General features: G+C 44.5%; 62 protein-coding genes (2 of these 62 cut by a window edge). 41 read left to right on the top strand and 21 right to left on the bottom strand.

The annotated features are described in order from the left end of the window. The 4 genes from R7P72_RS17620 to R7P72_RS17605 all read right to left on the bottom strand — a co-directional run. Positions 1-553, bottom strand: partial view of an ABC transporter permease gene (locus R7P72_RS17620; protein ID WP_031778953.1) — the 5' end (the start) only. 614 nt of this gene lie to the left of the window's left edge; the window shows 553 of its 1,167 coding nt (coding positions 1-553); it begins with the start codon at positions 551-553; the stop codon falls past the left edge of the window. Positions 554-575: 22 nt separating this feature from the next. Continuing rightward, entirely contained in the window at positions 576-1,556 is a 981-nt protein-coding gene (locus R7P72_RS17615) for an HlyD family secretion protein (RefSeq protein WP_005377122.1), read from the bottom strand. A 3-nt stretch (positions 1,557-1,559) separates the two neighbouring features. Continuing rightward, positions 1,560-2,975 (bottom strand): TolC family protein, encoded by a 1,416-nt coding sequence (locus R7P72_RS17610; protein ID WP_005377123.1) that lies wholly within the window; start codon positions 2,973-2,975, stop codon positions 1,560-1,562. 130 nt (positions 2,976-3,105) lie between these two features. Continuing rightward, positions 3,106-3,333 (bottom strand): hypothetical protein, encoded by a 228-nt coding sequence (locus tag R7P72_RS17605; RefSeq protein ID WP_005377125.1) that lies wholly within the window; start codon positions 3,331-3,333, stop codon positions 3,106-3,108. 476 nt (positions 3,334-3,809) lie between these two features. Here R7P72_RS17605 and R7P72_RS17600 point away from each other — a divergent pair, with 476 nt between their 5' ends. Together R7P72_RS17600 and R7P72_RS17595 are read left to right on the top strand one after the other, a co-directional pair. After that, positions 3,810-5,429: a sensor histidine kinase gene (locus R7P72_RS17600; RefSeq protein ID WP_005377131.1), complete on the top strand. Its 1,620-nt coding sequence runs from the start codon at positions 3,810-3,812 to the stop codon at positions 5,427-5,429. Then, positions 5,426-6,112, top strand: a complete 687-nt coding sequence (locus tag R7P72_RS17595) for a response regulator (protein ID WP_005377133.1) — start codon at positions 5,426-5,428, stop codon at positions 6,110-6,112. Before R7P72_RS17600 ends, R7P72_RS17595 begins: the two co-directional genes overlap by 4 nt. 91 nt (positions 6,113-6,203) lie before the next feature. On the opposite strand, the gene R7P72_RS17590 is transcribed toward R7P72_RS17595, so the two are convergent. Further along, entirely contained in the window at positions 6,204-8,339 is a 2,136-nt protein-coding gene (locus R7P72_RS17590) for a TonB-dependent siderophore receptor (protein WP_005377151.1), read from the bottom strand. 99 nt (positions 8,340-8,438) lie between these two features. Beyond that, complete coding sequence (locus tag R7P72_RS17585; RefSeq protein ID WP_005377157.1) at positions 8,439-9,404, bottom strand: helix-turn-helix domain-containing protein; 966 nt, start codon at positions 9,402-9,404, stop codon at positions 8,439-8,441. Between the two features lie 537 nt (positions 9,405-9,941). Between R7P72_RS17585 and zwf the strand changes: the two genes are divergently transcribed. The 4 genes from zwf (at position 9,942) to R7P72_RS17565 (ending at position 14,390) form a co-directional block, all read left to right on the top strand. After that, complete coding sequence (gene zwf, locus R7P72_RS17580; RefSeq protein ID WP_213907339.1) at positions 9,942-11,444, top strand: glucose-6-phosphate dehydrogenase; 1,503 nt, start codon at positions 9,942-9,944, stop codon at positions 11,442-11,444. Then, a complete protein-coding gene (pgl, locus tag R7P72_RS17575; protein WP_005387158.1) occupies positions 11,441-12,157 on the top strand; it encodes a 6-phosphogluconolactonase in 717 nt (238 codons plus the stop codon). Before zwf ends, pgl begins: the two co-directional genes overlap by 4 nt. Positions 12,158-12,195: 38 nt before the next feature. Further along, positions 12,196-13,644: a decarboxylating NADP(+)-dependent phosphogluconate dehydrogenase gene (gene gnd / locus R7P72_RS17570; RefSeq protein ID WP_005377160.1), complete on the top strand. Its 1,449-nt coding sequence runs from the start codon at positions 12,196-12,198 to the stop codon at positions 13,642-13,644. Between the two features lie 218 nt (positions 13,645-13,862). Then, the gene (locus R7P72_RS17565; protein WP_054575047.1) at positions 13,863-14,390 is read left to right on the top strand and encodes a hypothetical protein; all 528 of its coding nucleotides are present in this window, start codon (positions 13,863-13,865) and stop codon (positions 14,388-14,390) included. A 10-nt stretch (positions 14,391-14,400) separates the two neighbouring features. Here R7P72_RS17565 and R7P72_RS17560 read toward each other — a convergent pair whose 3' ends face one another. Further along, the gene (locus R7P72_RS17560) at positions 14,401-14,604 is read right to left on the bottom strand and encodes a hypothetical protein (RefSeq protein ID WP_005377162.1); all 204 of its coding nucleotides are present in this window, start codon (positions 14,602-14,604) and stop codon (positions 14,401-14,403) included. Between the two features lie 578 nt (positions 14,605-15,182). Between R7P72_RS17560 and R7P72_RS17555 the strand changes: the two genes are divergently transcribed. Further along, the gene (locus R7P72_RS17555) at positions 15,183-15,320 is read left to right on the top strand and encodes a hypothetical protein (protein WP_005377165.1); all 138 of its coding nucleotides are present in this window, start codon (positions 15,183-15,185) and stop codon (positions 15,318-15,320) included. A 61-nt stretch (positions 15,321-15,381) separates the two neighbouring features. Here R7P72_RS17555 and R7P72_RS17550 read toward each other — a convergent pair whose 3' ends face one another. Beyond that, the gene (locus R7P72_RS17550; RefSeq protein ID WP_054575046.1) at positions 15,382-17,148 is read right to left on the bottom strand and encodes a sigma-54-dependent Fis family transcriptional regulator; all 1,767 of its coding nucleotides are present in this window, start codon (positions 17,146-17,148) and stop codon (positions 15,382-15,384) included. 239 nt (positions 17,149-17,387) lie between these two features. On the opposite strand from R7P72_RS17550, the gene R7P72_RS17545 reads away from it, so the two are divergent. Continuing rightward, positions 17,388-18,908, top strand: a complete 1,521-nt coding sequence (locus R7P72_RS17545; RefSeq protein ID WP_005377169.1) for an aldehyde dehydrogenase family protein — start codon at positions 17,388-17,390, stop codon at positions 18,906-18,908. A 126-nt stretch (positions 18,909-19,034) separates the two neighbouring features. Here R7P72_RS17545 and exsE2 read toward each other — a convergent pair whose 3' ends face one another. Then, positions 19,035-19,340 (bottom strand): T3SS regulon translocated regulator ExsE2, encoded by a 306-nt coding sequence (exsE2, locus tag R7P72_RS17540; RefSeq protein WP_054575045.1) that lies wholly within the window; start codon positions 19,338-19,340, stop codon positions 19,035-19,037. A gap of 8 nt (positions 19,341-19,348) precedes the next feature. Beyond that, the gene (exsC, locus tag R7P72_RS17535; RefSeq protein ID WP_005377174.1) at positions 19,349-19,795 is read right to left on the bottom strand and encodes a type III secretion system regulatory chaperone ExsC; all 447 of its coding nucleotides are present in this window, start codon (positions 19,793-19,795) and stop codon (positions 19,349-19,351) included. A 388-nt stretch (positions 19,796-20,183) separates the two neighbouring features. Here exsC and R7P72_RS17530 point away from each other — a divergent pair, with 388 nt between their 5' ends. The 20 genes from R7P72_RS17530 (at position 20,184) to R7P72_RS17435 (ending at position 36,292) form a co-directional block, all read left to right on the top strand. Further along, positions 20,184-20,597 carry a YscW family type III secretion system pilotin gene (locus tag R7P72_RS17530; protein WP_054575044.1) on the top strand — a complete coding sequence of 138 codons (414 nt, stop codon included), beginning with the start codon at positions 20,184-20,186 and terminating at the stop codon, positions 20,595-20,597. Positions 20,598-21,206: 609 nt separating this feature from the next. Then, on the top strand, positions 21,207-22,067 hold the full coding sequence (locus R7P72_RS17525; RefSeq protein WP_005377191.1) for an AraC family transcriptional regulator: 861 nt from the start codon (positions 21,207-21,209) through the stop codon (positions 22,065-22,067). Between the two features lie 148 nt (positions 22,068-22,215). Further along, positions 22,216-23,196, top strand: coding sequence for a T3SS regulon anti-activator ExsD domain-containing protein (locus R7P72_RS17520; RefSeq protein ID WP_005377193.1), 981 nt, complete (start codon positions 22,216-22,218; stop codon positions 23,194-23,196). 12 nt (positions 23,197-23,208) lie between these two features. Continuing rightward, complete coding sequence (locus R7P72_RS17515) at positions 23,209-23,637, top strand: YscB family type III secretion system chaperone (protein WP_054575043.1); 429 nt, start codon at positions 23,209-23,211, stop codon at positions 23,635-23,637. Continuing rightward, complete coding sequence (sctC, locus tag R7P72_RS17510; protein ID WP_054575042.1) at positions 23,634-25,508, top strand: type III secretion system outer membrane ring subunit SctC; 1,875 nt, start codon at positions 23,634-23,636, stop codon at positions 25,506-25,508. Before R7P72_RS17515 ends, sctC begins: the two co-directional genes overlap by 4 nt. A gap of 5 nt (positions 25,509-25,513) precedes the next feature. Then, the gene (gene sctD, locus R7P72_RS17505) at positions 25,514-26,815 is read left to right on the top strand and encodes a type III secretion system inner membrane ring subunit SctD (protein ID WP_054575041.1); all 1,302 of its coding nucleotides are present in this window, start codon (positions 25,514-25,516) and stop codon (positions 26,813-26,815) included. Then, positions 26,802-27,005: an EscE/YscE/SsaE family type III secretion system needle protein co-chaperone gene (locus R7P72_RS17500; RefSeq protein WP_017821343.1), complete on the top strand. Its 204-nt coding sequence runs from the start codon at positions 26,802-26,804 to the stop codon at positions 27,003-27,005. Before sctD ends, R7P72_RS17500 begins: the two co-directional genes overlap by 14 nt. Positions 27,006-27,023: 18 nt before the next feature. After that, positions 27,024-27,272, top strand: a complete 249-nt coding sequence (gene sctF, locus R7P72_RS17495; RefSeq protein WP_005377199.1) for a type III secretion system needle filament subunit SctF — start codon at positions 27,024-27,026, stop codon at positions 27,270-27,272. 3 nt (positions 27,273-27,275) lie between these two features. After that, positions 27,276-27,635: a YscG family type III secretion system chaperone gene (locus R7P72_RS17490; protein ID WP_054575040.1), complete on the top strand. Its 360-nt coding sequence runs from the start codon at positions 27,276-27,278 to the stop codon at positions 27,633-27,635. Then, positions 27,632-28,267, top strand: a complete 636-nt coding sequence (locus tag R7P72_RS17485) for a YopR family T3SS polymerization control protein (protein WP_054575039.1) — start codon at positions 27,632-27,634, stop codon at positions 28,265-28,267. The genes R7P72_RS17490 and R7P72_RS17485 overlap by 4 nt, the downstream gene beginning before the upstream one ends. An 8-nt stretch (positions 28,268-28,275) precedes the next feature. Next, on the top strand, positions 28,276-28,620 hold the full coding sequence (gene sctI / locus R7P72_RS17480) for a type III secretion system inner rod subunit SctI (protein WP_005387149.1): 345 nt from the start codon (positions 28,276-28,278) through the stop codon (positions 28,618-28,620). Further along, positions 28,620-29,366, top strand: coding sequence for a type III secretion system inner membrane ring lipoprotein SctJ (gene sctJ / locus R7P72_RS17475; protein WP_086012989.1), 747 nt, complete (start codon positions 28,620-28,622; stop codon positions 29,364-29,366). The genes sctI and sctJ overlap by 1 nt, the downstream gene beginning before the upstream one ends. Beyond that, entirely contained in the window at positions 29,359-30,024 is a 666-nt protein-coding gene (gene vscK / locus R7P72_RS17470; protein ID WP_005387147.1) for a SctK family type III secretion system sorting platform protein VscK, read from the top strand. The genes sctJ and vscK overlap by 8 nt, the downstream gene beginning before the upstream one ends. Continuing rightward, positions 30,003-30,641 (top strand): HrpE/YscL family type III secretion apparatus protein, encoded by a 639-nt coding sequence (locus R7P72_RS17465; RefSeq protein ID WP_005387146.1) that lies wholly within the window; start codon positions 30,003-30,005, stop codon positions 30,639-30,641. Before vscK ends, R7P72_RS17465 begins: the two co-directional genes overlap by 22 nt. A 185-nt stretch (positions 30,642-30,826) precedes the next feature. Further along, on the top strand, positions 30,827-31,258 hold the full coding sequence (locus tag R7P72_RS17460) for a type III secretion system chaperone (RefSeq protein WP_054575038.1): 432 nt from the start codon (positions 30,827-30,829) through the stop codon (positions 31,256-31,258). Between the two features lie 3 nt (positions 31,259-31,261). Further along, complete coding sequence (locus tag R7P72_RS17455) at positions 31,262-32,425, top strand: VopS family T3SS effector adenosine monophosphate-protein transferase (protein WP_017821339.1); 1,164 nt, start codon at positions 31,262-31,264, stop codon at positions 32,423-32,425. Positions 32,426-32,680: 255 nt separating this feature from the next. Beyond that, positions 32,681-33,127, top strand: a complete 447-nt coding sequence (locus R7P72_RS17450) for a type III secretion system chaperone (protein WP_054575037.1) — start codon at positions 32,681-32,683, stop codon at positions 33,125-33,127. A gap of 10 nt (positions 33,128-33,137) precedes the next feature. Continuing rightward, complete coding sequence (gene vopR / locus R7P72_RS17445) at positions 33,138-34,115, top strand: type III secretion system effector VopR (RefSeq protein WP_054575036.1); 978 nt, start codon at positions 33,138-33,140, stop codon at positions 34,113-34,115. A 230-nt stretch (positions 34,116-34,345) separates the two neighbouring features. Continuing rightward, a complete protein-coding gene (locus tag R7P72_RS17440; RefSeq protein WP_005377211.1) occupies positions 34,346-34,804 on the top strand; it encodes a CesT family type III secretion system chaperone in 459 nt (152 codons plus the stop codon). Positions 34,805-34,813: 9 nt separating this feature from the next. Continuing rightward, positions 34,814-36,292, top strand: a complete 1,479-nt coding sequence (locus R7P72_RS17435; RefSeq protein WP_005387135.1) for a hypothetical protein — start codon at positions 34,814-34,816, stop codon at positions 36,290-36,292. 89 nt (positions 36,293-36,381) lie between these two features. Here R7P72_RS17435 and R7P72_RS17430 read toward each other — a convergent pair whose 3' ends face one another. The 10 genes from R7P72_RS17430 to vscN form a co-directional block, all read right to left on the bottom strand. Then, positions 36,382-37,284 carry a DMT family transporter gene (locus R7P72_RS17430; protein WP_394626712.1) on the bottom strand — a complete coding sequence of 301 codons (903 nt, stop codon included), beginning with the start codon at positions 37,282-37,284 and terminating at the stop codon, positions 36,382-36,384. Positions 37,285-37,390: 106 nt separating this feature from the next. Further along, positions 37,391-38,101, bottom strand: coding sequence for a helix-turn-helix domain-containing protein (locus tag R7P72_RS17425; protein ID WP_031781101.1), 711 nt, complete (start codon positions 38,099-38,101; stop codon positions 37,391-37,393). A 101-nt stretch (positions 38,102-38,202) separates the two neighbouring features. Continuing rightward, entirely contained in the window at positions 38,203-39,252 is a 1,050-nt protein-coding gene (gene vscU / locus R7P72_RS17420) for a SctU family type III secretion system export apparatus subunit VscU (RefSeq protein ID WP_005387129.1), read from the bottom strand. 15 nt (positions 39,253-39,267) lie between these two features. Next, positions 39,268-40,053 carry a type III secretion system export apparatus subunit SctT gene (gene sctT, locus R7P72_RS17415; RefSeq protein ID WP_137282056.1) on the bottom strand — a complete coding sequence of 262 codons (786 nt, stop codon included), beginning with the start codon at positions 40,051-40,053 and terminating at the stop codon, positions 39,268-39,270. Beyond that, on the bottom strand, positions 40,050-40,316 hold the full coding sequence (gene vscS, locus R7P72_RS17410) for a SctS family type III secretion system export apparatus subunit VscS (RefSeq protein WP_005377227.1): 267 nt from the start codon (positions 40,314-40,316) through the stop codon (positions 40,050-40,052). Before vscS ends, sctT begins: the two co-directional genes overlap by 4 nt. 13 nt (positions 40,317-40,329) lie before the next feature. Further along, positions 40,330-40,980 carry a SctR family type III secretion system export apparatus subunit VscR gene (gene vscR / locus R7P72_RS17405; RefSeq protein WP_005377232.1) on the bottom strand — a complete coding sequence of 217 codons (651 nt, stop codon included), beginning with the start codon at positions 40,978-40,980 and terminating at the stop codon, positions 40,330-40,332. Further along, entirely contained in the window at positions 40,977-41,945 is a 969-nt protein-coding gene (gene vscQ, locus R7P72_RS17400; protein WP_017634547.1) for a SctQ family type III secretion system cytoplasmic ring protein VscQ, read from the bottom strand. The genes vscR and vscQ overlap by 4 nt, the downstream gene beginning before the upstream one ends. Next, complete coding sequence (locus tag R7P72_RS17395) at positions 41,942-43,147, bottom strand: type III secretion system needle length determinant (protein WP_213907333.1); 1,206 nt, start codon at positions 43,145-43,147, stop codon at positions 41,942-41,944. Before R7P72_RS17395 ends, vscQ begins: the two co-directional genes overlap by 4 nt. A 9-nt stretch (positions 43,148-43,156) precedes the next feature. Continuing rightward, the gene (locus R7P72_RS17390) at positions 43,157-43,618 is read right to left on the bottom strand and encodes a type III secretion protein (RefSeq protein ID WP_042523778.1); all 462 of its coding nucleotides are present in this window, start codon (positions 43,616-43,618) and stop codon (positions 43,157-43,159) included. Further along, the gene (vscN, locus tag R7P72_RS17385) at positions 43,615-44,937 is read right to left on the bottom strand and encodes a SctN family type III secretion system ATPase VscN (protein ID WP_054575030.1); all 1,323 of its coding nucleotides are present in this window, start codon (positions 44,935-44,937) and stop codon (positions 43,615-43,617) included. The genes R7P72_RS17390 and vscN overlap by 4 nt, the downstream gene beginning before the upstream one ends. 185 nt (positions 44,938-45,122) lie before the next feature. Between vscN and sctW the strand changes: the two genes are divergently transcribed. The 13 genes from sctW to R7P72_RS17320 all read left to right on the top strand — a co-directional run bounded on the left by sctW (position 45,123) and on the right by R7P72_RS17320 (position 55,960). Further along, positions 45,123-46,016, top strand: coding sequence for a type III secretion system gatekeeper subunit SctW (gene sctW / locus R7P72_RS17380; protein ID WP_017821331.1), 894 nt, complete (start codon positions 45,123-45,125; stop codon positions 46,014-46,016). Next, a complete protein-coding gene (locus R7P72_RS17375; RefSeq protein WP_005377239.1) occupies positions 45,997-46,281 on the top strand; it encodes a TyeA family type III secretion system gatekeeper subunit in 285 nt (94 codons plus the stop codon). Before sctW ends, R7P72_RS17375 begins: the two co-directional genes overlap by 20 nt. Beyond that, positions 46,268-46,642, top strand: coding sequence for a type III secretion chaperone SycN (gene sycN / locus R7P72_RS17370; protein ID WP_213880594.1), 375 nt, complete (start codon positions 46,268-46,270; stop codon positions 46,640-46,642). The genes R7P72_RS17375 and sycN overlap by 14 nt, the downstream gene beginning before the upstream one ends. Beyond that, positions 46,639-47,016: a type III secretion system protein VscX gene (gene vscX, locus R7P72_RS17365; RefSeq protein WP_005377246.1), complete on the top strand. Its 378-nt coding sequence runs from the start codon at positions 46,639-46,641 to the stop codon at positions 47,014-47,016. Before sycN ends, vscX begins: the two co-directional genes overlap by 4 nt. A gap of 5 nt (positions 47,017-47,021) precedes the next feature. Beyond that, on the top strand, positions 47,022-47,363 hold the full coding sequence (gene vscY, locus R7P72_RS17360) for a type III secretion system chaperone VscY (RefSeq protein WP_171343278.1): 342 nt from the start codon (positions 47,022-47,024) through the stop codon (positions 47,361-47,363). Continuing rightward, the gene (gene vcrD, locus R7P72_RS17355) at positions 47,347-49,473 is read left to right on the top strand and encodes a SctV family type III secretion system export apparatus subunit VcrD (protein ID WP_285437661.1); all 2,127 of its coding nucleotides are present in this window, start codon (positions 47,347-47,349) and stop codon (positions 49,471-49,473) included. The genes vscY and vcrD overlap by 17 nt, the downstream gene beginning before the upstream one ends. Then, the gene (locus R7P72_RS17350) at positions 49,473-49,886 is read left to right on the top strand and encodes an LcrR family type III secretion system chaperone (RefSeq protein WP_053304394.1); all 414 of its coding nucleotides are present in this window, start codon (positions 49,473-49,475) and stop codon (positions 49,884-49,886) included. The genes vcrD and R7P72_RS17350 overlap by 1 nt, the downstream gene beginning before the upstream one ends. 60 nt (positions 49,887-49,946) lie before the next feature. Next, positions 49,947-50,231 carry an LcrG family type III secretion system chaperone gene (locus R7P72_RS17345; protein WP_054867031.1) on the top strand — a complete coding sequence of 95 codons (285 nt, stop codon included), beginning with the start codon at positions 49,947-49,949 and terminating at the stop codon, positions 50,229-50,231. 10 nt (positions 50,232-50,241) lie between these two features. Then, entirely contained in the window at positions 50,242-52,065 is a 1,824-nt protein-coding gene (locus tag R7P72_RS17340; RefSeq protein ID WP_281418509.1) for a virulence-associated V antigen, read from the top strand. A gap of 12 nt (positions 52,066-52,077) precedes the next feature. Next, positions 52,078-52,563, top strand: coding sequence for a SycD/LcrH family type III secretion system chaperone VcrH (vcrH, locus tag R7P72_RS17335; RefSeq protein WP_005377258.1), 486 nt, complete (start codon positions 52,078-52,080; stop codon positions 52,561-52,563). Between the two features lie 7 nt (positions 52,564-52,570). Then, on the top strand, positions 52,571-53,770 hold the full coding sequence (vopB, locus tag R7P72_RS17330) for a type III secretion system translocon subunit VopB (protein ID WP_005377260.1): 1,200 nt from the start codon (positions 52,571-52,573) through the stop codon (positions 53,768-53,770). A 10-nt stretch (positions 53,771-53,780) separates the two neighbouring features. Then, complete coding sequence (vopD, locus tag R7P72_RS17325) at positions 53,781-54,785, top strand: type III secretion system translocon subunit VopD (protein ID WP_047102689.1); 1,005 nt, start codon at positions 53,781-53,783, stop codon at positions 54,783-54,785. A 203-nt stretch (positions 54,786-54,988) separates the two neighbouring features. After that, positions 54,989-55,960 carry a TAXI family TRAP transporter solute-binding subunit gene (locus R7P72_RS17320; RefSeq protein ID WP_005377264.1) on the top strand — a complete coding sequence of 324 codons (972 nt, stop codon included), beginning with the start codon at positions 54,989-54,991 and terminating at the stop codon, positions 55,958-55,960. 293 nt (positions 55,961-56,253) lie between these two features. On the opposite strand, the gene R7P72_RS17315 is transcribed toward R7P72_RS17320, so the two are convergent. Then, positions 56,254-56,849 carry the 3' portion of a sulfite exporter TauE/SafE family protein gene (locus tag R7P72_RS17315; RefSeq protein ID WP_047102688.1) on the bottom strand. The gene runs 175 nt beyond the window's last position, so only the last 596 of its 771 coding nucleotides appear in the window; its start codon lies off the right edge, out of view; it ends in the stop codon at positions 56,254-56,256.

The raw sequence follows: 56,849 nt of genomic DNA, 5'->3' as shown, positions 1-56,849 counted from the left end.
CCAAAAATTGTGCGTAGTTATTGTTACGGTTAAATAATGCGGTTATTTGTGTCGACACGGGTACAGCCTGTCCAGCCGCTGCTAACGTTGTGGTGTTACCCTTAGCCAAGTTGCCCATTACTTCAACCTGAGCGTCGAAATAGCCTTGTGCTTGCGCAACGGCAGAGTTGATCAGTTTCGCTACCAAAATGTACTGACTGTTGTAAAAGACAGAAAGTTGAGGTTGGCGGTGCTGGAGAATATCTTGGTCGAACTTAGATGGGATGACCGCGTAAGCGTAGATATCGCCTTCAATCATCGCATTTTTTGCTTCGCTTGCACTGGCGTAATGATAGTTAACAGCCAGACTCGACGACGCATCCAAAGATTGAATGAGCTTTCGAGAAAGTTGGGAATGTTGTAGATCAACCACACCGATTGGCAGATCCCGGGCAATGCCCGCAGAGAACACTCCCCAAATCATCAGCGCGAGCAAAATCGGTATCCAAGTAAGGCACGAAAGCAACCACTTGTCTCGTCGTAAGATATGCCGCTGTGAAATCTTAATCGTCATAGCATTAACCTAGTGGTTGTGATTAAAGTTCAACGACAACACTCATTCCCATACGCAGTTCAGGTTCGGGTTGAGCTGGACGAGCTTCTACTTCAAAGGTACGAAGATCAAAACCTTGAGAAGCATCGGTTGCTCTCCACGTTGCAAAGTCACCCATAACGGCAACATGCGTTACTTTGAACTCAACATTTTTGTTTAAGGCAGGCAAATAGGCATCAAAGGTTGCTCCTTTTTTAAAGTGTTGAAGGTAATCTTCACGCACATTAAGTGTCGCCCAGGCATCTTCTGTATCTATCACAGTAACAACCGGGAAGCCCTGAGGTGCTAATTCACCACTTTGAAGTAGAACTTGAGAGACTTCGCCGTCAAACCAGCTGTAGATCTGAGTATCTTTCGCGTACGCTTCTACTTCGGCTACGGCACCTGATGCCATGCGCGCTTTTTCCGCCGCAGCCACTTTGGTTTCACTTCTAGCGCCTTCTTTTGCCATTTCGTACATTTGAAACGCGGCACTTTCTGTGTATTTCGCTGCTTGCCACTGAGTTAAAGCTTCATCGCGTTTTTGTTCTGCAACCACGCCATCGTTATAAAGGTTATTCACACGATTGTAGGTTTTTTCCATTAAATTCGCAGCGGCTTTGGCTTTCATCCATTGATCTTTTGCTGCTTGGATTTGTTGCTCACGTGCGCCTTTCTCAGCTTCTTGAGCTAAGGCGTCCGCCGCTTTTTCACCTGCTTTTGCTTGTTCTAACTTCGCTTCAATTTCAGGACTATGAAGGGTAAAAATAAGCTGACCTTTCTCTACATCGTCGCCTTTACGTACCATGACCTCATCAATACGCCCTGGGACTTTTGAGGAAATGCTGTATTGCTGGGCTTCAATTAATCCCTGTAAGCGGATCGGTTCCGGTTGATAGGCTTGGTAAAATTGATACCCAACCCAAGAGGCAACACCCAAAGCACAAAGTGAGAGTAAAACGGGTTTTAGTGATTTAGCTGCCATGATTTATTTCACCTCTTTGGATGTTGAAGCAGGGATATAAGCGGTATTTTGATATTGTTCGAAGCTGTTCATTTCACTGCTCAATGCGAGTAGCTTGGTTAAAGATATTAAATAGCGGAAACGCGCCGCTGAACGTTGTGTTTCTATACTCGCGACATAAAGTTGTGCATCCACAACATCCAGAGAAGACGACAGACCCTGAGTAAATGCTTTTTCACGCAAGCGCAGGTTTTCGTTAGCGAGTTCAATGCTAGATGCGAGCCCTTGTACTTCATCAATGGCTTGCTGAGCCTCCAAGTATGTCTTTTGGACTAACAGCGATAAGTCTTGTTTGGCTTGGGACTTTAATGAGTCGACCTGCGAGACGACGCTTTGAGCGGCTTTGACTTTTTCGCTTCGCCCTGATGATTCAATCAGTGGAATGCTGACACCAACACCAACTAACCAGTCTGGCTTCATTTGGCTTGCGAGAGAATCGTCTTCATACAAGCTGTAGTCGCCGTAAAGATAAACTTCAGGGTAGTATTTCCCTTTTTCTGCTTTGATTAAGCTAGAGGCTTGTTTGTGTTTAGCGCTCAGAAGTTCTAACCCCGGATAGGTAAGCAACGTTTGATCGACAAAAGCGCTAAGAGGGGGAAGACTGTCGTTGATAAACAAAGATTCAGCGGGCTCTACGGCATCATCTTGCGCGAGTAATTTACCTAATGCAGCCTGAGCGATACTCAAATCGCTGGCTGCTTTACGTGTTTCTACAGATGCTTTATCTAAAGAAGCCTCGGCTTGCAGGCGCTCAACGTGCGCGATTTGTCCTTGCTCTTCAAGTTTAATGGCAAAATCTCGATGCTTTTTTAGCCCTGCTTCAACCGCTTGCCGCGTTGCGAGTACTTCCTTTGCCAGTACGACAGAAAAGTAGTACTTCGATAAATCTTCAAAACGCGCTTGTTGTTCCATTAGAAGCTGACTTTTCGCCTCATCCGTTTTGCCTTCTGCTGCTGATTGAGCCGCAGAAATTCGACCACCAGTAAAAATTGGCCAAATGGCACGAATAGACGAAGAGAAAATATCGCGCTCGGTTATGGTCGAAGTGGTATTAGCTAAGGCACCAAAAATAGGCTGAAAAGCAGGAGGTACGTTAATGTGTGCTCCTGTGCTGTCTAGGATCTGTTTTCCCGACAGCGTGATATCGGTATCTAAACGCGTGTAATTCGCGCCAATAGTAACCTGAGGTAAGTTGAGATTGCTGGTGGCACTCTCTTGGTATTGGTAGTTCTCGACGTTTGAGCGTTGAGCTTTGAGAGAATAGTTGTTTTCTAGCAATAGCTGCCATGCGGTACCAAAAGTGATCGGTGCCGCATGACAGGCTAGGGAAATCGAGCTGCTAAGTAAGCCCAGTATCCAAAACTTTCCTGTTTTTTTCATAATGGCTGCTTTGTCGTAGAGTATTAGCTCTAATATAAAGGATTCGTAACTGAGTGTTAAGTAGGAGGGAAAATTGGGCAGTAGTATGCGCCCAGTTATATTTGTGCTGGGCGCAGGAGATGTTACAAATTTATTTCGTATATGGACAGTGAAACTCCGCTCTCCACTCGAGCTGACGAGAACCTCGCATCGTATTCAATAGATCTTTTCCACTCATTTGAGGGAACGATAACAGGACTTTGAGATCAGAAGTACCGCCTCCGTTTTTTTCATAAGCCCTGACGTGTGTAAATGTTGAATACATATTCTCTGACAGCATCGCCTTATTCAGGCATATTCCAAAGGTATCGCGTTCCATGTTTGGTGTTCCTTCTAACTATAAATGCACCTCTGTTTATAGTTTTCCAGTTTTCAGATGGTGTCTAAGTGTTTGTCATGTAGTCAGTATTTGTGTTTTGTTTTATTTTTGTCCAAACCACTGACATCAATGTTGAGCTTTTAATAGACTTCCAGCTTCACTGCTTTCAAACCGAAACTCTCATTGGTTTCGTTGATTAAAAATTATACGTTGTAAAGTCTAAAAACGCCTCAAAAACCGCTAAAATCGATGTGATCGCGATCATGATTTTAAGGGCAATTTATGTATGGAATTGAGTATCAGAGAGGAATGCTAAATTTGGTGAATGGTTGTAATTTTATGTTTCAGCTCGTCGATTAATTAACCGTAAACTCTGCGGTTTGTTTGCCTTCCTCACAGATTTATCACCGCGACAACGTCATGCTGTTAACTGAGTGTTAACGTTACGCTCAAGAGTGAATCACAAGGATGTATCAATGAGTTGGAAAACCATCAGCTTTCGTAAGCGGATGCTCATTATCATGACGCTATCGGGGTTGATAGAGCTGTTATTGCTTGTCGCCGCGGGGTTCACTTATCTCAAAATCAATCAAGAGCAAGAAATGGGAGAAAAAGCACTGGGTGTTGCCCGTTTTTTAGCGGACTCAGCGGTTGTTCGTGAAATGATCGAAACCCAAAACCCCCAGCCATACCAACTTCGCTTTAGAGAATTAACCGAAGCCATAGGTGCTGCATTCATCGTTATTGGCGACCATAAGGGAGTACGCTTAATCCACCCTGTTGATGAGCGGTTGGGCAAGCCAATGAGAGGTGGCGACAATCGTCGAGCGCTAGAACAGGGGTTGTCTTATGTTTCGACGGCACAGGGCTCGTTAGGTTATTCAGTTCGTGGTAAAGCTGCGATTTTTGACGAGGAAGGGAACATCATTGGTGTGGTTTCGGTTGGCTATTTGCTCGACCGACTGCAAGACCGCATCGAACCATTTTTGGCCTTTTTGATTTTAATGGTCATCGTAGTTGTCGTCGCTAATGCCATTGTATCCAATTATGCGTCGAGAAAGTTTCAGCGCGCCATTTTAGGCTTTGAGCCTGAAGAGATAGGGCGGTTGTACGGCGAATTAGAAGTGACGATGAGCACTATCAAAGAGGGCGTGTTAAGCATTGATGCCCAAGGGATACTTCGCTCGATAAATCGTAGTGCCTGCCAGATTCTCGGTATTGATAGAGAATCAGCGCTCAATAAACCTTTGACTGATACGCTGCGTGATAGCGATCTATATACAGTGTTAGAAAGTGGGCAGGAAGATCATGATATTGAAATATTCCTTAATCATAAGCGCCTGATTGCAAATCGCTCTCCAATTTATGTTGATGGAAAAATCGTGGGGGCGGTATCGAGTTTCCGTTTAAGGGATGAAATTAATGATCTAACCGAGCAGCTATCACAAACCAAGGAATATGCAGATTTGTTACGTTCGCAAACCCATGAGCATCGCAATAAGCTAAACACTATCAGCGGGCTAGTACAAATGGGTGAGCTTGATGCGGTGCAAAAGTTAATTGGACAAGAAACCGCTCACTATCAAGCAATGATTGAGTTTTTAAGAGATACCGTTAAGGACCCGCTAATTGCAGGTATGCTGCTTGGAAAAACTGAACGTGCTCGCGAGTTAGGCTTACAACTGGTGGTTGAGGAAGGCAGTCGTCTGGAGCCCCTGCCTGAGTGGCTAAATTCGGAAGACCTAGTCACAATTTTGGGTAATTTGATTGATAACGCTTTCGATGCCACGTTAACTTCAATTCGCGATGAATCAAATGTTGCGTCAGAACGCAGAAACATTGATGTGTCCGTTAGCGATTACGGAAATGAAGTGATACTTGAGGTGATAGATCATGGCTGTGGCCTCCCAAAAACAATGGATCCACAAACATTATTTACAAAAGGCGTTTCGACGAAATCTCGCCAAAATCGAGGTGTTGGGTTACACCTTGTCAATCAGCTTGCTACTCGATATCACGGCCATGTTGAGATGATACCCAATACAAATTATGGGACAAGAATAACGGTGTACTTACCCAAGGAAGAACAATTATGAGTATGGCGACTCGCGTAATGATCATTGAAGATGATCTGGCTATTGCTGAGCTGCACCACAAATACTTAAGCCAACTGACAGGTTTGGAAGTGGTTGGAATTGCGACCACGAGAATGGAAGCAGAAATGCAACTCGACATTCTTAAGCCAGATTTACTATTGATGGATGTCTATCTTCCCGATGGCACAGGGCTTGAGATACTAAATACACTGCGTGCAAGTAACCAAACGTGTGATGTCATTTTGATTACAGCCGCAAGGGATGTCGATACATTACAACAGGCGATGAGGGGTGGCGTTGTCGATTACCTGTTAAAACCCGTGATGTTTCCACGCTTAGATGCCGCACTGAAAAAGTATGTGTCCCAACGCCAACAACTAGACATCGTGGAGAGTTTGGATCAGAACCTCGTTGATAAAATGCTGCAGTCTCATGCCAATCAAGACAACTTGCCGAACCGATTACCAAAAGGGATTGATGGTGTAACCCTAGACAAGATCAGAGAGTTGTTCCCAAATGGCAGTGCGCTGACCGCTGATGAGGCAGGCGAAAAGATCGGCGCGAGCCGAACAACGGCGAGGCGCTATTTGGAGTATCTGATCAGCACAGGTGAACTAGAGGCTGATTTAAACTATGGGTCGGTAGGTAGGCCGGAAAGGTGCTATAAAAAAGTGACACGGTAGCGTTTATATTGATGCTCTATGCAAAATAAAAAGCGATGGCTTATTGTAGAAACCATCGCTTTACAAATTACGGCTGTTCCGCTCTAAGAGGTTAGAAGTTGTATTCTAACTTCGCTTCGATAGAGCGCTCAGCGCCAAACCAACAGTTATTTTTGTCGTAACAAGAATAGTATTCTTTATCGAATAGATTGCTTGCAGAAAGCGTGACGCTAGCCCCTTTCATTGATTCAGATACCGTTGAGAAATCGTAACTTGCTGCCAAATCAAACAAGGTGTAGTCCGGTACTTTTTGACTATTCTGCGCATCAATTTGTGCTTCTCCGACATAGCGAACGCCAGCACTGGTACGAAGGCCTGAAAGATTTCCTTCAAAGAAGTAATTTGCCCATAGAGAGGCCGTTTGCTCAGGTACCCAAACCGGCGTTTTACCTTCTTGGTTGTAATAACTGTCCTCGGTAATCTCCATATCGGTATATGTATAGCCTAGAGTGAAATCAGCTTGTGCTGTGGCTTGCCATTTTGCCTCAAGTTCAATACCTTGTGATACCACTTCGCCCGCTTGATAGTTCGGTGCATATGGGTTATTCGGATCGGTCAAGATCGCGTTTTTCTTCGTAATATGGAAGAGTGCTAAGTTACCTGAGATATCACCAGATAATGGGGCGTATTTAAAGCCTAACTCCCATTGATGACCGGTTGATGGCTCAAATGCTTTACCAGAAGAGTCGGCACCCGCAATTGGCTCAAAACTTTCCGAGTAAGTAAGATATGGCGAGAGACCAAAGTCTAGCTCATACAAACCACCGACTCGGAAAGATACGTTGGTATCGTCTAACTCTTCCTTGCTGTTGGATACTGCTCCTAGATAATCGCTAACGGCGTCTGTATTTGAATCGTATTTATCCCAACGAAGACCTGCAATCATTACAAGTTGGTCGTAACGAACTTGATCTTGGAAATAAACGCCAATCTGCTTCGTTTTGATATCTAAGTTTTGTTTGTATTGGAAATTCAGTGCATTACGATCAATGCTGTTGTGGTCAGGATTAAAAATGTCCTGAGTTAGCGAATACCCAAGCGTGTCTTTGTATTTTACATCTGAATCTAGATACTGATAATCAAGCCCGAACAATAAGTTATGTTCAAAATTTCCTGTTTTAACGTAGCCAGATAGTTGGTTGTCAATCACAAAGGATTTGGACTTTTCATCGGTTAAATAGGCATTTCGACCAACGGTACGGTTATCCGCTTCAAGTGCACCGTTATATGTGTTTTCCTGATAGGCATCGGCGGTCATGTAGCGGGCATTCTGTAGAAATTGCCAATTGTTGTTAAAGTCGTGTTGGACTTTGTAACCCATCATCAGAACTTCGCGTTCGTAAGTGTTCCAGTCCTCATCCCCCAAATAAGTGCTTGGTGACATCGAGCCAAGTGGGTTTTTAATCACTGAGCCAGACGCAGGCACAGTCGTGTAGATACCTGCTGATGGATCATTTTGATAGTAAACATTCACGTTCACTAATGTGCTTTCTGTCGCTTGCCAATTGAAAGATGGGGCGAGTACATAACGTTCATCTTCAGACGTATCGGCTTGACCATCTCGCTGTTTTGCCAGGCCGACGATACGGTAATCCACATTAGAATCACCAATTTGTCCTGTGGTGTCGAACGTCAGTTCTTTTAGGCTGTTAGTCCCTGTACTAATCGAGACAGAGTGCGAGGGTGTTGACTGAGGCGCCTTGGCGATAATGTTGACCATACCTCCTGGTGGAATATTGCCGTAAAGAACAGACGTTGGCCCTTTAAAAACCTCGATTTGCTCAAGAGCAACGGAATCGACCTGCGGTTGAAGGTTCCAACCGTTGTACAGCAAAGGAAGACCATCATAAAAGTTGGTGTAGTTAATAAAACCACGAATATTGAATAGGTCAAGTCGGGAAACGGCACCGCCACGCAATTCTGTATTTACGCCAGGCGCGTAACGCAATGCTTCGCTCACCGAGTTTACGCCGCGCAGGTCCATGTCATCTTTAGTGATTACCGTGATTGCTTGCGGTGTTTCCTCCGGTTCTAAAACGGTTTTAGTTGCGGTGTTTCGGTATGTTTCTCCTAGCACCGTAATCGTTTCGTGTTGGGATACGCTCTCAGTCGCATTGGCGTGGCCAGCGAGCAATGCGGATACGACGATAGCAACCGCTGAACGATGAAATCGAATCGGACTTTCCATATTTATAAATTCCACTACTTTTTCTATTTATTGATAATGATTGTTATTTGTATTCTATATTCAAAGAAATAGGAAAAGTTAACAATTTGGTGCAAAACACTAATCTTTGGAACTTATTCTTCTGTTCTTAGGTTTTAAAGATAGCGAGTCGTTTGGCTCGACAGGAATCCAATACTGCATTTGTGCTTGTTCGCTATCAACATCATAACCTTCTGGATAAAGCTCTAACTCATAACCATCGATAGCATGATAATTAGAGTAGGGTAGCCAATGTAAAATAAACCATTCCAGCGTTGAGGCGAGCTCTGATGCTTTGCCTATGTGTGTAATGACGGCGTAGGTTTGCTCAGGAACAGCCAAGAGGTCTAGCCCCGAGTTGGAAGAGTTCGTTGATCTTGGTGCGTTTGCTGTTGGACTGCACTCATAACCTGCCCAATACTCAAGTTGTTGGTTGTTTGAATACGCTTGAGTCACATCAATCACGCCAAAGTAAGTACTTTCCGAATTGTTAAGGTTTTCAGATGAATAAAGACGTGACCAAAGTGACGGTACTTTGGATTGGAAATCGGGCGCAGCGGAAAACAATCCGTGAATAGGTTCATGATAACCAGCAAGTTCAAAAGCCGGTTTTGTTTCTATTCGAACTTCAATAAAGCGCTGATGTTTTTTCTCTTCTTTTGGTGTCTTACGCAGCGTCAAAGGTTGTCTCAACCCGGAGAGCTGTTGCGTTTTTCGATATTCACGGGGGCTTTTTGAAAACATATTCCTGAACGCTCGGCTAAATGCGTGTTCAGATGTAAATCCCATTTCTATCGCTATATCTAACGAGCGGTCAGAAGTATGGATTAAGCGCTCAGCCGCAAGGCTAAGTTTAAGCTCCCTGATGTAGTGAGCGACGGATACGCCAGTGTGTTGTTGAAATACGCGTTGCAGTTGCCAGCGCGACCAACAACTTGCTTTCGATATTTCATCTACGCTCAGAGTGCTGTCTAAGTTGGTGTGAATGTAGTCAAGCACCGATTGTATTCGGTTTATGGGGTGTGGGTTAATGGCGCTTGATTTCATGGCGTTCTACTTTCACATTAATAGTGATTTCATTATCTTTAATTGAGTATCATTATCAATAGGATGATGAAATAAAAAGTAAGTAACACAGATCACGATAAAACTGTAATGGATTGCAAGTATGAGTAATTATTGCCCATATTAGAGTTTTTGCTTAAATTCTGGAGCGTTCAGATGAAACTTTTTTTATCAATAAAATACAATCGCTTATGACGTTTTGTGCAACTTATTTAAACGTTTGCACTGGCAAGTGTTGATGTAAATCAAATAGTCGTAGACAATATTGCCCCGTGTCGGACTCTCCTCCAGCGAGTACAGTGTGTACTTTTGAGACATAAGTGACTTAAATGACCTCAATACGTCGTGTTTCCAAGAATCGGAAATGCAACTTCTTGAGGTTCTTTGGGCCCATAGACTTTACCTATCAACGTAATAGGTAAGACCAATTTTCTATTTTGAGGTGCCATTGATAGGGTTGGCTCATTCTCTAGCCGTATCCGGGCACACAATAAGTACCTCGTTTTTAAGGGAAAGATGATGGTAATACCAGAAAACAGCAGCATCGTTATTTTTGGTGCTTCAGGTGACCTTACGTACCGTAAGCTCATTCCTGCTTTATACCACCTCTACGCGAACAAGCAGCTTCCAGAGAATTTTGCCATTCTGGGTGTAAGTCGCACTGAATACAGTGATGAGTCTTACCGCGCGAAGCTGAAAAAATCGCTTCAGGAAATGGAAAAGACTGAGCCAGAAACGCTTGATGCATTTATTAACCATCTGCACTACCAAGCAATTAATACTTCTGACACACAAGATTACGGTAAGCTATCTTCTCGCTTAGACCAACTTGCGGACGAATATCAATTCGAGCAACGCAATACGCTTTTTTACTTAGCAACCCCACCAAGTTTATACAGTGTGATCCCTGCAAGTCTTGCAGCACATGGTCTTAACAGTGAAGATGATGGCTGGAAACGCCTGATCATTGAGAAACCATTCGGCTATGATCTTGAATCGGCGCGTATTCTGGACAAAGAAATTCACGAGCACTTCCAAGAGCATCAAATCTACCGAATTGACCATTACTTAGGTAAAGAAACGGTACAAAACCTACTTGTGCTTCGTTTCTCTAATGCGATGTTTGAGCCGCTTTGGAACCGTAACTTCATTGATTACGTTGAAATCACAGGCGCAGAATTCCTTGGCGTAGAGGAGCGTGGTGGTTACTACGACAACTCTGGCGCTGTGCGCGACATGTTCCAAAACCACTTGCTACAAGTATTAGCAATGGTAGGTATGGAACCACCAGCGCAAATCAATGCAGACTCGATGCGTGATGAAGTGGTAAAAGTGCTTCAATGCCTAAAGCCATTAGACGAAAACGCTCTGCGCAATGACCTAGTATTAGGCCAATACACGGCGTCTGAAGTCCGTGGGCAAAGCCTACGCGGCTACCGTGAAGAGCCGGGAGTTGCAGACGATTCTCGTACAGAGACTTACATCGGTTTGAAAGCGTACATCAACAACTGGCGTTGGAATGGCGTGCCATTTTACGTGCGTACTGGTAAGCGTCTTCCAACACGCGTTACTGAGGTGGTTATCCACTTTAAACAAACACCGCATCCTGTGTTTGGTCAAAACGCACCAGAAAACAAGCTGATCATTCGTATTCAACCAGACGAAGGCATTCAAATGAGCTTTGGCTTGAAAGAGCCAGGCGCAGGCTTTGAAGCGAAGGAAGTGAAAATGAACTTCCATTACGCTGACCTGCAAGAAACGCAAATGCTAACGGCATACGAGCGTCTTCTACTTGATGCTTTGAATGGTGATGCTACGCTATTTGCACGTAGTGATGCGGTGGAAGCGTGCTGGCAATACGTACAGCCAATCTTAGATTTTAAGCAAGATCCACAATCCCTCTTCGGGTACGCATGCGGCACTTGGGGACCTAAAGAGTCAGATGACTTGTTACAGCGTGATGGCCGCGCTTGGCGTTTCCCATGTAAAAACTTAACAGATACGGATTACTGTGAACTATGATCAACCATAAGATCTACCAAACAGCAGAACAGGTAGTTGAAAGCCTAGCTAACGATATGAAAGCGTTTAGCGAAATGGGCAGACCTGTTCACATCTCTCTTTCTGGCGGCAGCACTCCTAAAATGCTGTTTAAACTACTGGCTTCAGAGGCTTACGCAACCTCCATTCAATGGGAAAACCTCCACTTTTGGTGGGGTGACGAACGTTGTGTTGCCCCTGACGATGCAGAAAGCAACTACGGTGAAGCGAACACGTTGTTGTTTAGCCAAGTAAATATTCCTGCAGAAAACATTCACCGCATCCGTGGCGAAGATGAGCCTAAAGCAGAAGCCGAGCGCTTTGCAAAAGAGATGGCAGAGGTAATCCCGAATGAAAACGGCACACCTGTGTTTGACTGGATCTTATTAGGCGTTGGTGCAGATGGTCATACAGCTTCTCTGTTCCCTGGCCAAACGAATTATGATGATGCGAACCTATCTCTTGTGGCGTCGCATCCTGAATCGGGCCAACTTCGTGTGTCGAAAACCGCACGCGTATTAGAAGCAGCGAAACGCATTAGTTACTTAGTGCTTGGTGCAGGAAAAGCGGACATTGTTGAAGAAATTAACAGTTCACCAGCACACGCACTGCCATACCCAGCGGCTAAGATTCAAGCGAAATCGGGCCTAACGGAATGGTATTTAGATTTAGACGCGGCAGCAAAAATTGCTTAAGACGCTGCTCGTCGATGAAATAAAATTGGAGAGAAACAATGAAAGGTGATATCGGTGTAATTGGCCTAGCAGTAATGGGTCAAAACCTTATCCTAAACATGAACGATCACGGCTTTAAAGTGGTTGCTCACAACCGTACTGCTGCTAAAGTAGACGAGTTCCTGGAAGGTCCAGCAAAAGGCACGAACATCATCGGTGCATACTCTCTAGAAGAACTAGTAGAGAAGCTAGAAACGCCGCGTAAAGTAATGTTGATGGTTCGCGCTGGTGACGTTGTAGACAAGTTCATCGAAGCGCTAGTACCTCTGCTAGACAAAGGCGACATCATTATTGACGGTGGTAACACTAACTACCCAGATACAAACCGTCGTGTTGCTGCACTACGTGAAAAAGGTATCCACTTCATCGGTACTGGTGTATCTGGTGGTGAAGAAGGTGCGCGCTTCGGTCCATCTATCATGCCTGGCGGTGCTGCTGAAGCATGGGAAGCGGTTAAGCCTATCTTCCAAGGTATCGCTGCGAAAACTGACGCTGGTGAGCCATGTTGTGACTGGGTTGGTAACGATGGTGCTGGTCACTTCGTTAAGATGGTACACAACGGCATCGAATACGGTGACATGCAGCTTATCACAGAAGCTTACCAGTTCATGAAAGACGGTCTTGGTATGTCTGCTGACGAGATGCAAGCAGTATTCGCTGATTGGAACAAGACTGAACTAGACAGCTACCTTGTTGAAATCACGGCTGACATCCTTGGCTACAAAGATGAAGACGGTGAGCCTCTCGTTGAGAAGATCCTAGACACAGCAGGCCAAAAAGGTACTGGTAAATGGACTGGTATTAACGCACTAGACCTAGGTATTCCACTAACACTTATCTCTGAGTCTGTATTCTCTCGTTGTCTATCTGCACTGAAAGACCAACGTGTTGAAGCTGAATCTCTATTCGGTAAGACAATCACTCCGGTTGAAGGCGACAAGCAAGAGTGGGTTGATGCACTACGTCAAGCGCTACTAGCTTCTAAGATCATCTCTTACGCTCAAGGCTTCATGCTAATGCGCGAAGCATCGAACGAGAACGGTTGGGACCTAAACTACGGTAACGTAGCACTAATGTGGCGTGGTGGTTGTATCATCCGCTCTGCGTTCCTAGGCAACATCCGTGATGCGTACGAAGCGAACCCAGACATCGCATTCCTTGGTTCTGATGAGTACTTCAAAAACATCCTACAAGGCAGCCTAGCAGCATGGCGTAAAGTAGCAGCGAAATCTCTAGAGTCTGGTATCCCAATGCCATGTACGATTTCTGCGCTATCTTTCCTAGACGGTTACACAACAGCTCGTCTACCAGCGAACCTGCTTCAAGCTCAACGTGACTACTTCGGTGCTCACACTTATGAGCGCATTGACCGTCCACGTGGTGAATTCTTCCACACTAACTGGACTGGTACAGGCGGCGACACAGCGTCCACAACTTACGACGTTTAATCCGCGGTCAGTAAGCTGATCAAAGCAAAAGGGTGCCCAAGTGGCATCCTTTTTTGCGTCTGTAAGATATTGGTAGATTTAAAAGTTACATTAAACGTTGATTCGTCACGCACTTCTCAGAAATGGGAGAGCATGCATTTGCTAACAGTTTAATATTTCTCTTCGAAGAGTGAAGCTAAGCCGCTCTCTGCCGTCTCCTCAATTATAAGGTAATAGAAATGACACAACAGAAGCATCCATTTCACACAGCTTTCGTGTTGCTTATGTTCATATTACTGATTACTTACTCCATCTATCGCCTTTATCATCATTTCGTTTTCGAATCTCTACCGCGTCAGCTCAGTAGTGGTTTTCAAGTGGTCTACATTGATGCGTCATATGTTTTAAGTATCGCAAGCTTACTCTTGTGCCCTACATTATTGGTCTATATTTTATTTGATCGAATGACTCAGTTAGTCAAAGTGCCGATTAAAGTGATAACTATAACAATTGTCTTGTCCCTTATCGTTGCTATTCCAGGTCAAATTTTTGAATTTGGGCGATTGAAGTATATTGCAGAAAATAATGGTTACTCAGCGTGCCCACCTTTCACAATTGCATCAAGCGGAATGTTTGTAGAAGCTATGGTAAAAGAAGAAAAATACTGTATAGAACCAGAAATTAATCGTATTGGTATGTATGGCTATTTTCACGAACTCGAACGGATTGATAACTATATCAAGTCACACAGAAATGACATTCAATAGAAAAGAGCGCCTAGGCGCTCTTTTCAGTGGTCGTTTTCTTGTTTTGATAAAACCTGTCTTTTAGGTAGAGAATTGCACTGACCACAAGAGCCACTAAAGAAACAGTAAATAGGGCGTACATGCTGAGAATCCATGCGAATGTGGCCGTCAAGAATGCAATGAAGGAAAACATTCTGCTGAAAGACATCACATGGCCAAGTTTGTTACTTTTCATAAACGCCTCCCGAAGCTAAGTGGGGGTAGACAATTGTGGTCATATGCCACACTTTTAATTGTCTGCTCTTTTGGGACGTTTCATACAAAAAAGTGGCTAAAGATTTCTCAAAAAAGGTGAAATATTGAACTGGTAGACAAATCGTTAAACTGAGTTGCACAGATATGACTTCGGTTGTCTATCACTTCAAAGTTTTTAACTACGCAGATTAAGGGCATGTAGCGCTATTATTATCGTATTCGAACTCTACGATACACAATTGCAAGTGAACCTACACTCGTAAGCTCATCCCTGTCGTCAGTTACAGTAAAAGCTTTTTTCTCTGTTTAACAATACCTTAGTAACTACGGGCAATTAAATCTGTTTTTCGATCGAAACTCAGATTGCACAAAAGGTGAAAAAGAGTGCTAGGTAAGCCTCTAAACTACGCCTATAATTAGCGCCCACATGGAGGATGTTTATTATATGAACATCCTTTATTTTTTGAAACTAGCAACAAGGATCCAGTAAAACATGTTTTTCTGGTTTTGTTTACGTCGACCAAGAAGGTAATTAACACAGCAAATTGAGGTTCTAAGATGACTCTTAACAAGTACTTTGTTTTCATTCCAGCAGAATTGGAACAGGAAATGCACAAGGACAATCAAGTGATCTCTGAGAAGGAAACTCAACGTCAGGCATTAGTAAAACAGGCACAACAACAAGGCGGCCTGTAAGCTAGGTTTCAAAGAGAAAGAGCACCGCAACGGTGCTCTTTTTGTATCTGAGGTCGTAGAATTAACTTAATATGCCAAGGCTTTTCAACTTTCTGTAAATGGTATTTCGGCTCACACCAAGCATACGAGACGTTTTGCTAATGTTCCCCTGGTTGGCTTGATATGTTTTGAGCAACTTATCTTCGACGGTTGCACGCAGTTCTGAAGTTGGTTCAGCGGATGCTGCTCCTTCTTGAGCTTGGCTTAGTTTCTTACTTAGGTGGGCTGGGACGTGTGTGAGTTCCAATATTTCTTCACCTTGCGCCATTAAGGCGGATACTTTTATTAAACTATCGAGTTCACGCAAATTTCCTGGCCATGAGTAAGACAGCATCAGAGAAAGGAGGTGAGGGCAAAGCTGTTGTTCAGATTCGGCGTGACGCCGATGAATGTTCTCAATCAGTTGTCGTTTGTCATCACGTTCCTCAAAGCGAGGTAGCTCAATGATCAAGCCATTAAGGCGATAATACAAATCTTGGCGGAACAATCCTTCGCTGACCAAATGTTCCAGATCTTTATGCGTGGCTGCAATGATTTGCGTATCGACTTGAATACTTTGGTTGGAACCCACGGGAAGCACGGTTTTATCTTGCAATACATGGAGCAATCGGCTTTGAGCTTCCAAGGGTAAATCTGCGATTTCATCTAGAAACAAAATCCCTTTGTGTGCTTGGCGAATTTTTCCCTGATAGCCTTTGCTGTTTGCGCCAGTAAAGGCACCGGCTACGTAGCCAAACAATTCAGATTCAAGCAGATCTTTTGGTAGCGCTCCGCAGTTGACGGAAACTAACGGTCCCGTTTTTCTCTGGCTGTTTTTATGGAGTGCTTTTACAAACTCGTTTTTGCCAACACCAGTCTCTCCGATAATCAACAAACTGATGTCTTTATCGATGACGCGATTGGCTTGCTGCCAACAGTGCTCAACAGCGGAGTCGCCATAATGAAGATCATTGGACGCCGCTACAGCACGAGACTTGACCTTGCTATCTTTATCGGTAAGCGGTTTTGTTTTGAAAACGAAAGGGTGCTCATTTCCCCGAGTGGATAGAATGTCGTCTAAGGATTGCCCAATGATATTTTTTTGCGCAAAAAGTTGAGAGGCTACTTGATTGTGAGCCAAAACTTGTCCGTCTTCATTTGCAATGATAATTCCTTGCCAACCACTATTCAGTAAACCTTTTTCGCACGCTAAATCCACACGAATATGCCCTTGTGGAATCAAGTTAAGTAGTTGATTCTCCACTTGCTGGACCATGTTTTGTACTAGTACTTGCGTTGAGAAGTCATGTCTCTTTTGCTCGCTCGTAATATCTAATACGCCAATGAGGTTACCAAGATGATCGAAAATAGGATTAGCCGAACAGCTAATAAAACGATGGTGTTGGATAAAGTGCTGATCACCAATAACAGAAACGGGCTTTGCTTCAACCAAGGCTGTACCAATCGCGTTGGTGCCTTTGACCTTTTCTTGCCAGCATGCTCCAGAGCTTAGCGAGATTTCCGTCAACTTCTCACGAAATCTAGGCTGTCCCCAACTGCCGATGATGACACCATCTGAATCCGTCAAAATTAAGCGACTGTCGCTATGAGCAAATAGCTGATTAAACAAAGGGAGCGCAAATTGAGTGACTGCCTCTAGCAAAAAGTTGAGTTGGTGACGCCTATCTTGGAGCGTTGCTGGCGTTACTCGAATATCTTCAGGGCGTCGACGCTGTTTTAAACCCGCTTGTTCACTTCTGACCCATGAAGTTGAAAGCCAATTGTTATCGCTAATGTGTTGAAGTTCCATGACTGTACCATTTTGTCACAGTGAGGGTGTGCCATTTTGGAACACTTGAACATTGGTGTTCACACCATACATCCGCTCAAACGTCGCTCACTTGGTTTGTTATCGCTTGGTAATCATAGTTTTACATTTAATTAACAACAAGTGTGGTGTAGTTGGCGTGTGACTTGCGTAATGCTCTTTGTGAACAGTGCGATACGACACTGCAATAACACATTGAACGAGAAACAAAAGGAAGAGTTATGATCTATGCACAGCCAGGTAGTGAAAATGCCATTGTTAACTTTAAATCGCATTACGATAACTTTATCGGTGGGGAATGGGTAAAACCAACGGGTGGTGAGTACTTTGACAATATCTCACCAATCAACGGACAAGCGTATTGTAAAGTTGCTCGCTCTGGCGAGGAAGATATTAATTTAGCACTGGATGCCGCGCACAACATCAGAGCAAAATGGGCCAAAACCAGCGTGACAGAACGTTCGAACATCTTGCTGAAAATTGCTGACCGTATTGAGCAGCATCTAGAAGAGCTTGCAGTTGCAGAAACTTGGGAAAACGGCAAACCAGTTCGCGAAACCTTGGCGGCAGATTTACCTTTAGTAGTGGATCACTTCCGTTACTTCGCTGGCTGTATTCGCGCACAAGAAGGCAGTGCGGCAGAACTGGATGAGCACACCGCAAGCTACCACTTCCCAGAACCGATTGGTGTGGTTGGTCAAATTATTCCGTGGAACTTCCCAATGTTGATGGCGGCTTGGAAACTAGCACCGGCACTAGCGGCGGGTTGCTGTGTGGTATTGAAGCCAGCAGAGCAAACCCCAACATCCATTCTGGTTCTGATGGAAAAAATCGGTGACCTTCTTCCTCCTGGTGTCATCAACGTTGTAAACGGATATGGTTCTGAAGCGGGTCAAGCATTAGCAACCAGCAACCGCATTGCGAAACTCGCTTTTACCGGGTCTACGCAAGTTGGCAACCACATTCTGAAATGTGCAGCAGACAACTTGATCCCATCGACAGTTGAATTAGGTGGTAAATCTCCAAACATCTACTTCTCAGATATCTTCGATTACGAAGATGAGTATCTTGACAAGTGTATCGAAGGTACGTTACTTGGTTTCTTCAACCAAGGTGAAGTTTGTACTTGTCCATCTCGCGTACTGGTTCATGAAGCGATTTATGACAAGTTTGTAGAGAAACTGACGGAACGTGCACAGCTGATTAAACAAGGTAATCCGCTCGATACCGATACTCAAGTTGGTGCTCAGGCTTCTCAAGAACAGTTTGATAAGATTTTAAGTTACCTGGAGATCGGCCGTGAAGAAGGCGCAAAAGTGGTCTTTGGTGGTGGAGTGTCAGAACAGCCAGAGTCTATCAACCAGGGGTACTACATTCAGCCAACCATGTTGGAAGGCCACAACAAGATGCGAATCTTCCAAGAAGAAATCTTTGGCCCAGTGATTGCTATCACCAAATTCAAAGATGAGGCTGAAGCGTTGGAAATCGCAAACGACACCGAATATGGCTTAGGCGCAGGTGTTTGGACACGTGATGCGAACGTCGCATATCGTATGGGCCGTAATATTGAAGCTGGTCGAATCTGGATCAACTGTTACCACGCTTACCCTGCACACGCAGCGTTCGGTGGTTACAAAAAATCGGGTATCGGGCGCGAAACGCACAAGATGATGCTGGATCACTACCAGAACACGAAGAACTTGCTGATTAGCTACAGCATCGACCCGTTAGGCTTCTTCTAGTGAAACTAAGTAATTAATAAAGAAAAAGCTGTATGAATCAAAACCCCGAATCTTCGGGGTTTTTTATTAGCGTGAGCTTGTCGGCTGAAGGTTAACTTAGATGTTTAACCTGCTTATATTGTGATATCAGGAACGTTGAATTATCGCCACTTTTCGTTCCATAAGCTTTTTTACGGCGGCGTTTTGCTTGTCAATATTGAGTTGCGGATCAAAGTCCAAAACGCGATTGCAAGATTCGAGACTGGCAAATTGATTTAAACATTCACCAAGCTCTCTTTTAGAGCTTGTTCGCGTCATACTGCTTTCTGATGAGGAGAGTAGGGTGACTTTACGGCCATGAAACGTTCCTTGCGGCACTGCATCACTTTGCTGCGCTTGTTGAACGTCATGAACCGATGAATTGGTGTATGTGGATTGGATGTCATTGGACATAAAGACACCTAAACTCTCAAGTCTAAAGTTTGTGGCATCGGTGGTGCCTCATCAATGGTTACATGCGAAGACAATAACGCTTCCCACGACTCGCTGTGCGTCAGCAATTCTGCTAAAGCTGTTTCAAAATATTCGTAATCCAGTCGCCTAATGTTAATGAGTCGGTTTAAACATAGGACATGTCGGTGGTTATCTAAACTAAAAAATAACTGGTGCTCAGGCCAGTGATAATTAAAGGCCAAGAAAGAGCGGTAGAGATCGGAATTTACAATTTGAAGGCCAACAATCTCAGCTTCGAGCTGCAGAGTTGTCGATTCTGGATGAAAGATGATATGCACCCTTAGATTATCATCAAAGGCTAAGCTTACTTCATTTTCCGTTAGATGCAGTGCAGGCAAGCCTATTTGATGAGCAAACTTTAGCAAAATCTCATCGATAGTTTGGCGTGCTGACATAGGAATAGTCCCTTTTGAAATTTTATCAAGGAAAATATTAGATGTATCTCTTCATGTTTATCAATATTAGTCGGTTGTTATTATATTTTGGCTTTTAAATGTGTTGAGAGAAATAGAAAGGCAAAAGTAAATGTGTTCAGATGCATATCTCAATGGCAATGAGATATATGAATATCATTTTTCTCTAATAAACTTCAATTAAGGAAGGAATGAAAGTGAGCAGAAACTGCTTTTGAAATTACAGTCCATGTTAACTACGTGTTGTTGAAAAATGCGATTTATTGTCCGCTTGTAGTATAAATATAAGTTGATCTTTTATATTTTTACATAAAGAATTGTGTGAATTTCAAATGAGCTAGATTATATAAAATAAGTTTATGGGGTCATAATGAACAATTCTATATGGGCTGGTTTTATTGGGTTATTCATACTGAGTGGGTGCAGTCAGACTGTGTCCGTTAATGGGGTGGATGGCTTTGATACACAGAGTCAGGCATCAGTCTATGGTTGGGTTTCTGTCGACGGCTACTTTCCACCTTCGATTACTTCTCTTGAAGTGGAAATATGTAAAATTATTGATAATCAATGCCTTAAATCGGCATCTCAGAGCTACCAAGGTGTTCAGTTGCCTGTGCAGTATTCGTTTTTAATTGCACCAATTCAAGCTGGTGAAGGAAAAATGAAGATTATTGGAAAGCTTTATTCAAACGGTGATCTCGTTGCGGAAAAAGAAAAGAACTATTTATTTTTTGAGGGAAATAAACAAGAAAACTTGATTCTTGTTCCAAAAATAAACAGATAAAATTTTAAGTACTACATTTTTATTAGAGTTTTCTAATTTATAAAAATAAAGACTATATCTTTCCTGTTGTGAAAGATTTGTTGTCTTTTATAAACATTAATTACATGACTTTGAAGTCATCGGGTCAGTTGTTTTTTAGACTCATACTTGTTGCAAAAACAGTATTTTTTATGATTATATCTCGCTCCTTGAACACGTTGGCTTGGCGTTTTAGGCTATAAAATATACATTTTTATGATTTTGGAAATTTAATTTTGTTCTCGAAACGGTGCCGAAATCTATTTAATTGTATTCTAATGTATAACAAAACAACCAAACTTAAATAACGAAATGATATTTAAGTTTTGGCTAATGATAAACGCTATCTGATAAAAATAATAAAGACGGACAGCAGAAATTTACTAAGTCAAACCTTTACCTTTAGGTAAAGGTAATGCTTGGGTTATTTGCTAATTATTCGGGGGGTATGGTAAGTGATAGAACTTCTATGCTCTTTTCTTTGCTTCTTTAATTCATACAGCAGTACTTAGAAATAACAACAATCAAAGTAGTGCTTTGAAAGTTTCTCAACATTTGCACTGAGAAACTCAAAATAATGAAGGGTAGAAAATGGATGTGTCAGGCCAACTAAACTCAGAAAGGGTCGACTCGAGTTCACGAAAAATTCGTAGTTTTTCCTGCTATGAAAAATCTGACGAAGTATTTCACTCAGACCAGTCTCACATTGTTGTCGTTCACAATGGTCAGCTTCGAGTTCAAACAGGTGATTGCACAATCGATGTTGCTGCAGAAAATGGGGTATTTCTATCCCAAGGGGATTACTTGTTAGAGTACTCTCCGCTAGATGGGGCATACAAAGCGTCGATTATTGCCTACGACAATGAACTCGTTAGTCAGTTGCTGCAAAAACACAGTGATCTCTTGATGATGCTGCCTAAGGTAGACAAAGTTTGTTCTGGTTTGTTTACTTTTGGTTTGAACATACTCGTTGAACAAGTGCTTTCCAGCATGCAGACGCTTGAGCAACAAGCGTACCCTGATGCCATTATGTGCCTAAAATACGAAGAACTACTCATTCTCTTGCTACACAGCAAAGGAGGAGAATCACTGTATGCGTTGCTGTCACAACAAACAAACCGTACGTCGGAACGGTTACGTCGATTTATGGAACAGCATTACTTAAAAGAATGGAAGTTGACAGACTACGCGCAGGAGTTTGGTGCCAGCTTAACCACTTTTAAAGAGCTTTTTAATGAGCACTATGGCATTTCTCCAAGAGCTTGGATCAGTGAGCGTCGACTACTGCATGCTCATAAACTGCTGTTGACGAGCAAGATGAGCATCGTAGATGTGGCGATGGAGGCAGGGTTTTCCAGCCAGTCTTACTTTACGCAGAGTTACCGTCGTCGTTTTGGAACGACCCCAAGCCGCGTACGTTCGGGAGACGATCAAGTGGCTATCGCGAAATGAAATGACTTGGGACTAAAATTTTCTGACTAATTTTGAAAGTCACTAACCAGTGTAAATTCTATTATGTATCGTGTAACAACGAACGATTAAAAATTATTACATCTCTTTCTTTCTGGATTGTTCGAAAGGGGTGCGGAGACGAACATAAATGAAAAAGCAGCATTGGCGACGCCGTTCGCTTTTTCCAGACAGCATAGTGACACAGCGGAAAGTGACTGTTTTACAAAGAGGAGCTCGTTATGAAAGCGCCTCGAAACCTACGCAGGATCTCAATGTTGTGCACGTCAATCACCGACAATTGTTGAGTGAAGGCGTCATAAATTATGAGCAGTTATCTTTACTTCAACGCTTGTTGGATAGAAATGTCGTCGATAGCCTGTGCGCTAGCCAGTTAGTAAAAACGTATCAAAAACTTGGTGCTTCGATAGACCGGTTTGCCATGCGTTTATTTTTGGAAATTGGATCGCAGCTCAGTGATAGCAGCACAATCACAACGTTCGAACAAAGGCTGGACTACATCAACTCTCGTCTGGGCTTTCGCTTTAATTTGGCTGTCCCAAAAACGTTGATGCTTTGTTTCCATTTATCACTCAACGAGTGGATTAACCGACAAGTCGATCAAAGTGCTCTTCATGCTTCGATTAAAGTTGAACAACTTATCAATCAACTCGATATTCAGAAGGAATATTGGTCGAAGCTATCAGGGGAAGACACCAGTGCCGTCTTTGTTCAACAGCAACTCGATCTCATTAAGAGCCAGCAGCATCAACTTAAAAAGCAACTTGGGACGTTAAGCGAACAACAGTTGCAAGTGATTGAATGTCATCGTTTGTTAATTGAGAAGTGGCAACCGTCTTTAGACGAGCTGAAAGGGTTCGCGGAGTACACCTCGACAACCGAACAATTTATTTCTGAGTGGAAAAATTGGTGTTCGGAAGTGCGACTTGAAGCCCCTGAGCTGAACGAAGTTTGGGATGCATGCGATGTGGTTTACAACGACCAAAATGCGGTTGCGAAAGTATGGCAATGGTTCAAGAACATGCAAACTGTTGGTGATATCGATCACTACTATTTTGATACTCAAAGTGGTCAGTGCGGCCAGGCTTGCAATCACCTCAGCCAGATCTAAATAGGGCGTTAAATGTTAGATAAGATGATGAAATCTTTAGCGGAAGCGCTAAAGGTAGGGGATTTTATTGCCTCAGAAAATGGTTCTTACAACATCGAGGTTGACCAGTTATCACTGACCATCAAGCAACATGCGTCATGGATTTTATGGGAAGCGACGTTACCCTTCCAGTTTAAAGAGCATCTAGATTATCAACAAGAACAAGCGTTACAACGTTGCATGCAGCTCTCATTAAAAACCATTCGTGAGGATGGCGGCGTACTGACAACCAATGATGATCAGCAATTGATTTTGCAAAGTAAAGTAAGGGTTGAGGACTGTTCGGTGGAACGGTTCTCTACTTTACTTTCTAAGCACGTCAATCTATGTGAACGTTACATTGCATTATTGGAACAAGAACGCGTGAACCACACAATCAACCATACAGTGTGGTTACCATGATGCTAAAAATCTTTCCCAACATTAGACGTGCTGCAACAAAGGCATTGTTATGCGCAGTGAGTGTTGTTCCTTTGGGATACGCGCAAGCAACAGACTTACACTGGCCCGAACAACCGTTCCGCTACTATGCAGATAATGACTCATTAAAAGAGTTGTTGAATAACTTCGGTGCAAATTATCGTGTCTCGGTTTCTGTTAGTGACAAAGTCAACGATCGAGTGAATGGGCGTTTTACCCCTGAAGATCCGGCGGAATTCCTCGATTACTTATCGCAAGTGTACAACTTGATGTGGTATTTCGATGGTGCCGTCTTACATGTCTATAAGGCGACAGAAACTCGCTCACGTTTACTTCAATTGGAATTACTTACGGCTAGAGAGCTACGCAGTACGTTAATTTCCACCGGCGTTTGGGATTCTCGTTATGGCTGGAGAGCTGCTGAGAGTAAAGGGTTAGTCTATCTTGCGGGTCCTCCACGTTATGTCGACTTAGTGGTACAAACGGCGGAGGCATTGGAAACGCGCTTGCTGCAGAAATCGAATTCAACCGACGAATTATTCGTTGAGATAATTCCTTTGAAGTACGCTTCTGCAACGGATAGAGAAATTGCATATCGAGATCAGACAATTACGGTCCCGGGCATCGCATCGGTGTTAAAACGGGTCGTGTCTGGTGTTCAAACGCAAGTGGCGAGTGCGTCTAGCAAAGAAGTTACCAGTTCAGATAAGCCTGTAAAAAGTAATAAAACCGCCTCAGTTCATGGTGGCGCAACAGTTGAAGCAGAGCCGGGCCTTAATGCGATTATCGTTCGTGATACTCAAGCACGATTACCGCTCTATCGTAAACTGGTCGCGCAATTAGACCAGCCGCAATCAAGAATTGAAGTCGCGCTATCGATTGTCGATATCAGTGCCAACGATTTAAGTCAGTTAGGCGTGGATTGGCGAGCAGGAGTGTCTGTCGGAAACAACCGCATTGTCGATATCAAAACAACAGGTGATGTGAATTCGGGGGATGTGACGCTCGGCAGTGGACAGAACTTTAAGTCCTTGCTTGATTCAACCAACCTAAATTACTTGCTGGCTCAAATTCGTTTATTGGAATCCAAAGGCAGTGCTCAAGTGGTTTCAAGACCAACATTGTTAACTCAGGAAAATGTCGAAGCGGTACTGAACAACAGCAGCACGTTTTACGTCAAGCTGGTTGGTAAAGAAACCGCAGCGCTGGAAGAGGTCACGTATGGCACGTTACTGAGAATTGTCCCACGTATCGTTGGTGATAGATTTGCTGCACGACCTGAAATTAACCTGAGCCTTCATCTCGAAGACGGTGCAAAGATCGCTGATGGTGGCGTCGATGATCTTCCTTCCGTTCGTAAAACTGAAATCAGCACCTTAGCGACGGTTAAACAAGGGCAAAGCTTACTTATCGGTGGTGTGTACCGAGATGAAGTGAGCCATCAGTTACGTAAAGTGCCATTGCTAGGAGACATCCCATATTTAGGCGCGCTGTTTAGAAGTAATACCAATACTAAGCGCCGCACAGTACGAATGTTTATTTTAGAACCTCGAATTGTTGTGGATGGTATTGGCGATAGTGTGTTGATTGGCAACGAATATGACTTGCGACCAAGTATCGGCAAGCTTAACAACATCTCCAACAATAGCGCTGAATTTAAATCGGTAGTGGAAGTATATAGCTGCACATCGAGGGTTCAAGCCGAGCGCTATCAACAAGACTTATTGTCACAGCAAAAGTCGTCTCAATTAACGCAGTGCCAATTACCAACAGGACAAAAGGGTTGGCGGGTGAAAGTATTGGAATGTGATGACTCACAAAGTGAGTGCGCGCGCCCTTCAGAGGAGTCTTAACCGCGATGCAGCAATGGAAAATTCGTATTTTATCAGGCGTGCATACCGGAGTAGAAGTCACCTTACCTGAAGGTGCTCTCGTGCTTGGCAGTGACGACTTTATTGCTGATCTTGTACTGTCTGATGCTGGGGTCGAAGCGAACCATTTCACCCTCGTTTGCCAGCAAGACTCGGTCATTTTACGAGGCTGCGAAGAGGCAAATATTAACAGTGAAGACATCGCTGTTGCAGGCGATGGTATCGAGTTGTCACGCCATGCTGTTGTCTCGGTCGGCGTTGTGAAGTTCGCTCTGGGATACGCGGAAGATGCGGTAATTGTGAGTAACGTCAGCGACGAATCTAGCCAACAGAATACACCTGTGGTTGCTGTGCAACGCTCTAGCTGGAAAAAAACAACGCTCATCGCTTTGCTTTGTAGTTTTGTCCCGAGTGTCATTTTTGCCGGTATGTGGTACAGCCAAGCTAACGGAAACAACAATGAAATTGTTACAGAAGCAGAACCCATTGTTTTGGTACGTAACATCTTAGGCGAGCTCAAACTTAGCGACGTTCGCGTGGAATGGAATGCCGCCGCACGCCAAGCAGTCTTAGAGGGCTATGTTGAAGACCGAACACAGAAACTCGATTTGCTTGGTCGAATTGATGTATTGGGCATCAATTACAAAAGTGACTTAAGAACGATGGAAGAAATCCGTCGCGGGGTTCGATTTATTTTGCGCAACCTCGGCTATCACCAAGTGAAAGTCGAAAATGGCGATGAGACCGGCACACTGCTGCTGACGGGCTATATCGATGATGCAAGCCACTGGAACCAAGTTGAACAAATCTTGGAGCGAGACGTGCCGGGTCTTATTGCGTGGAAGGTTGAACTGCAGCGAGCGGGTGCCTACATGGATACGCTAAAAGCGTTATTAACGGATGCGGAGCTACTGAAGAAAGTCCAGTTGGTCACCAGCGGTGATCGCATCGAAGTTCGTGGTGAGCTTGATGATATCGAAACGACTCGATTTTACGGTGTGACCCGAGACTTCCGGGAACAATATGGTGAGAAACCGTACTTAGTTTTGAAATCCATACCTAAGGTGAGTAAAGGCACCAACATCGATTTCCCGTTTCGTAGCGTTAACTTTGGCCAGGTTCCATATGTGATTCTGACCGATAACGTTCGCTATATGGTCGGTGCAAGAACGCCTCAGGGCTACCGAATATCCAGTGTTACACCTGCTGGTATTGAGTTGGTTAAAGGCGGGCGGGTGATAACAATAGAACTCGGATATGAAGGCGAGACGAACAATGACAAATCTTGAACAAATTTTAAATAACGACACAAACGGTGCGGAAGTGCACAAGATTAAGAGCAAGCTCTTAGAAGCACAAGCGGTGGTGAAACGTCAGTTGGATTTAGGGTGCTCACCACAGCAGTACCAATTGCTACTCAAACAGTATGAAGCTTACACAGCCGCCTATGCGGTCGTTGAATCATACGAAGCTAACTAAAAAATACGAGGAAGTCTTATGTCATTTTACGATGCTAGTAACAGTGTAAACCTTGATGATGTTAAAGCTAAGTTAGAACAACAAGCGAAAGATGCTAACACAGAAGTGACGGCAGCCATCAAGAACCTAGAAACCAATGCCGATGATCCATCAAAGCTTGCCGAGCTTCAGCACGCGATCAACAAATGGTCTGTTGTTTACAATATCAATGCGACCACCACTCGTGCGATTAAAGATGTGATGCAGTCGATTCTCCAGAAGGTGTAAAGCATGGAACGAGAAACGCGCCAACTGCTGGCTGAAATCGCGCTGATGGCAACAGGTATGCATCGTCATCAAGAAGCCAACACGATTGCAGATGGCCTTGAAGCAAGCTCAGGTTCTGAAGAGACCGTTGCGATGATTCGTGCAATGAGCCTCATGAATAAAGGCTTGTATGAAGAGGCTCATCAATTACTCGAACCACTTTGTAACGCCTATCCAGATCTGATCAGCTTAGCGGCTCTTGCTTCTGCCAAAGCCGGTTTACTGAGCAAAGCGGAAAGCTGGGTAGAACTTGCGTCACAAGGAAGCGAAGAAAGCCAAGCATTTGCTGCGAGCTTGTCTCAGGAGATTAGGAATCTTGGATGATCATTGATTCGAGTAACCTAGGTCTTCAACACCAATCTTTGCGCCAGTCGGAGTCGCGCCATTATGAGCGGAGCGATGAAGACAAGATGAAAGCACTCATGGAGCGAAGTGACAAGCAAGAGCAAGTTTCACATGTTTCTCCAAAAGAGACGCTAGAGAAAACAGAAGCGAAACTGGCGGAGATCAAAGCGTGGTATGAATCATTAAAAGACGCAGAGGTTGTCAGTAAACAAAGTGTCTTATCGTCGTTAAATGAAGCGTTTTCCGACCCTCAAGTTAAACGAGAGGCAATGTGGTACGCCTTTCATGAGGCGAAGAGTGCAAAAGGCAACGAACAGCCACAATCTGATTTGTTAAAGGTGTTGAAGCAGGAGTTACTAGGGAGTTTTTCGGGACAGCTTATTGCCGAACCACCTGCTGATAAAACAGCACTAAAAGCAATGCTAGCGCAGCATTTTCCACTGGGTGCCCAGAAAGAACAAGCCTTATGGCATTGCTGGGCAGAGTTGAAGTCGTTACCTGATATGGCATCAACACTGGACATGGTTCGTGATGAACTTAGCTTCATGATCCAAAAAAATGCGATGGTGAAAAACATCATGACTCACAGTCACAAGTTAGATTTATCTTAGGAGTACATATGATAAACACGCAGTACACCGAGGTGATGCAAACCAACATTGATAAGTTACAGGATGCGCAAGTCGAAGACGGTTTAAGCGAACGTTTTGAGCAAGCCATGTCGGTTCCCGAGGCAAGTAATGGCCTGGAGGGAGGTTTGCTAGAAAACATCAGCGAGTTGAAAAACACTATCGATAACGCGAAAAGTAACCTGCAAGACAACATGAAGATGGTGGGTGATGATCCGGCGCAATTACTGCAAATGCAGTGGGCGCTGACACGCATTACTTTTCAAGAAGAGCTGATCGCGAAAACCGTGGGTAAAACCACACAAAACGTAGAAACCTTATTGAAGGCACAATAGTGATGATGAATAAAATGAGAGCAGTTTTCATCATGCTCACGTTGTTTCTGGTAGGTTGTCAGACCGAGTTATACACCAACGTTACTCAGAAAGAGGGTAATGAGATGTTGTCGATCTTACTATCCGAAGGTGTCGTTGCAACAAAAGAACCTGACAAAGACAACACCGTCAAGTTAATGGTAGACAGTTCTCAAATCGCCTTTGCGGTAGATGCGCTAAAGCGAAAAGGTTATCCAAGAGAGCAGTTTTCTACACTGAAAGAGGTGTTTCCTAAAGACGATTTGATCTCGTCACCATTAGCAGAACGAGCCCGTTTGGTGTACGCGAAATCTCAAGAGCTCTCGTCAACCTTATCTCAGATTGATGGCGTGCTGGTGGCACGTGTTCATGTTGTTTTGGAAGATCAAGATCTGCGTCCAGGAGAGCGCCCAACTCCAGCTTCTGCCTCCGTATTTATTAAACACGCAGCAGATATTGCGCTTGATTCATATGTTCCGCAGATCAAATTATTAGTGAACAATAGCATTGAGGGGCTGAACTACGATCGAATCAGCGTAGTGATGGTACCCTCATCAGAGGTTCGAGTTGCTACTCAAAACAATCAATTTAAAAGCATTTTGTCGGTTCAGGTCACCAAAGAGACGGCGAATAATCTTATCGCCATTTTGGTGTTCTTGGTAGCGGCACTCATCGGCTCGAATATCGCTACTTTTACATGGTGTCGTAGGAACACGAAGCGTGGTTAAACCAGAAACACCACTCGCGCAGGTACAACACCAGTTTAACTATGCGCCTTGCCAGTACATCCATAGAAGTTGGATAGAGCAAAAGCAGCCTTGGTTACTAAATATCGAAGGCTGGAGAGATAACCCCATGTTTAACCAATGGTGCATAAATGAGTGGGCGTTATCTCCCGTTCCTGAGACGGCTTTTAACAAACCTTGCCATAGCTTGGCGTTGCTCCCAGCGGATGCGTTGAACCAACTCGTATTGATGGTGGGCGGAGCTTTACATTGTGTGGCAATGCGAGGCGTTGTTTTAAAACGCCCGAAACAGGTTCTGAACAACGTTTTTGGTTTGGAAGGCGCTCGGTTCTTAATTCAAAACGGGCCTATGCTGTTATCCAGTTGGCCGCAAGGCTGGCAGCGTTCGTTACCAGAACTATTGGATGAAAGGTCTGTTGAAGCAAGTATGAGGGCGCTGGGATATTTTTGGATGAGGTTTATTTTGATTAACTCACCGGAAGATGTTGTTCTTCGTTGGCAATTCAAATTAGAAAAGCAACTTAGCGAAAACGCAGAAACAGCTAACTGGTTGGAAGCGGATCAACGAGATCTGGCGTATCGACTCACAAAAAAAATCGCAAAACAGGTTATTCCTCAATGGTTTCATTTGTTGAAATAAAAACAGACAATTTGCAGCTGGCACCTGGCTTAAAGGTGCTGAAAGCGAAAGATTATGCCAGTTATCTGGATTCGCAACACTTAGTTGAAGCCGCGAACTCCAAAGCTGAAAGCATCATTGCTAATGCCCAACAAGCCTACGAAACCGAAAAACAACGTGGTTATCAAGATGGCCTTGCACAAGCCAAGATTGAAAATGCGCAAACGATGGTTGAAACCTTAGCACGTTGTAATGACTACTATCAGCAAGTCGAAGAAAAAATGACAGGTGTGGTGTTAGAAGCAGTACGTAAGATCATCGATACCTTCGATGATGTCGATACCACGGTGAGTGTAGTTCGAGAAGCGTTGCAACTGGTGAGTAACCAAAAGCAGGTCATTTTACATGTCCACCCAGAGCAGGTTGTTGAGGTGAGAGAAAAGGTGGCTGGTGTATTAAGTGATTTCCCTGAAGTCGGTTACGTTGACGTGGTAGCAGATGCGCGCTTGAAAAATGGAGGCTGCATTTTGGAAACAGAAGTTGGGATCATCGACGCCAGTATTGATGGACAGCTGCATGCATTAAAGCAAGCCATGGTGAAGCAGCTCAGCGAGCGTAAAATTACGATTCATGAATAAACCTCAAAAACTCAGCACTTGCTGAGTTTTTTCATTTTAATGCCTTTAAACAAAAAAAATCCGACCATTTCTAAAATATTCACTGCCATAAATCCTTAAGAATACACCTAAGAAAGCTGCTTAGTTGATAAGTGTTGCAACCAAGCAGCGCCTCTAAAACAACAAAAATAGGATTATTTAGTTGAATGGCTAATGGATTTATAACTTCTTTACTGACAGATTTTGCCAGCCGCTGCCAATTGGAGCCGTTGGTTTTTGATGAGGATGATTGTTGCCATCTACTCGTTGAGCAAAACACAGCAATCACAATTCGTGCACAAGAAGATCGTGTGACGCTTATCGGGCTAATTTCAGGTGATAAACCGAGTGCTGATATTTTGCATCAACATATGAAAGGTGCCTTAACGCAAGGCTCTCCAGCGGTATGCTGGGAGGAAGAGACCGGATATATCGGTTTCATACACCTGCCTCAGCAACTGCTAACTGCATCTTTTTTCGATGAGTCATTTGCGAATTTCATCGAGTGGTTAAAAAGTGCGAATACACAAGAAGTAACCAATAAAACAATCGAAGTACCGGAAACGAATACCACTCATTTTTCCACATTAAGGGTTTAAAGCATGATCAGTTTTGGAAGTGTTAGCGCGTTGCAGGTCGCCATGCCGCAAGCTCGTAACGAGATACTTAACGAAGGTAAGCTGAGTATTGGTGGCAAAGAATACCAAATCAACGCAGCGACCCAAGAATTTACTCGCGCCAATCCTACGAATGGTGCGGTAGCGCGATTTTTTGAAGCGACAGGAAAACTGTTTCGCGAAGGTAGCCCACAATCGGTAGCGAAAGCCCTTACAAAAGCCGTATTTGATAATGAGCAAGGACAAGCTCAGCGTTTACAAGCTGCTTCTTCTGTTGAGCATGGACAAATGTTCTTCAAAGATGGAAGCATAAAAACCGCATCAGATGTCTTAAATGCCTTTGCGAAGTTAGACAGTAAATCAGTTCAGTCGAACTCTGCTGAGCTAAACCAGTTAGCTGAGCGAGCGATGACAGAGGCAATGTTAGAAACCGATTCTGGTAAAAACCTCACATCACTGATTGGCGAAAGTGCAGCGAAGTTGCTTGCTGGACGTGTAGTAAAAGACTACGGCGGTGGTGTATCTGCAGCGCAGAAAAACCCGGCAGGTAGCATTAATCAAATGCAAGCGGTGTTTGATATGGAGGTGATGCATCTTAAATCGGCGCAACGTCATATCGAAGGTCTAGCAAGCACCGATCTAAGCCAAGGTGTATACGCTGAAGGACTGGCAGAGGACGCGTTTAACAAAAGTGGCGTAACCAATAATGTTGAAAGAGCTGCGGCGTGGATCATTAATGCTTCTAACTCTAAAGGAAACGATGCCGAAAATATTACGTCTTTACTGAAAGAATACGCGTCTAATGGTAAAGATTTATTGAATATGGAAAACCTAAAAGAGCTACACGCTCGATTGGTGCCTAATGTTGAGCGTGATTACCGAGGGCCAAATATTTCGGGTGGCACTTTGCCTTCAAGTATTGGCGGTGAGGGCATGTTAAAGCAGCACATTGAAGGCTTTTTGAAAGAGAACCCTGTAGAAGATAAAGACTTAGGTAAGCATTTGTTCGCCGGAGTTATCGGGTACCATGGCTTTACCGATGGAAATGGTCGCATGGGTCGCATGCTATACGCGATAGCAGAACTTCGTAACGACTCGTTCAATCCTTTAGCTATGGATGCAGAAAATAGCCTTCACGGTATTAAGTGATTTTTTACTTCTATTTAATTTTTGGAGCGGCGATTGCCGCTCTTTTATTTTCCAGCTTAACCTTAATTTTTCTTCTCAATAAAACGGCTAATAGCAATAAAAATGAGACGTTGAAATAAAGTGTCGGTTTCTATCTCGCCATAAAATCTCTTTTATCCTTATACGCTTATTTAAATGAGCCGTTATACCCAAGTGGCTTCGCTGCAATAAATATATCGATGTCACTTAGTTATAATAAATTAGACAGGACACAACATGGATACAGGAAAGATTAATATACTTCTCTCTGAGCTAGGAGAAGTGCTGAACCTTGAGCGCGTGACAGCGTATGACAATCAAATGTGGTCACTGCATTTTGCTGAAAACAACAGTGTCGATGTTCTGCTCGTAGAGGAAAAAGGCGAGTTATTGATTTCCAAAAACCTGCTTATAGAACAAGATGATATTACGCTAGATAAACTTCAAGTTTTACTTGAATACAACTTCTTGTATCGAGAAACAGGTGGTGTGCAGTTTTGTGTGAATCCAACACGCAAAGACGTTGTTCTTCAAGTTGCTATCGCGGCTGGAAGTGAACTCACCAACATTGCTAACTTAATCATTCAGTTGAACGAATTAGTTGATACTTGGGGACAGTTATTTCAAAACAACACGGTTGTAGATTTTAGCCAAACAGACGTACACGCATTTATTCAAGTTTAAGGCATCACACATGGTCAATATTAATACATCGCAAATGCACTCGTTGAGTCAGTTAACGTCACATTTGTCGACACAAAATCAAGCTGACGACAAAGAGGTTCGAGCACACAACGGTAAAGATATTTTTGTTAAAGAGGGCGCACCAAAAAATAAAAGTATCAGCGCGCGTATTAGCCACCAGAATAAAGCGAAAGATATTGTAGTGAACCTGCTTACTAAGCAGGGTATTCCTAAAGATGTTGCGAAGCTGATGCTGAAAAATGTGTTGAACGGTGAAAACAAGTTAACGCTTGGGAGCCTGAAAAATCTTGAGAGATTGTCGTCTGGTCCTAGCTCAAATTGGCCCACTTCACAAACGGCAGCCTCTTCTTCCAAAACCAATAAAGCCTCATCGAGTGTCGCGCTTATCAACGAACATAAAGCCAACCTTCAAAAGCTTGGTGATTTTGCCTGTACGGACTTAAATACGTTCGGTGTTAAGGGGTCACAGTTTTATGAAACAAAAGGAAAGCCACGACTAAAAGAGCTTCACGCGGATCAAGCGCGAATCATGCAAGATCACAGAGCGACGATGTCCGCAAACGGAGTTCAAGCTGCAGCACAAAGAGGAACCGCACCGCAATTAAGCACTCTACAGAACATTGCTAAGGCAGTACAAACCGCGAAAGCTGGCTGCTGTACTACATTTGCCTTTGCTGCCGCCGCTGAGATGATTCAAGGCATGTCAGGAACACCTGAAAGTGAACCCAAAGTAGAAGTGGTTGCGTTTAAAAAGGGTCATTCAGGTACACACCTTTATGTACTGGTTGGTCGACAAGAGGGGAGCGACATAAAAGATCCATCAACGTGGAGTAAGGATGTGAAAATTGTTGACCCGTGGGCGACATCTGCATTCGGTGCACCAATGTTTGGAGATGCACAACGACCACCTGTTTCGAATATGTTCCCGCCAACAGAAGTCATTTTTGATAGCCATAAACTGGGTTAGTCACTCTGCAAAAGAAGTGAGCAAATACACCATGCTAAGCATCTAACCTTTATTGAAAGAGCAGCTCTGAGCTGCTCTTTTTTATTACTCTGGCAACTCGATTTTAGAGCGAGATTTCTGCGGAAAACCTCACAATGAAGGCGAAAAAGTGACAAAAATAAAGCCATTACCGACATCGTTCAATCTGCAATCGTTGTTCAATAGAGTTATTGAAACAAAAGGAAAAAGTTATGAACACGATTCAACAACTGCTCTTGGAGTTTTGCCAACTCAATGAGTTGCCCGAACTGAATTTTGAAGAAAATGAACGTTGTCAGCTACTGGTCGATGATCGCTACATGTTGTATTTCATCGCGACAGATACGGATGATTTGATGTTGTCTGTAACGTTCGGAGGGTTAGAAAAATCCGGTGAACAACGACTAAAAGGTTTAGAGCTTCTTGCTCATGCTAACTATCAAGGAATTGGTAGTGGCAACCTCGCACTTGCTTTGGCTCCAAACGGTCGACAGCTTGTCTTAGCAGGACGTAAACCCGTTGAGCATCTAAATACGACGAACCTTACCGCTTGGTTTCACGAAGTTATTGAACAGGCCGAGCTGTGGCAAGCGCGTTTCGCAATGTTGGATCAAGCGATTCCAACCACCTCTAATCATGAACAAGCTCATGTTCAATCACTTCGTGTGTAGGAGAGAAAAATGGTTAATACAACACAAAAAATCAGCCAAAGCCCAGTACCTGATCTAGAACAGTTTCGTGCAGTTGCTGCGCAAAAAGATGATCGAGTGATCAGTAAAAGAGGTGAAGTAAAAGAACCTTCCACATTCCACAAAGGTCATAAGTTTGCTTCTATTCACGAAGGCGTATTGAGAAGCAAATACACTAAGTTTTTCCAAGAAAACATCAAAACTCACCTTGATTTAAAGCAGGCGCTACTTAAGCAAGAAAAACCTGAGGTTGCGCTGTTGGCTTACTCCCTAGTGAGTCCTTCAGGCTATCGCGGTGAGCCACTTACTGAGCGTAAAATCTTAGAAGTTGTCAGCCTATTGGATGAAATAAAAGTGAGCAGCGATACGTACCAGCAGCTTAAAAATACGTTTGATGCGATCAGCAAAGATCCGCGTATGCAGGTGAGTTTAGAAGCCCAGTATCCGGGAAAAATGGATGGCTTTGCTGCTGAACTGCTGCAGATGGGCAAAGAAAAGCTAAAAGGTTCTGGTGTTAACGCCGTTATTAACTTGGCATTACCTGGCGTTGGCTTATTGATTTCTACAGGTCGAGAGTTGCACAAAGCGGCCGTAAATGGTGATGCTGAGGCTTACCATCATCAGTTAGAACAAATTTCACAGTTGCCAGGGCGAGATCAACGTCTTTCTATGCCGATGCAGCAAACCTTGGCTCAAGGTCATGCGATACTGTCGGCTGAAGGTGGCATTGGAGCTACGTTAGGTATGGCGACGGGGAGCCTGGGCACGTTCGGTGTTAGCTCTGTAGCAACGGTGGGCGTCACACCGATAGCAAAAGAGGCAATCGGTTCTGCGGCAACGACTGCTATCATGAGTGGCGGTGGCTTTGTGGCGAACCAAGCTGGGGCATACGGGCTAAATACGGAAGTAAAAGAGCAACTTATGCAAGGCGAAATGTCTGGTGTTTTACCTAGACTTGAAGTTTCCAATGCAAAAGGAGACTTTACCTTCAGTATGCAAGATCCGGCTTCTGTCCGCGCATTAATGGCGTACCTTGGCCCTAAGGAGAATACTGCAATGACTTCTCCTCAAGCGCCTAAAGAGGCACAAGAGATGGAAGCCGCTCGATTAACACTGAAAAAGATGTTGGGTTCAGAGCCAAGTGAGCACTTGGTTCCTGACGTAGACTCTATCTTGAAGCTAAGCCCAGAGGATGCACCAAGTAAAACCGAGTCTATTGCTAACGGGGCGTTTAAAAAACTGTTAGGAGAAGATTGGGATTGGCTCATGCCAGCTGTTCGAGCGATTGATAAAGGGGAAGCAAGTAAAATCAACGAAAAGCTCACCTACAAGCTCCCCCTAGATGCAGCAAACGGACGGGTTTATCTTGATAAATGCCCAAACCTGAGTGACGTCCAATTAGATGCGCTAGAAAAACTAGGCTCACCAAGTCAATTGCGATTGATGTACTTGGCAGAAGGCTGGGTGTAATTTCAAATGGTAAAGTAGGGAGTAGGTGCTGCTCCTTACTTTATCTACCGTCAGCGTTACTTTTTGGGGCTGGCTCATCGCCATTGAATTTAATTTTTCGACTGAAGAAACAAACACACAAGTGTCAACGTTATACCAACCCAACCAATGAAAGAAATTTCTTCCCCAACAATCGCAACTGCTAGTGCTGCTGCGATAACAGGTTCAAATAGCGTGAGTATGCTAGCTCCACTGGCTGTAACAAATCGTAACCCAAACCCAAAAGCGACGTAACCTAACCCCATTGGAATCAAGGCCATGTAGAGCATGACCGTCGTATTCGTTGACGATGCAAATAGATTATCACCCGTGATGAAAAGTGTTGGTAGAAGCAAAACTCCACCAATACCAAAAACACTTCCCATGGCCGTTTGCGATTCAATGCCGTGGTCAATCATAGCCTTTACTCCCCATGAGTAAATGGCGTACGTCAGACCTGCAAATAGGCCAAGTAATACACCCCAATGCTTCATATCCTGATCAAATAAGCTATTTGCGGATGACTCAGAAGCCAGCAACAAGGTAATGCCAATGACCCCGATTGCGAAACTCATCATCCAGCGCTTGGTTATGGTCTGATTTCGGCTAAAGAGACACTCTAACAAAGCAGAAAAGAAAGGTGCAGTGGAGATAGAAACAACCGTACCAATAGCCACACCGGCGAATCGCATTGATGAATAAAAAGCCAGTGGGTAGGTGGCTAAGGCGATAATACTAACCAGTAACGTTTTCTTCTTATGTGCGACTTTTCGAAAATCTCTCTTCAGTGACTTCGCAGACAGACATGCTTGCATAAATCCACCAATACCCATAGAAAATGCGCCAATGGCGAGAGCACTGACATCCGGTGCCAAGCTGGCAGCGGTGCCCGTCGTTCCCCACAGGGTTGAAGCAAAAAGTATGGATAAAGTTCCTAATTGATAGTCGGTGAAATGTTTTTTTAACACTGTAATTTCTACCTAGTGAATGGCTGTTTTAGGGTAGAAAGAATAAAAGAAAGCGATAGAGATTTTTGTGCTGAAAAGACGGAATACTTGTTCCAGAGGACTATTTTAGTGACTACCGGGAAAACTCTCTAGGAGACATACCAAAATGCATTGAAAACCGTCGACTAAACGCGGAAAGGTCACTATAGCCAACTCGTTCAGCTATCAACTGAACTGGAAGGTCTGTATGAGTCAGTAGTGCTTTGGCTTTTTCCATACGTTGTAGTGTAATGTACTTATGGACGCTCACTTTTAGCTGCTCTTTAAAAAGCTTTTTAAACTGCGTCGGACTCAAGCAAGCGGCATTCGCTAATGAGGCAATGGTGAGTGGCTGATCAAGCTGCTCGGCGATCACAACCTGTACATCTCGAATACGCGAATCTACGGAGCGAGACCGCTTTTGCTGCTCTAGCAACAGATAGAAGGTTGCAACCATTGAGTTTTCAATTTCATCATTAACCTGATACTCAAGTTGTTTTTCGACAAACTGGATAAAGCTCAGTAGAGGCGGGCTAATCGAAAACACAGCCACACTACTATCCATCAAATGAGTGGGCAAAGTGGTCATATCCGCAACAATAAAGCGTGATGACTCTTCGGCATTAAAACCGTGAGCACAACTTTTGGGGATGACTATGCAGTCGCCAACCGCCACCTTTCCGACATAACTATCCATATCAATATGTATGTTGCCCTGGAGAGGAAGCACGAGTTGATGATAATCACTATGAGTATGTCGGCTCATACGTTTCGTGTAGGAGCGGATGCTTAAGCTAGATTTCATAAAACAACATACAGTTAAAGGATACCGCATTATAGCGTTGAAAGTATCGAGGTTGAAAGCTGGGCAGTTGTAAGCCCAGATCTTGAATGGGATGTGGTTTGTCAGTCCGCCTCGGACTCTAACGAGGCCAACCAACGAAGCACTTCCGCAGTTGCTTCAATAAGATCGCTTGGGATGTACTGGTCGACGTTGCCGTCGGCGTATAGTGCACGAGCAAGAGGGACTTTTTGCATCACAGGAACGCCTTCTTCTTTAGCGATTGCGACCATACGTTTGGCTACCGCATCGGTTTCCATCAAAGTGATGACGGGCAGGGGCGTTTCGCCTTTCTTGTAATAAAGGCCAACCGCGATATGTGTTGGGTTTGTAACTAATACATTAGAACGTTTAACGTTTTCGCGCTGATTGGAGGCTTGTAGCTCTTGGTGCAACTGACGACGTTTGCTTTTTATTTCTGGACTGCCTTCCATCTCTTTGTATTCGCGCTTCACTTCGTCCTTGCTCATTTTGAGCTTTTTCGTGTGATCAAATTTCTGGTACGCAAAATCTGCGGCAGCGATGACGATGAAGCCTACCGAAGAGATAATCATTAATTGTTTAATCATGACGCCAGTAATGGTCGGGACACATTCTAGCCCACAAGTTGGAATTTGCATTAAAGCGTTGATGTTACCGCGTAATGTCACCCAGATAATGCAGGAAAGAAGAGAGACTTTAAGGATCGACTTGATAAACTCAATCACACTCTTAAGAGAAAAAATGCGTTTGGCCCCTTCGACGGGATTGATCTTTTTGATGTCGGGTTTAACGGATTCACCACTAAATAGGAACCCGAACTGCCCCATATTGGAAAAGATGGCGACGAGTGCAGCAACCAGAATAATCGGAGCGAGTAGATAGGCAATTTCTTTTGCGATGGCGATAGCGACATCGACTAGCGCATCTTGGAAACCCTGATAAGCAAGCTTACTTGGTAGGAGAATAAGCGCTGAGATGTGCGACATGTAATAATCGGCGAACGCAAACAGTACAATTATGAGCGCCAAAATTAATGCAGACGATACGATTTCTTGGCTTTTGGCAACCTGACCTTTCTGCCGAGCATCGCGTAACTTTTTTGCGGTGGGTTGCTCTGTTTTTTCTGCACTCATAAAGAATCCTAAGCGTTATTGCCAAATGGTATTGAGTTGTTCTGCGAATCGGGTAATGCCGTAAAACTGTACTTCAAAGTGATCCATCATTATTCCGAGATACACGATCAGTAAAACACTCGCGATGGCACTTTTTATTGGCATGGCAAGGAAAAAAACATTCAATTGCGGTGCAAAACGACTGATAAGCGCCAGACCAAACTCAGCAAGAAACATTGCCAACACTAGTGGAGCGGACATCAACACACCAAGCCACATAAGCTGTTCAAATTGCGCGTAGAAGAAGCTCACCCATGCGTCGCTAACGGTTGGGAAAAAGTCCACGATCGGCCAAGATGTATAGCTTTTGAATAACGCATAGATAAAAGTGACAAAGCCCCCGCCAGAGAAGAACAGGGTAATCAACGTTTGGGTCAGCAATACCGCTGTTGGTGTGGATTGTGAGCCTAGCGTTGGATTAAACATACTTGCCATGGCAGCACCACGTTGGTTGTCGACCAGAAAACCGGCCGCTTCTATCGCCCAAAAGGGGATAGCAGCAACAAACCCGATCAATAGCCCAATTAATACCTCCTTACCCAAAATCACTATCAGCCAAATGCCGTCGGTTTCTGCGGGCAAGCTTTGCTGATTAATCATCGGAAATATAAACAGCGCGAGTGAGCAAAGCACACCATTTCTCACCATGGTGCCGCCTAGCATTTGCTTGCTCAAAATAGGCAAAAAGATGAAGCATGCCATTAACCGAGGTAACGTCAGGCTGTACAAAAATAAAGCCTGGTGTAAGTCGTGATAACTCATCGTATTTGAGGAATTTTATCCATGGCAAGCGAGGCGAAGGCGTGGAGCTCTGCCCCAAGCCATTGCGTTGTGACGAACAGCGTAATAATGACCGCGATAAGCTTGACCACAAAGCCTAACGTTTGTTCTTGGACCTGAGTTAACGCCTGAATAAGCGACACCAATGTACCAACCAATGCTGCGACTAAAATCGGCGGTAATGACAAGTACAACACTAGGGTTAATGCTTGAGTCGTGAAATGAATGATTTCAGCAGAATGCATACTTTCTCCGTGATTAACCGTAACTCAACACTAAGCCGTGGGTGAGCTTTGTCCAGCCATCAAGCAAGACAAAAAGCAACAATTTGAAGGGGAGGGAAATCGTCATTGGCGATACCATCATCATCCCCATCGCGAGTAGGATATTCGACACAATTAGGTCAATAGCGATGAACGGTAAGTACAACAGAAAGCCAATTTCAAAAGCGCGAGTAAGCTCGCTGACGGTAAATGCGGGCAGTAAGAGCAATAAGCTGTCCGACTCTAAACGGTCTACGTACTTCTGTGGCCACAATGTGCGTGCGGCATCAGTGAAGAATATGGCTTCGGTTTCCCGAATATGCTTTTTCAAAAATTCTCGATAAGGCTGTAAACCGCTTTCAATGAGGCCTTCTACACTTGCAGAATCTTCAAGGGAGATATCATGCTGCTTTACGTAGTCGTAGGTTTCAAACCCGACGGGAGCCATGATGAAAATTGACAAAATAATAGCCAATCCGTAAAGCGCCATATTCGGCGGAATTTGCTGTACACCGAGAGCGTTGCGCAACAGTGAGAATACAACGGCGAGTTTCACAAACGACGTCGCCATCATGGCGATAAATGGGATCAGTGCCAGCAGTGCTAAGCTGACAATGAGATTGAGCTCGTCGGGTAACTGGATCATGCTGGCTCCTGCGTGCCACCGAACAGCTCCAGTACGCGCACGCCTAAATGTTCGTTAACATTAACCAGTTCACACTCGCCGATGATTTTGCCGTTGGCACGCAATGTTACCGGCTTAGATACAGGCTGGTTTAGCTCGAATACGTACCCTGGCTGAAGCTGGTTAAGCTGCTCTAGCGTGATGGTTTGATGGCCGATATCAAACGTGAGTTCCACAGGCAGTTGCTGGTGGTCGGTTAACATTTCTGAAGTGTTTACGTCATTCATATTGGTTTCTTTTTCCATAATGTGAAGAGTTTGGTCATCCAGTTGGCAGCGCCAGAGATTCTGGTTAGATACTTGAAAAATGGCTTGTTGCTTGGCGATGTAACCATCGTCAAAAAAGATGACATCTCCCAGCTCGAGCGAATTAAATTCGCTTAACGTCAAATGGGTCCTTCCAAGACTTAACCACACAGGTAAAGCGAGGTGTCGAGCTTGTAGAGCAGCGCTGTTTGGTAGCGCATCCAACAACACGTCTGATCCTTCGCTAACCCACAAACAAAGAGAGCCGTTAGGCTTATTGAGGGTTAACATTAAAGTATGCTCTTGGGCCTGGCTCGCCTCTAACGGCTGTAGTTGACTAAGAATGGGTAACTGACCAAATAGCGCTTTGATTGCCTCACTATGCGGTTCTATCTGTGAGCTCAAAAGTGCTAACTGGAGGGAGTTAGGCAGGGACTCAAACGCAGTAGCATTTAAGGTCGATTTCAGCCAATGTTGGAGCTGCGCACGAGAAAAGTCTACTTGTAGGGTTTGCCCTCCAATCAACGTGGTTAAACGGAACCCTTCAAATGAAGGGATTTGAGCAACAGTAATCGATACGCTCTGACCATCAGTCCCTTGGAAGTGGCACTGTTTTGCACAAAGTTGATTGCTGAGCGCGATACTTTCTGCATCCACTTTGGGTATTATTAACGGTGTCATAGGTCATTCTCCGCTTGCCATTCTTCATACACGCTGCGTTGTTGGCGTGAGTGTTGTTGTTCATGTTGTTGTTGATCGAGCTGTTGAGTTTGTTCGCTGATCGCTAAGCGAAGTGGCTGCTCACCACCGAATCGGTTTAGCCGTTCAGCAAGATCTTGTCTAGCTTGCTGGCTAATAATGGAAAGGGCATGCTCTTGTCGAATCGTCACGCTATACCCTTGAGCGTCCAACTTGATGTGGATTTCGCCACCTTTTAATTGTCCTTCACTTAGAAACAGCCGAACCTCTTTGTTGTCCGATGCGGTTGGCAGAGCAACATAGATTTTATCCACCAATTGCTGGAGTAATTGGTTTACGTCTCGCGTTGGGCTTGGTTGAGCCTGCGAAGCAACACTTTTTAGGATGACATCGCCTTGTGTTACCGCACTTGCAAGGGGTTGAGAAGGCACTTTTTCTTCATCCGTTTTAACGGCGACTAGTGCGCTTTTCGTCACGATTTTTTCAAGAGGCTTGGTTTCAGGCAGGCCACCAGTTTGGTCTGATCGTTTGCCTGTATTCTGTAGCGGCGGAGTTGCACGCTTATTGTGCGTTTTTTCAGTTTGCCTTTTCGTTAAGCCAACAATGTTAATCCCATCTTGAGCGAGCTCTGTCGCTGTCGCATTTTGGGGGAGCAAGCCAGATTCAAGCGTAGAGAGATACTCCGGCGAGGTATGTTTATCCATCGGCGTCGGTTTATCATCTTTCAAATGAGCTTGAAAGTGAGGATCAACACGCTCGGTAGAAGGGGAGCTTAGAACTGTGTCGCCATCGCTTTTTCCATCATGTTTAAGCAATTTATTGTTTTTGCTAATTATTTCTTCGCTATTTGCTGCGTCGTCTTGCGATTTCTCTATATCTCTCTTACTGACGACGTCACTTTGACCTTTTAAAGTGGAGATGTTTTTGTCAGCGTTGGCTTCTTGGTCCGATAGGTTAAGTTTCTTATCTAGACCTTGAGATGTCTTATGCCTTAGCGGTATGTCTTCTTCGCCAGTATGATTTTTTTGGGGATTCCCAACGATAGGCTCCTTTCCCTTGCTAGGCTTCTTCGTCATTGCATGCTCGAATTGTGATTGAAGCTCGGCCTCCTTCTCGAGAGGCGCTTGTTCCGGCGTTGATTTGTGCAGCGTATTCGATGTTTCAGTTGTTGGGGTAATGCGCATAGTGAACCTTTAGATAATGTCGACAGTGCGAAACTCTTCCTGTTCGAGTTCTTCTTGGTATTGCCTTTCTCGCGATTTTTCCGCGACTTCTTGTTGCTGCAACTGAACGAATTTTTCTTTGGTTTTATGGGCTTGTCGCGCCTCTTTTTGCTTTTCTTTAAGTGCCGAGCGTTCGATTTCAAGCGCTTTTTTTGACTCGGCCACACGTTGTTTAAGTTCGGCTTCTCTCTCTCTTAACAACGCGATTTCTTGTCTTAATGTTTCTAGCTCTTTGAGAACGAGTGTTTGTTGTTTTGCTTTAGCAAAACGTCGCTCTTCTTCTTCCTGGCGCCAAACGTGATAGTCCGCGACAGAACGTTCGGCCTTTTGAACCTGTGCTGCGGCGTTTGACACTCGGTATTCTTGACGCTTGACGGCTTTATCCGCACGTTCAGCGCGAATTTTTTTGATTTCTAATAAGCGTTCTATCATTGTTTCGCCATCCCTTTAAGTTGAGCGATAGCGCCATCAAGATCGCTTGGTTCATGAGTGCCTTGGCGTAAAAAGGCGCGTATATCATCACTTTGTGCAATGGCCATATCCGCTCGGCTATCTGCGCCATGTTGGTATTCGCCAATTTTGATTAGCAGTTCAACTTCTTCATACTTAGCTAACATTTCGCGAATATGAGCAGCAGACGCCTGATGATCGGATTCAACGATTTGATTCATCACTCGGCTTGCTGAGCGAAGTACATCAATGGCGGGATAATGGTTCATTGCCGCAAGTTTGCGCGAGAGAATGATGTGCCCGTCTAAAATTGAGCGAGTTTCATCCGCGACAGGCTCCGTCATGTCGTCACCTTCCACCAACACGGTGTACAGTGCCGTAATTGATCCTTTGTCTGATTGTCCAGCTCGTTCCATCAGCTTTGGCAAAGCGGCAAAAACAGAAGGCGGATAGCCACGTCGTGTTGGTGGCTCGCCTGCGGCTAGTCCAATCTCCCTCTGTGCGCGGGCGAAACGCGTTACAGAATCCATCAGCAGTAGCACGCGTTTACCTTGGTCACGAAAATATTCTGCGATAGAAGTGGCAACAAAGGCGGCTTTGGCGCGCTCCATTGCTGGGCGATCAGAGGTAGCGACCACTAAAACCGATTTGGCCATTCCTTCTTCGCCTAGGTCATGCTCAATAAACTCGCGCACTTCGCGTCCACGTTCACCAATTAAGGCGAGAACGGTCACGTCAACTTCTGCGGAGCGAATCAGTTTTGCCAGTAGGGTACTTTTACCCCCGCCAGCCGCTGCAAAAATACCCATGCGCTGACCTTCACCACAGGTCAGTAGCCCATCAATGGATCGAACGCCAAGAGAGATTGGCTTTTCAATCAGTTTACGTTGCATTGGTGGTGGCGCATCGCGATAAACAGGATACCAAGCACTTGGTTCCTGACTCTGCGTACCATCGAAAGGACGCCCAAGCCCGTCAAGCGTTGTACCTAACAGGTGGTCGCCAACACCCACTTCGTGCATTTTGCCCATTGGGCTTACTTCTGTATTTGAGGAAATCCCAAACATATTTCCTAACGGGGTGAGCAAAGCGTGATGCTGCTGGAAGCCAACCACTTCCGCTAACAAAGACAGAGTTTGATCGGGATTACGCAACTCACACAGTTCACCTACACGAACGCCAGGGACGACAGCTTTGATAATGGTGCCGGTGACTTGTGTAACGCGCCCGCGAATTTGGATCAAACGCGTGTGTTTAATCGCAGATTGTTGGATATCAGTGATGTATGAGAAATCGTTCAAGGTAAAAATATGCGCAATGATTGATGCTGAGAGAATAGAAAGTATAAGAATCAATTTATAGTGAATATCAGTCGGGAGTTTTTAGAAAACTGAAAGCGCACTAAAAAAACACGTCTGATTTTGACAGCTTCAACAAAGCGCACTTCCTATAATTCGCCTGTATTGTGCGGAAGGAGTGCAAGTGAATGAGTATTATCAACAATCATATCGCAACAAATCCAAAGTTTGATGCGTCTATCCAAAACGGGTTGGAATCGTCTCGCCCCGACGTTTCACAAAAAGGCAATTATCGCGGTGAAACCGTCCGTGTTCACAATGCCACACAATCACTTTTTGATGCGATGGAAGAACTCACTTCACTCGGTTCCGAAAAAGCAGAGAAAGATCTGACCAAGCGCAAAGTGAAAGACAGTGGTGTTCGAGTTAATGAAGCACATGAACTCGTTTCGGACTATTTAAGAAAAGTCCCTGATCTTGAAAAGAATCAAAAGATCAAAGATTTGGCTACAAAAATGGCGGGAGGAAATATCTCGACCATCGCGCAATTACAAGCCTACTTGAATGGGTTTTCCGAGGAGAAAAGCCATCAATACCTTGCGTTAAAAGCCGTGAAAAAGTTTTTGAGTGCGAGTCCAGAAAGTAAACACCTACTAGCGCTGATTGACCAAGCACTTCTAAGAATCGAGCAAAACCCAGATACATGGTCTCAAATTGATACGGAAATCCGGGTCTCAAATTTTGCTGATGAATACAGCCAAGAGCAAGAGTTTAGCTCTTTGCATCAGCTGCGCGGCTTCTACCGCGATACCGTTCATAGTTATCAAGGGCTCGGCGCTGCTTATCAAGATGTGGTGGCGCGCTTTGGTGAGCAGGAGGTATCGACCGCTGTTGACTTTATGCTGCAAGGCATGAGTGCAGATCTTAGTGTTCAAGGTAGCAGTATCGATTCGGTTAAGTTGCAGTGGTTGATGTCCGATATGCAAAAACTCAAAACTCTAAATACGTTGCAAGATCGTGTAAGTCAACTGTTCCAAATGTTTAAACCGGAAAGGACGAATTATGGCTTATCAAGTTTCTAATTTGATGGCTGATGTGATTGCGTTGGTAGAGCAGCGATGGGTAAGCAGTGATGAGATATGGAAAGTCGCCAACGCAATGGAATTGACGGCGGTAGAACAAAAAATCGATTTTTTTCGAGAGTTCCATAAGTTAGTTCGCGCAATCCCAATTGACGTATTCGCCGATGAAGAACAACGACAGAATTTAATCCAAGCGGTACAAAAGGCGCTAGACGAAGCCATTGATATAGAAGAAGAGGAAGCGTGGGAAGATGAGTTGGATTGATGCATCCGTCGATGAATTTTGCCGAGGAATGGGGCTCGATGCCGTCGATTTCTCATCAGCTGGACGGGTGCAGCTGGATTTTGAGCAAAGTGGTACGCTGCATATTGAGCGACAGGGTGAGCAGTTATTCTTGATGTTGTCTCGAGCGTTACCTTGGCATCAAATCAGTGACATGATTCAAAGTGCACTGTGTTTGTGTCATGCCGATCAAGGCTGGCCTTTCGAAATTAAAACCGGCTTGTTAGATGAACAAACTCTGGTTTTTTCAGCAAGGCTAAATGGAGAAGAAGTAACACTTCCGACCTTAGAGCAAGCGTTTACGCTTTTGGCTCGTCTACATAACGATGTGGCAGGCTCATGACTCGAGTCAGCACTTTAAACGTAGGCATCGAAGCCTTTACGCATGTTACTCATAGTGAAGTTAAGGCCGATTTCCCAGAGCGATTTCAATTGCTTCCTGATGGTCAGGCGGTCGCTACACATTTAGAGAAGCTCTATGACCTCCGGCCTTCAGACCAATATCTCATCGCGTTAACTAAGCCCAAGCTGCTGCACTCAGAGTTGTTGCGTCCAGAAAAATACCGTCAACAATTTGATGAAACGTTAGCTCAGCTGCAAGTTCTTGCACAGGATTCAGGCTCCGCTTCTTTTATCAAAGCATCTGAAACGCTACAAAGTACACAACTTGATCAGCGTTACCTCACTATGGCGCTCAATCTCCTTATCCAGGTCTAACCAACATGTTGAGATCCAAAGACATTGAACTCTTACTTGTTCACGCTGCGCTACAAGTTCAATACCAAAAGCCAGAGCATGCCATTTCTATTCTCGATGCGGTTCTAGAAGTAGAACCGCAGCACAAAGAGGCGATGCAAACACTTGCTGTGGCGTGTTTACAAAGTGGTCGATATACCCGGGCGATTGAGGTGTGTGAGCACTTATTAAAATCCGACCTTCATCCTGACTCGGCAGGACTCTGGTTTTGTTTAAGCCAAGCGCGTTGGAAACAAAATGACGTCGATGGCGCCCGTCAAGCGCACCGACGCTATCTGCAATCTTTAAATAGTGAATCACATGAATAAGTTGATCGATATTCTAAACAAAGTAGGGCAACGCAAAGACATCATGCTTGCGGTGATGTTACTCGCGATCGTCTTTATGATGATATTGCCACTTCCTACCGCACTGGTGGATGTGCTGATTGGCACCAACATGAGCATTGCGGTGGTGCTGCTTATGTTAGCGATTTACATCACCACGCCACTTGAGTTCTCTGCATTTCCTGCAGTGCTATTGATCACGACATTGTTTCGTCTGTCTTTATCTATCACGACAACCCGTTTGATCTTGCTACAAGGCGATGCTGGTCAAATCGTTTATACATTCGGTAACTTCGTTGTGGGCGGTAACTTAGTGGTCGGTATCGTTGTGTTCCTGATCATTACCATTGTTCAGTTTATGGTGATCACCAAAGGCTCAGAGAGGGTAGCAGAAGTTAGTGCGCGCTTCTCACTCGATGCGATGCCTGGTAAGCAGATGAGTATTGACGGTGACATGCGTGCTGGAGTAATTGACGTACACGAAGCTAGGCACCGACGATCGATGATTGAAAAAGAAAGCCAAATGTATGGCTCGATGGATGGCGCGATGAAGTTCGTTAAAGGCGACTCCATTGCGGGTCTGGTCATCATTGTGGTCAACATCTTAGGTGGCGTCACGATCGGGGTAACGCAAAAAGGCATGAGTGCTTCTGAAGCACTTGAGTTATTTGCGATTTTGACCGTTGGCGATGGTTTAGTATCGCAGATCCCGGCACTCTTTATCGCGATTACCGCCGGTATTATCGTGACGCGTGTTTCTCATGAAGACTCTTCTGATCTTGGATCGGATATTGGTGGGCAGGTGATTGCTCAGCCACGTGCGCTTCTTATTGGTGGTGTGCTTTTGGTGCTGTTCGCACTCATCCCTGGGTTTCCAAAAATCACTTTTCTGGTCTTGGCCGCCGTGGTTGGTGGTGGTGGTTTCTTCCTTTTCTATCAACAGAAAAAACAAGCTGAATCAGATAGCACCGACTTATCAAGCTTTGTTTCGCAAGGGGCCGGTTCGCCAGCAGCGAAGCCAAGCAAACCTACGCCTTCTAGAAACAGTAAAGGTAAGTTAGGTGAGCAAGAAGAGTTCGCCATGACGGTCCCGCTGTTGATTGATCTTGACGCGAGCCTTCAGGAAAGCTTGGAAGCGGTCGCATTAAATGAAGAGCTAGCAAGGGTGAGGCGCGCACTATATCTCGACCTCGGCGTGCCTTTCCCGGGTATCCACCTGCGTTTTAACGAGGGGATGCAAAATGGCGAATATTTAATTCAGTTACAAGAAGTTCCGGTTGCACGAGGACGAATTGTAAAAGACCAACTCTTGGTGACAGAAGGGAATGAGCAGATCGACTTATTAGGCGTGCCTTATGAGCAAGATGAAGATTTTCTACCCGGTATTTCTAGCATTTGGGTGGCACAGAGTTATGAGCAAAAACTCGTAGCCAGTCATGTCGGTTTTCTCACACCCGACAGGATTTTAACGTACCACTTGTCTCATGTTCTCAAGGAGTACGCACAAGACTTTATTGGTATTCAGGAGACGCGTTATCTGTTGGAGCAGATGGAAGGCAGTTATTCGGAGCTAGTCAAAGAGGCCCAGCGTATTGTTCCGTTGCAAAAAATGACGGAAATCTTGCAACGCTTGGTTTCTGAAGACATTTCTATCCGAAACCTTCGCGTGATCTTGGAAGCGATGGTTGAGTGGGGCCAAAAAGAGAAAGATGTTGTACAGCTGACGGAGTACATTCGTTCCAGCTTAAAACGTTACATTTGCTACAAATACGCAAGCGGACAAAACATGTTGCCCGCTTACTTATTGGATCAAAATCTCGAAGACACAATACGCAGCGGTATTCGTCAAACCTCAGCAGGGAGTTACTTGGCGTTAGATCCGTCAGTAACGCAACAATTTGTCAGTGATGTGAAACAGACCATTGGTGACTTAAGCCGCATGCCGAATAAACCTGTGCTAGTTGTGTCTATGGATGTACGCCGATATGTGCGAAAGCTTATTGAATCGGAATACTACGATCTGCCCGTTTTGTCATTTCAAGAACTAACCCAGCAAATCAATATTCAGCCACTTGGAAGGGTGGGGATGTAATGAAAACAAAACTAATACTCTCGCTGGCGCAAGCGGGGATCGAAGTGACGCCATACTTTTGGCAACAAAGTGAAATTCAACTTGGTTATCGAATTGAAGTTGAAGGCTTAGAGCTCGTTTTTCGGGTGGAGGACGGTGAAATCATCATCGTTCTTCTGAAACGCGTTCGTCCCAAATTGGGGTTGAGTAACCCCTTTGCCGGCTTATTTCTCTTGGCTGAACATGCCATTCAACTTTATCCCTCCGATTGGGTCATTCGCGGCAACGTCGATGTGTTACGTGGTAGCAACATGAGCAGCCAGCGATTGGCACAGTTCTATCTAAAAGCATGCGGTGCAAGCCATGATGAGCTAGACGACTGGTACTGTTTACGCCTAGCAGATTATAGACCTTTGAAAAAGTTGAAAAAGTAAAAACTCACGACTGTTACTGACAGCACCGATGAGATGACCCGCTTTAAGATAGGAATCAAGATGAAGCAACCGTTTACCGATGCGATTGAGAACGCTGAGCTTGCCATTAGAAAAGCTGAAGACAGAACCGATATTTTTAACGAGCTATTGGAAGGCTTAGGTGTTGGTCCTGTTGCGGGTGATGTTTTACTTGGCGGCATAAAAGCGCCAGTAAATACCATGAAACGTGCAGAGCAAGAGCTAATAGACGAAGTCCAGCGCCGCCGGCAACAACAAAATCAGCTACAAGGTACGTCAGGTAAACGCAGAAAGCGTCCCACAGTGATGCGCGGCATGATGATTTAGAGGTTTGGAAATGAAGAATATGAAAACGACTGGCTCTACGACAGGAGCAACAGACACAGCTGCGAGTAGTGCACCATTACCCACTTTCCAACAAAACTTGATAGAGGCATTTACCCCTGTACTGGGTGAAGCAGAGACTCAGCAACTTGCCTCTCTAATCTCTTCATTGCCAACTATCTCGGGACAAACGGAATCACAAAGCATCGCGCTTTATGTTGATACACTTGAAAACCTAAAAGCGAAAAATAACGCGTTTGCTGATATATCATTGACCGACACCGCATCTGTTTGGATAAAGTCGCTACAAAGTGCTAACTCAGATGGCGAATTAACCGCAGCCGAGTTTAATGCTCAAACAAACCAAACGCTATCAAATCAGTTTCAGGCTTGGTTTAGTAAGTTACTGACGGAAAACGTAGATAGCTCGTTATCTACTGAGTTTGTTAGTCAATTTAATCTGGGCACTCAGGGTAACCAAGCGGAGCAGATCGCCAACCTCTCCGAGACAGGTCTGGCTAACGCCACCAAAGAAATTTCTCTTTTTGTTGCAGTGCTTGCTAATCAAATGGGCTCCCGTGAAGTGAGAGATGCTTCTATTTCTTTTCTTCGCAATGCCTTTAGTAGCCTAGGTTCCGTTAATCTCGCGCAGCTGAAGAGCTCGGATTTTCTGTTGACTAAAGAGAGTTTCGCTCTTCAAGTCTCAGCTCAATTAAAAAGTAGTTTTCAAGGCATCGGTATTACTTTAAGCACCGATGACGCAAGTTCGCTAGCTAGCAGAATTACCTGGACTCCTGGTATTTCTAAACAGCAGCTTAAAGAAGCGTTAGATGAAATGGCCGCTCAAGTGAAAGGCCAATATAGCGCAGCTTATGGCGAGGCGAGTGGAACGAACAATCTAAAAGCAGCACTTAATACTGTCATTGGTGGAACTGAGCCTTTGACCCTTTCTAGTCTGTTCGCCAACTTCGCGGTGAGTTTAACAAATATAGAAATCGACGACTTTTACCAGGACAGCGCGATAGCCGATGTCCAAAAGACACAAATAACGGCAGCTCAAGTTAATTTGATCAAAGAAAACACCGAACGAGATATCCGATTACAGTTTGAAAAAATAGTAAAAGGTGAATCTACCGGGGCTTCATTTACTGAGCGATACGAGGCATTGCGCAAGAACTTAGGGGCATTGAAAGAGCGTCTACTCAATATCACCGATAAAGAGAAAGCGGATCGCGAGGTGAGAGCAGAGCACTCTCTAACGGCTCGTGATTTGTTGGCCGTTGTTGAGTCCAGCATTGGAGACCGTTTTGATGAGCAAGTGCTGCTTGCACTAAATGAGCGTCGTGTTAACCGTTTAGAGAAACGTAATGACCAGAAAGAGGCATTAGAGGATCTCACAATACAGCTTAAAGTTTTTGGTGTTGTGCAATCAAAAATTCACTCTACGCAAAGTGTTGATGGGGTTTATAAACCGGGATATCCAGAAAGTAACTTCAAAGCGAGTGACTTTAACTACAGCAATCAAACGGATTTTGAAGCTTCACCTGAGTACAAGTATTTGACGGATAATAAGATAACAAACCATCGAGACTTCCTTCAAACACAAGGTATTACTATCGGTGATGGTGCGTCGTACCAAGACGAAGAGAAGTCGAAAAAACTGTCTAATTTTTCTAGTTCTGTCAGTGCTAAATCCAAGTTGCTTAACGATGAAGTGCAAATCAAAACCACTGAGCTGAACGACACCAGTTCTCAATACAACTCGACCGTTGAAGCGATGAACAAGTTTGTTCAGAAGTACCACAGTATTTTACAAGAAATCCTACGAGCCATTTAAGGATAACCAACCATGACTAAAACAAACGCGACCGATCCATCCCAAATGCAAGCAGAAGAGCTGCTGTCTTTTCTGGAAGAGGGAGGCACGCTAAAAATGTTGCACGATGTGTCTCAGGACACCATCGAACATATTTATGCCGTAGGTTACAACTTTTTCCAATCGGGAAAGATTGAGCAAGCAGCGAAAGTATTTCAATTACTCAGCATGCTTGATCATTATCAGGCGCGATTTTTCATTGGCCTTGGCGCGGCTCGTCAGGAGTTGGGTGAGTATCTGCAGGCAATAGACGCCTACAGCTACGCAGCGCTAGTGGACGTAAATGATCCACGCCCACCTTTTCACTCTGCTGAATGTCACCTTAAACTGGAACAACTGACAGAAGCAGAGAGTGGGTTTTACAGCGCGAAGGAGATGTCTGCCGGAAAATCACAATATGCAGATTTGCATGAGCGTGCAGGCATCATGTTAGAAGCGGTGAGAAATAAAAAGGAGTAATTAGACTATGAGTTCTATTGCACTTGACCGCATCCAGACACAGGTTTATAGCCCTGAATCTGGCCAAGCCACGTTAGATAACGTGCAGAAAACGGCGTCTACAGCGACGCCTTCTGTGACGGTAGAAAACGTGAAGAGTAAAGATGCAGATGTACTGAACACCGGAAAAGTAAAAGTTCAGTTAGATGCACCTAACGCAGCTGTTAGTGACAAAGTGAATGATTTGACGCTAAAAGCCATGGCACAGCTGCAAAAGATCGTCGATACCATTGCAAAATCTCTCCATGCAGTTGCAGACCAAACAGGTTCGATTGCCGTCAAAATCATCGCAGGATCTGCTGATGATTTTGAAGTAGAGCTTGCTGCTATCACGGATAAACTGAAAAGTGCTCAAAACGAGCTGAAAATTCAGGAAGTGAAGGTCGCAAAAGCTAAGCACGAAAAAGAGATGGTGGAAAACCAAGACAAAATCAAAGAATCGGAAGCCGCTGCAAAAGAAGCCCAAAAATCAGGCTTAGCAGCGAAGATCTTTGGTTGGATCAGTGCGGTGGTTTCTATTGTTGTTGGTGCCGTAATGGTGGCAACGGGTGTCGGTGCAGCAGCCGGTGCACTTATGATCGCTGGTGGCGTCATGGGAGCAGTGAGCATGGCGTTGCAAGAGCCAGCCGTTCAAGATGCGCTAAAAGAAGCGGGCGTAAATGTCGATGTGTTAAACAAAGTCGTAATGGCATTAGAAATCGCCGTCGCGGTTATCGGAGCTGTTGTGACGTTTGGTGGTGCAGCAGCTGGCGGTATCGCGAAACTTGCAGCGAAAGGTGCTGGTAAGGTAGCTCAAAAGGTCACGGAAATCGCTACGAAAGCCGCTGCAAACATGGCGAAAGTGGCGGATATGGGCACAAAAGCTGCGACAACAACAGCGAAAGCGATTCGTTATGGCGCAGAAACCGTTGATCTCGCCGTCAACGTGGGTAAAGGCGCAACGGACAGTGTCCATGCTGCTAACAATGCTCACGTGACAGAGATTCAGGCTGATATCACAGACCTTCGAGCCAAAATGACGTTAAGCCAGGCTGTCATTGATAAGCTCAAAGAAGAGATTGGTAAGTTGATGGAAGACTTCCAAGAGTTGATGAGCCTCATCATGCAAATGATTCAAGCGAAAAGTGAAACTATGCAAACGGTGTTAAGCCGTCCTGCAACGGTATAAGGAGTTTATTATGCTAGATAAAGTAGGCGGAATGGGTCGTGGTGAACTATACGGTTTAGGCGATACCATAAAAACCAACAAAGCAGAAAAAGCGCCGGAAACAAAGCTTGAAGCGGGCGCCGTTAAAAGCCAAAGTGAGTCAGGTGTTTCTGGTGCAGCACGCTACCAGTTAGAGACACCTAAAGCTCCTACAGTGAGTAACCAAGCTCAAGTTGTTGCAAACCTAATGAGCGCTCTTGCACCGACGGTGAGCTCATTAATGAGCACAACGATGAAAGCGCTTAACGGTGAGGAGGTGATCAAGTCACCATCAGATGCGGTATCACAATCGTTGACGCTATTAACATTGTTGTATCAAGTATCAAAGCTGAGCCGTGAGCAGCAAGTGCTACAACGTGAAATTGCTGTTGAAGCAAACGTCGCGAGTTTAGAAAGCCAAGCGGCAGAACTCAACAACTCGGCAAGCGCAATGATCGCGATGGCAGTCGTTTCGGGTGTATTAGCGGGTGCTACCGCAATTATTGGTGCCCTTGGTTCTTTCAAAGCAGGGAAAGAAATCAAGAATGAAATGGCGAGCAATAATGTACTGAAAACGCAAAAAGCTGGCTTCGATCAAGCAGAAGAGTTATTAAATAACAATAGCTTGTCTAAAACGCAGCAAGATCAGGTTAAGCGTGCGCACTCACTAGCGAAAGACAATATCGCAGACACGACAGCGCAGCTGACAAGTGGTGGCCGTAAGTTCGATAAGTTGATGAGCTCAAACCAAGCGAAGAACGCTATTCTTCAAGCTTTGGGCCAGATGGCAAACTCAGCATCGAATGTAGAGCAAACCAAAGCGCAAGCGCGCAGCAAAGATGATGAAGTACAAGCGACTCGCGCACAAGCAGCCAAACAGAAAGCCGATGAAAACATTGGTTTCCAAGAAGGCTTATTGAAAGAGCTACGTGACTTGTTCCGATCTATCTCAGATAGCCAGAACCAAGCGTGGCGAGCATCAGTCCCAACGGTGTAACCATCCGTTTCACTAACTACAAAGCGTTGTTTATACAACGCTTTTTTTATGGGATTCAAGTCTAAATGCTATTTATCAGTAGGTTAAGTTGATAAAAAAGTATATCTATAAATCAACCTCCAAGGATGAGAACTTAAACGTTATCAAATTGTTAACGATTGCTATACTTAAACGGTCATCAACACAAGTAAAAGGGATGTTCAATGTTTAAGTTTAAGCAAATCGCACTTGCGGCTTCTTTGGCTGCACTCACAACAGGCTTTTCTGCGTCTGCGGAGGAAACGTTTGTCACGATTGGTACCGGTGGCGTAACAGGGGTTTATTATCCGACTGGTGGCGCTATTTGTCGCTTGGTTAACAAATCGCGAGAAGAGCACGGTATCCGTTGTTCGGTAGAAAGTACTGGGGGATCGATTTATAACATCAACACTATTCGTGCTGGTGAATTGGACCTCGGTATCGCGCAATCAGACTGGCAGTATCATGCTTACAAAGGAACCAGTAAGTTTGAAGAAAGCGGGCCTTTTAAAGAGCTACGCGCCGTCTTCTCCGTTCATCCAGAACCGTTTACTGTCGTTGCACGTAAAGACGCGAACATCAAAACTTTTGATGATTTGAAAGGTAAGCGCGTTAACATTGGTAATCCTGGTTCTGGTCAGCGAGGTACTATGGAAGTGCTAATGAACCAGTATGGTTGGAGTAACGACGACTTTAAGCTTGTCTCTGAGTTAAAAGCAGCAGAGCAATCAAAAGCACTTTGTGATAACAAAATTGATGCGATGATTTATACCGTTGGTCACCCAAGTGGAGCGATTAAAGAAGCCACTACGTCGTGTGATAGTAATATCGTAACGGTAGCTGGACCTAATGTAGAAAAACTGGTTGCAGACAACAGCTTCTATCGTGTCGCAAATGTCCCAGGTGGTATGTATCGTGGCACAGATAGTGATGTTCAAACCTTTGGTGTGGGCGCGACGTTTGTTTCTTCTACTGCGGTACCAGAAGATGTGGTTTATAACGTGGTTAAAGCGGTATTTGAAAACTTCGATGATTTCCGCCGTCTCCACCCAGCGTTTGCAAACTTGAAGAAAGAGGAAATGGTAAAAGACGGTTTATCTGCGCCTCTTCACCCAGGTGCGCTCAAATACTACAAAGAAGTAGGGCTGATTAAGTAAGCGTTACCCTCTCTTATTATTGATGTAAAACGCCATCTTTCTCGATCAATGCCACTCGTTTAACTGCGAGTGGCATATTTCTATCTCTCGTCATCCTGTACAGCGACGAAGGAGCGTGATACAGGATCTTCCATCCGAGCACTTTGTGATCAAAATGGTTTCATTAGCCGCTCAGTGTAGTGCTATTAGATTCCTAACCTCGCTGGAGTGACACAAAAAATCGTTAAGCTATCTGCATTAATCTTTCGCGCTGGTGTTTTTGTAGGAGTGTTATCCACTTGTACAAGTTTTGCTTAAACATAAACATCAATGAAAAAGTAGATAGTGATGAGAATAGAAGAAAGAGCAACAAACCCTTTAACATGATTGGGATTCAGTTGACGAGATACACGAGCTGCAAGATACCCACCTACCAACGTACCGACCAAAACAACACTACCTGTGTGCCAGTCAATGGAGCCATTGGCAACAAAAATCACGATAGCAATGAGTGAAACACACGTAGATACGAGCAGTTTCAAACCGTTCATTAAATTAATGTCTTGGTGGCCAGCTACTACCAGATAGCTCAGAACAATAACCCCTAAACCTGCGTTGAAAAAACCACCGTAAGCAGAGACACCAACAAGTAGTAAACCCAACGCGATTGCTCCGAGTATGCCAGCATGTTTGTGCTCTTTCGCGACAGTTTTGATTAGCATTGTTAAACGAGAACCGGTGAGAAAAAGCACGGTGGCAAATAAGAGTAACCAAGGGATGGCTTCCATAAATAGCGATTCTGGCGTGTTGAGCAACAGATATGCTCCGACAGCGCCGCCGACTAAACTGAATGAGACTGTGAACAGCAGTTCATGCTTGTTCTTCATGATCTCTTCTCTGAACCCGACGG

This window comes from Vibrio sp. Vb0888 (genome assembly GCF_033338835.1).
GTDB lineage: Bacteria > Pseudomonadota > Gammaproteobacteria > Enterobacterales > Vibrionaceae > Vibrio > Vibrio alginolyticus.
The sequence above is the reverse complement of the archived record's forward strand: the minus strand, read 5'-3'. Positions and strand labels throughout refer to the sequence as shown.

Coding starts and splice junctions, on each gene's coding strand:
- R7P72_RS17615 (WP_005377122.1), bottom strand. CDS start 1,556: ATGGCAGCTAAATCACTAAAACCCGTTTTACTCTCACTTTGTGCTTTG.
- R7P72_RS17610 (WP_005377123.1), bottom strand. CDS start 2,975: ATGAAAAAAACAGGAAAGTTTTGGATACTGGGCTTACTTAGCAGCTCG.
- R7P72_RS17605 (WP_005377125.1), bottom strand. CDS start 3,333: ATGGAACGCGATACCTTTGGAATATGCCTGAATAAGGCGATGCTGTCA.
- R7P72_RS17600 (WP_005377131.1), top strand. CDS start 3,810: ATGAGTTGGAAAACCATCAGCTTTCGTAAGCGGATGCTCATTATCATG.
- R7P72_RS17595 (WP_005377133.1), top strand. CDS start 5,426: ATGAGTATGGCGACTCGCGTAATGATCATTGAAGATGATCTGGCTATT.
- R7P72_RS17590 (WP_005377151.1), bottom strand. CDS start 8,339: ATGGAAAGTCCGATTCGATTTCATCGTTCAGCGGTTGCTATCGTCGTA.
- R7P72_RS17585 (WP_005377157.1), bottom strand. CDS start 9,404: ATGAAATCAAGCGCCATTAACCCACACCCCATAAACCGAATACAATCG.
- zwf (WP_213907339.1), top strand. CDS start 9,942: ATGGTAATACCAGAAAACAGCAGCATCGTTATTTTTGGTGCTTCAGGT.
- pgl (WP_005387158.1), top strand. CDS start 11,441: ATGATCAACCATAAGATCTACCAAACAGCAGAACAGGTAGTTGAAAGC.
- gnd (WP_005377160.1), top strand. CDS start 12,196: ATGAAAGGTGATATCGGTGTAATTGGCCTAGCAGTAATGGGTCAAAAC.
- R7P72_RS17565 (WP_054575047.1), top strand. CDS start 13,863: ATGACACAACAGAAGCATCCATTTCACACAGCTTTCGTGTTGCTTATG.
- R7P72_RS17560 (WP_005377162.1), bottom strand. CDS start 14,604: ATGAAAAGTAACAAACTTGGCCATGTGATGTCTTTCAGCAGAATGTTT.
- R7P72_RS17555 (WP_005377165.1), top strand. CDS start 15,183: ATGACTCTTAACAAGTACTTTGTTTTCATTCCAGCAGAATTGGAACAG.
- R7P72_RS17550 (WP_054575046.1), bottom strand. CDS start 17,148: ATGGAACTTCAACACATTAGCGATAACAATTGGCTTTCAACTTCATGG.
- R7P72_RS17545 (WP_005377169.1), top strand. CDS start 17,388: ATGATCTATGCACAGCCAGGTAGTGAAAATGCCATTGTTAACTTTAAA.
- exsE2 (WP_054575045.1), bottom strand. CDS start 19,340: ATGTCCAATGACATCCAATCCACATACACCAATTCATCGGTTCATGAC.
- exsC (WP_005377174.1), bottom strand. CDS start 19,795: ATGTCAGCACGCCAAACTATCGATGAGATTTTGCTAAAGTTTGCTCAT.
- R7P72_RS17530 (WP_054575044.1), top strand. CDS start 20,184: ATGAACAATTCTATATGGGCTGGTTTTATTGGGTTATTCATACTGAGT.
- R7P72_RS17525 (WP_005377191.1), top strand. CDS start 21,207: ATGGATGTGTCAGGCCAACTAAACTCAGAAAGGGTCGACTCGAGTTCA.
- R7P72_RS17520 (WP_005377193.1), top strand. CDS start 22,216: ATGAAAAAGCAGCATTGGCGACGCCGTTCGCTTTTTCCAGACAGCATA.
- R7P72_RS17515 (WP_054575043.1), top strand. CDS start 23,209: ATGTTAGATAAGATGATGAAATCTTTAGCGGAAGCGCTAAAGGTAGGG.
- sctC (WP_054575042.1), top strand. CDS start 23,634: ATGATGCTAAAAATCTTTCCCAACATTAGACGTGCTGCAACAAAGGCA.
- sctD (WP_054575041.1), top strand. CDS start 25,514: ATGCAGCAATGGAAAATTCGTATTTTATCAGGCGTGCATACCGGAGTA.
- R7P72_RS17500 (WP_017821343.1), top strand. CDS start 26,802: ATGACAAATCTTGAACAAATTTTAAATAACGACACAAACGGTGCGGAA.
- sctF (WP_005377199.1), top strand. CDS start 27,024: ATGTCATTTTACGATGCTAGTAACAGTGTAAACCTTGATGATGTTAAA.
- R7P72_RS17490 (WP_054575040.1), top strand. CDS start 27,276: ATGGAACGAGAAACGCGCCAACTGCTGGCTGAAATCGCGCTGATGGCA.
- R7P72_RS17485 (WP_054575039.1), top strand. CDS start 27,632: ATGATCATTGATTCGAGTAACCTAGGTCTTCAACACCAATCTTTGCGC.
- sctI (WP_005387149.1), top strand. CDS start 28,276: ATGATAAACACGCAGTACACCGAGGTGATGCAAACCAACATTGATAAG.
- R7P72_RS17465 (WP_005387146.1), top strand. CDS start 30,003: ATGGTTTCATTTGTTGAAATAAAAACAGACAATTTGCAGCTGGCACCT.
- R7P72_RS17460 (WP_054575038.1), top strand. CDS start 30,827: ATGGCTAATGGATTTATAACTTCTTTACTGACAGATTTTGCCAGCCGC.
- R7P72_RS17455 (WP_017821339.1), top strand. CDS start 31,262: ATGATCAGTTTTGGAAGTGTTAGCGCGTTGCAGGTCGCCATGCCGCAA.
- R7P72_RS17450 (WP_054575037.1), top strand. CDS start 32,681: ATGGATACAGGAAAGATTAATATACTTCTCTCTGAGCTAGGAGAAGTG.
- vopR (WP_054575036.1), top strand. CDS start 33,138: ATGGTCAATATTAATACATCGCAAATGCACTCGTTGAGTCAGTTAACG.
- R7P72_RS17440 (WP_005377211.1), top strand. CDS start 34,346: ATGAACACGATTCAACAACTGCTCTTGGAGTTTTGCCAACTCAATGAG.
- R7P72_RS17435 (WP_005387135.1), top strand. CDS start 34,814: ATGGTTAATACAACACAAAAAATCAGCCAAAGCCCAGTACCTGATCTA.
- R7P72_RS17425 (WP_031781101.1), bottom strand. CDS start 38,101: ATGAAATCTAGCTTAAGCATCCGCTCCTACACGAAACGTATGAGCCGA.
- vscU (WP_005387129.1), bottom strand. CDS start 39,252: ATGAGTGCAGAAAAAACAGAGCAACCCACCGCAAAAAAGTTACGCGAT.
- sctT (WP_137282056.1), bottom strand. CDS start 40,053: ATGAGTTATCACGACTTACACCAGGCTTTATTTTTGTACAGCCTGACG.
- vscS (WP_005377227.1), bottom strand. CDS start 40,316: ATGCATTCTGCTGAAATCATTCATTTCACGACTCAAGCATTAACCCTA.
- vscR (WP_005377232.1), bottom strand. CDS start 40,980: ATGATCCAGTTACCCGACGAGCTCAATCTCATTGTCAGCTTAGCACTG.
- vscQ (WP_017634547.1), bottom strand. CDS start 41,945: ATGACACCGTTAATAATACCCAAAGTGGATGCAGAAAGTATCGCGCTC.
- R7P72_RS17395 (WP_213907333.1), bottom strand. CDS start 43,147: ATGCGCATTACCCCAACAACTGAAACATCGAATACGCTGCACAAATCA.
- R7P72_RS17390 (WP_042523778.1), bottom strand. CDS start 43,618: ATGATAGAACGCTTATTAGAAATCAAAAAAATTCGCGCTGAACGTGCG.
- sctW (WP_017821331.1), top strand. CDS start 45,123: ATGAGTATTATCAACAATCATATCGCAACAAATCCAAAGTTTGATGCG.
- R7P72_RS17375 (WP_005377239.1), top strand. CDS start 45,997: ATGGCTTATCAAGTTTCTAATTTGATGGCTGATGTGATTGCGTTGGTA.
- sycN (WP_213880594.1), top strand. CDS start 46,268: ATGAGTTGGATTGATGCATCCGTCGATGAATTTTGCCGAGGAATGGGG.
- vscX (WP_005377246.1), top strand. CDS start 46,639: ATGACTCGAGTCAGCACTTTAAACGTAGGCATCGAAGCCTTTACGCAT.
- vscY (WP_171343278.1), top strand. CDS start 47,022: ATGTTGAGATCCAAAGACATTGAACTCTTACTTGTTCACGCTGCGCTA.
- R7P72_RS17350 (WP_053304394.1), top strand. CDS start 49,473: ATGAAAACAAAACTAATACTCTCGCTGGCGCAAGCGGGGATCGAAGTG.
- R7P72_RS17345 (WP_054867031.1), top strand. CDS start 49,947: ATGAAGCAACCGTTTACCGATGCGATTGAGAACGCTGAGCTTGCCATT.
- R7P72_RS17340 (WP_281418509.1), top strand. CDS start 50,242: ATGAAGAATATGAAAACGACTGGCTCTACGACAGGAGCAACAGACACA.
- vcrH (WP_005377258.1), top strand. CDS start 52,078: ATGACTAAAACAAACGCGACCGATCCATCCCAAATGCAAGCAGAAGAG.
- vopB (WP_005377260.1), top strand. CDS start 52,571: ATGAGTTCTATTGCACTTGACCGCATCCAGACACAGGTTTATAGCCCT.
- vopD (WP_047102689.1), top strand. CDS start 53,781: ATGCTAGATAAAGTAGGCGGAATGGGTCGTGGTGAACTATACGGTTTA.
- R7P72_RS17320 (WP_005377264.1), top strand. CDS start 54,989: ATGTTTAAGTTTAAGCAAATCGCACTTGCGGCTTCTTTGGCTGCACTC.